Annotated in this window: 47 protein-coding genes, 1 tRNA gene and 1 rRNA gene (1 of these 49 running past the window's edge); 31 read left to right on the forward strand and 18 right to left on the reverse strand. The window is 69.5% G+C overall.

Annotated elements, in window-relative coordinates; all coding sequences use genetic code 11:
* Together rrf and ACWDZ6_RS13665 are read left to right on the forward strand one after the other, a co-directional pair.
* Positions 1–93, forward strand: a 5S ribosomal RNA gene (gene rrf / locus ACWDZ6_RS13660); the annotation flags it as partial.
* Positions 94–406: 313 nt separating this feature from the next.
* A tRNA-Thr gene (locus tag ACWDZ6_RS13665) sits at positions 407–479 on the forward strand.
* Positions 480–526: 47 nt separating this feature from the next.
* On the opposite strand, the gene ACWDZ6_RS13670 is transcribed toward ACWDZ6_RS13665, so the two are convergent.
* Positions 527–3,178 (reverse strand): SpoIIE family protein phosphatase, encoded by a 2,652-nt coding sequence (locus ACWDZ6_RS13670; protein WP_389182159.1) that lies wholly within the window; start codon positions 3,176–3,178, stop codon positions 527–529.
* A gap of 269 nt (positions 3,179–3,447) precedes the next feature.
* On the opposite strand from ACWDZ6_RS13670, the gene ACWDZ6_RS13675 reads away from it, so the two are divergent.
* From ACWDZ6_RS13675 to ACWDZ6_RS13720, 10 genes are all read left to right on the forward strand, one after another.
* Positions 3,448–8,928 (forward strand): HAMP domain-containing protein, encoded by a 5,481-nt coding sequence (locus ACWDZ6_RS13675; RefSeq protein ID WP_451502978.1) that lies wholly within the window; start codon positions 3,448–3,450, stop codon positions 8,926–8,928.
* A 244-nt stretch (positions 8,929–9,172) separates the two neighbouring features.
* The gene (locus ACWDZ6_RS13680) at positions 9,173–9,856 is read left to right on the forward strand and encodes a response regulator (RefSeq protein WP_366730223.1); all 684 of its coding nucleotides are present in this window, start codon (positions 9,173–9,175) and stop codon (positions 9,854–9,856) included.
* Positions 9,857–9,971: 115 nt separating this feature from the next.
* Complete coding sequence (locus ACWDZ6_RS13685; protein WP_451502979.1) at positions 9,972–12,749, forward strand: DNA translocase FtsK; 2,778 nt, start codon at positions 9,972–9,974, stop codon at positions 12,747–12,749.
* 190 nt (positions 12,750–12,939) lie between these two features.
* On the forward strand, positions 12,940–13,806 hold the full coding sequence (locus tag ACWDZ6_RS13690; protein WP_389182149.1) for a helix-turn-helix domain-containing protein: 867 nt from the start codon (positions 12,940–12,942) through the stop codon (positions 13,804–13,806).
* A 91-nt stretch (positions 13,807–13,897) separates the two neighbouring features.
* Positions 13,898–15,364: a 30S ribosomal protein S12 methylthiotransferase RimO gene (gene rimO / locus ACWDZ6_RS13695; RefSeq protein WP_451502980.1), complete on the forward strand. Its 1,467-nt coding sequence runs from the start codon at positions 13,898–13,900 to the stop codon at positions 15,362–15,364.
* Positions 15,361–16,047 carry a CDP-diacylglycerol--glycerol-3-phosphate 3-phosphatidyltransferase gene (pgsA, locus tag ACWDZ6_RS13700; protein WP_451502981.1) on the forward strand — a complete coding sequence of 229 codons (687 nt, stop codon included), beginning with the start codon at positions 15,361–15,363 and terminating at the stop codon, positions 16,045–16,047. The genes rimO and pgsA overlap by 4 nt, the downstream gene beginning before the upstream one ends.
* Positions 16,044–16,553 carry a CinA family protein gene (locus tag ACWDZ6_RS13705; RefSeq protein ID WP_451502982.1) on the forward strand — a complete coding sequence of 170 codons (510 nt, stop codon included), beginning with the start codon at positions 16,044–16,046 and terminating at the stop codon, positions 16,551–16,553. Before pgsA ends, ACWDZ6_RS13705 begins: the two co-directional genes overlap by 4 nt.
* A gap of 109 nt (positions 16,554–16,662) precedes the next feature.
* Positions 16,663–17,046, forward strand: a complete 384-nt coding sequence (locus tag ACWDZ6_RS13710) for a helix-turn-helix domain-containing protein (protein WP_019889909.1) — start codon at positions 16,663–16,665, stop codon at positions 17,044–17,046.
* Positions 17,047–17,205: 159 nt separating this feature from the next.
* On the forward strand, positions 17,206–17,676 hold the full coding sequence (locus ACWDZ6_RS13715) for a Dps family protein (protein WP_451502983.1): 471 nt from the start codon (positions 17,206–17,208) through the stop codon (positions 17,674–17,676).
* Positions 17,677–17,911: 235 nt separating this feature from the next.
* A complete protein-coding gene (locus ACWDZ6_RS13720; protein ID WP_326653008.1) occupies positions 17,912–18,151 on the forward strand; it encodes a hypothetical protein in 240 nt (79 codons plus the stop codon).
* Here the strand turns inward: ACWDZ6_RS13720 and ACWDZ6_RS13725 are convergent.
* From ACWDZ6_RS13725 to ACWDZ6_RS13735, 3 genes are all read right to left on the reverse strand, one after another.
* Positions 18,099–18,863, reverse strand: a complete 765-nt coding sequence (locus ACWDZ6_RS13725; RefSeq protein ID WP_451502984.1) for an SDR family NAD(P)-dependent oxidoreductase — start codon at positions 18,861–18,863, stop codon at positions 18,099–18,101. The two genes, ACWDZ6_RS13720 and ACWDZ6_RS13725, sit on opposite strands and share 53 nt — an antisense overlap.
* 32 nt (positions 18,864–18,895) lie before the next feature.
* On the reverse strand, positions 18,896–19,705 hold the full coding sequence (locus ACWDZ6_RS13730) for an Fpg/Nei family DNA glycosylase (protein WP_451502985.1): 810 nt from the start codon (positions 19,703–19,705) through the stop codon (positions 18,896–18,898).
* Between the two features lie 91 nt (positions 19,706–19,796).
* Complete coding sequence (locus ACWDZ6_RS13735; protein WP_451502986.1) at positions 19,797–24,431, reverse strand: ATP-dependent helicase; 4,635 nt, start codon at positions 24,429–24,431, stop codon at positions 19,797–19,799.
* A gap of 91 nt (positions 24,432–24,522) precedes the next feature.
* Here ACWDZ6_RS13735 and ACWDZ6_RS13740 point away from each other — a divergent pair, with 91 nt between their 5' ends.
* From ACWDZ6_RS13740 to ACWDZ6_RS13750, 3 genes are read left to right on the forward strand one after another with little or no spacing between them, the layout of a single operon-like run.
* Positions 24,523–25,383, forward strand: coding sequence for an AraC family ligand binding domain-containing protein (locus ACWDZ6_RS13740; protein WP_451502987.1), 861 nt, complete (start codon positions 24,523–24,525; stop codon positions 25,381–25,383).
* Between the two features lie 10 nt (positions 25,384–25,393).
* Positions 25,394–26,239 (forward strand): AzlC family ABC transporter permease, encoded by an 846-nt coding sequence (locus tag ACWDZ6_RS13745; protein ID WP_451502988.1) that lies wholly within the window; start codon positions 25,394–25,396, stop codon positions 26,237–26,239.
* Positions 26,236–26,544: an AzlD domain-containing protein gene (locus tag ACWDZ6_RS13750; RefSeq protein ID WP_451502989.1), complete on the forward strand. Its 309-nt coding sequence runs from the start codon at positions 26,236–26,238 to the stop codon at positions 26,542–26,544. The genes ACWDZ6_RS13745 and ACWDZ6_RS13750 overlap by 4 nt, the downstream gene beginning before the upstream one ends.
* A gap of 32 nt (positions 26,545–26,576) precedes the next feature.
* Here the strand turns inward: ACWDZ6_RS13750 and ACWDZ6_RS13755 are convergent, their stop codons facing one another.
* The gene (locus ACWDZ6_RS13755) at positions 26,577–27,512 is read right to left on the reverse strand and encodes a hypothetical protein (protein ID WP_451502990.1); all 936 of its coding nucleotides are present in this window, start codon (positions 27,510–27,512) and stop codon (positions 26,577–26,579) included.
* Between the two features lie 78 nt (positions 27,513–27,590).
* Here ACWDZ6_RS13755 and ACWDZ6_RS13760 point away from each other — a divergent pair, with 78 nt between their 5' ends.
* From ACWDZ6_RS13760 to recX, 4 genes are all read left to right on the forward strand, one after another.
* On the forward strand, positions 27,591–27,785 hold the full coding sequence (locus tag ACWDZ6_RS13760) for a DUF3046 domain-containing protein (protein WP_326653016.1): 195 nt from the start codon (positions 27,591–27,593) through the stop codon (positions 27,783–27,785).
* A 308-nt stretch (positions 27,786–28,093) separates the two neighbouring features.
* Complete coding sequence (locus ACWDZ6_RS13765) at positions 28,094–29,263, forward strand: AI-2E family transporter (protein WP_366730392.1); 1,170 nt, start codon at positions 28,094–28,096, stop codon at positions 29,261–29,263.
* A 223-nt stretch (positions 29,264–29,486) separates the two neighbouring features.
* Entirely contained in the window at positions 29,487–30,611 is a 1,125-nt protein-coding gene (recA, locus tag ACWDZ6_RS13770; RefSeq protein ID WP_451502991.1) for a recombinase RecA, read from the forward strand.
* A gap of 3 nt (positions 30,612–30,614) precedes the next feature.
* Entirely contained in the window at positions 30,615–31,196 is a 582-nt protein-coding gene (recX, locus tag ACWDZ6_RS13775; RefSeq protein WP_366730238.1) for a recombination regulator RecX, read from the forward strand.
* 285 nt (positions 31,197–31,481) lie between these two features.
* Here recX and ACWDZ6_RS13780 read toward each other — a convergent pair whose 3' ends face one another.
* From ACWDZ6_RS13780 to ACWDZ6_RS13815, 8 genes are all read right to left on the reverse strand, one after another.
* Positions 31,482–31,829 (reverse strand): rhodanese-like domain-containing protein, encoded by a 348-nt coding sequence (locus ACWDZ6_RS13780; protein WP_451503139.1) that lies wholly within the window; start codon positions 31,827–31,829, stop codon positions 31,482–31,484.
* Positions 31,830–31,864: 35 nt separating this feature from the next.
* The gene (locus ACWDZ6_RS13785; RefSeq protein WP_451502992.1) at positions 31,865–32,401 is read right to left on the reverse strand and encodes a cysteine dioxygenase; all 537 of its coding nucleotides are present in this window, start codon (positions 32,399–32,401) and stop codon (positions 31,865–31,867) included.
* A 70-nt stretch (positions 32,402–32,471) separates the two neighbouring features.
* A complete protein-coding gene (locus ACWDZ6_RS13790) occupies positions 32,472–32,558 on the reverse strand; it encodes a putative leader peptide (RefSeq protein WP_319285218.1) in 87 nt (28 codons plus the stop codon).
* 32 nt (positions 32,559–32,590) lie between these two features.
* A complete protein-coding gene (locus tag ACWDZ6_RS13795) occupies positions 32,591–34,186 on the reverse strand; it encodes an FAD-dependent monooxygenase (RefSeq protein ID WP_451502993.1) in 1,596 nt (531 codons plus the stop codon).
* Between the two features lie 161 nt (positions 34,187–34,347).
* Complete coding sequence (locus tag ACWDZ6_RS13800; RefSeq protein ID WP_451502994.1) at positions 34,348–35,274, reverse strand: amino acid ABC transporter permease; 927 nt, start codon at positions 35,272–35,274, stop codon at positions 34,348–34,350.
* Positions 35,271–35,936: an amino acid ABC transporter permease gene (locus ACWDZ6_RS13805; protein WP_389182111.1), complete on the reverse strand. Its 666-nt coding sequence runs from the start codon at positions 35,934–35,936 to the stop codon at positions 35,271–35,273. The genes ACWDZ6_RS13800 and ACWDZ6_RS13805 overlap by 4 nt, the downstream gene beginning before the upstream one ends.
* Before the next feature lie 77 nt (positions 35,937–36,013).
* Positions 36,014–36,856 (reverse strand): glutamate ABC transporter substrate-binding protein, encoded by an 843-nt coding sequence (locus ACWDZ6_RS13810; protein ID WP_451502995.1) that lies wholly within the window; start codon positions 36,854–36,856, stop codon positions 36,014–36,016.
* A 48-nt stretch (positions 36,857–36,904) separates the two neighbouring features.
* Positions 36,905–37,690 (reverse strand): amino acid ABC transporter ATP-binding protein, encoded by a 786-nt coding sequence (locus tag ACWDZ6_RS13815; protein WP_326653027.1) that lies wholly within the window; start codon positions 37,688–37,690, stop codon positions 36,905–36,907.
* Between the two features lie 250 nt (positions 37,691–37,940).
* On the opposite strand from ACWDZ6_RS13815, the gene ACWDZ6_RS13820 reads away from it, so the two are divergent.
* Together ACWDZ6_RS13820 and ACWDZ6_RS13825 are read left to right on the forward strand one after the other, a co-directional pair.
* The gene (locus ACWDZ6_RS13820; RefSeq protein WP_326653028.1) at positions 37,941–38,648 is read left to right on the forward strand and encodes a response regulator transcription factor; all 708 of its coding nucleotides are present in this window, start codon (positions 37,941–37,943) and stop codon (positions 38,646–38,648) included.
* A 15-nt stretch (positions 38,649–38,663) separates the two neighbouring features.
* Positions 38,664–40,055 (forward strand): sensor histidine kinase, encoded by a 1,392-nt coding sequence (locus tag ACWDZ6_RS13825; protein ID WP_366730245.1) that lies wholly within the window; start codon positions 38,664–38,666, stop codon positions 40,053–40,055.
* A 118-nt stretch (positions 40,056–40,173) separates the two neighbouring features.
* On the opposite strand, the gene ACWDZ6_RS13830 is transcribed toward ACWDZ6_RS13825, so the two are convergent.
* Positions 40,174–41,172, reverse strand: coding sequence for a TAXI family TRAP transporter solute-binding subunit (locus tag ACWDZ6_RS13830; protein ID WP_326653030.1), 999 nt, complete (start codon positions 41,170–41,172; stop codon positions 40,174–40,176).
* Positions 41,173–41,271: 99 nt separating this feature from the next.
* Here ACWDZ6_RS13830 and miaB point away from each other — a divergent pair, with 99 nt between their 5' ends.
* Both miaB and ACWDZ6_RS13840 read left to right on the forward strand, forming a co-directional pair.
* Complete coding sequence (gene miaB, locus ACWDZ6_RS13835) at positions 41,272–42,762, forward strand: tRNA (N6-isopentenyl adenosine(37)-C2)-methylthiotransferase MiaB (RefSeq protein ID WP_451502996.1); 1,491 nt, start codon at positions 41,272–41,274, stop codon at positions 42,760–42,762.
* Positions 42,763–42,892: 130 nt separating this feature from the next.
* On the forward strand, positions 42,893–43,600 hold the full coding sequence (locus ACWDZ6_RS13840; protein WP_451502997.1) for a class III extradiol dioxygenase subunit B-like domain-containing protein: 708 nt from the start codon (positions 42,893–42,895) through the stop codon (positions 43,598–43,600).
* A 59-nt stretch (positions 43,601–43,659) separates the two neighbouring features.
* Here the strand turns inward: ACWDZ6_RS13840 and ACWDZ6_RS13845 are convergent, their stop codons facing one another.
* Complete coding sequence (locus tag ACWDZ6_RS13845) at positions 43,660–43,896, reverse strand: antitoxin (protein ID WP_326653033.1); 237 nt, start codon at positions 43,894–43,896, stop codon at positions 43,660–43,662.
* Between the two features lie 34 nt (positions 43,897–43,930).
* Positions 43,931–44,206, reverse strand: a complete 276-nt coding sequence (locus tag ACWDZ6_RS13850) for a hypothetical protein (RefSeq protein ID WP_451502998.1) — start codon at positions 44,204–44,206, stop codon at positions 43,931–43,933.
* A 182-nt stretch (positions 44,207–44,388) separates the two neighbouring features.
* On the opposite strand from ACWDZ6_RS13850, the gene miaA reads away from it, so the two are divergent.
* The 6 genes from miaA (at position 44,389) to hflX (ending at position 52,200) form a co-directional block, all read left to right on the forward strand.
* A complete protein-coding gene (gene miaA / locus ACWDZ6_RS13855; protein ID WP_451502999.1) occupies positions 44,389–45,327 on the forward strand; it encodes a tRNA (adenosine(37)-N6)-dimethylallyltransferase MiaA in 939 nt (312 codons plus the stop codon).
* 99 nt (positions 45,328–45,426) lie between these two features.
* Positions 45,427–45,873 carry a hypothetical protein gene (locus tag ACWDZ6_RS13860; protein WP_451503000.1) on the forward strand — a complete coding sequence of 149 codons (447 nt, stop codon included), beginning with the start codon at positions 45,427–45,429 and terminating at the stop codon, positions 45,871–45,873.
* A 24-nt stretch (positions 45,874–45,897) separates the two neighbouring features.
* Entirely contained in the window at positions 45,898–46,797 is a 900-nt protein-coding gene (gene dapF, locus ACWDZ6_RS13865) for a diaminopimelate epimerase (RefSeq protein ID WP_451503001.1), read from the forward strand.
* Between the two features lie 140 nt (positions 46,798–46,937).
* Entirely contained in the window at positions 46,938–49,025 is a 2,088-nt protein-coding gene (locus ACWDZ6_RS13870) for a RelA/SpoT family protein (RefSeq protein WP_451503002.1), read from the forward strand.
* 65 nt (positions 49,026–49,090) lie between these two features.
* Complete coding sequence (locus ACWDZ6_RS13875) at positions 49,091–50,545, forward strand: M1 family metallopeptidase (RefSeq protein ID WP_451503003.1); 1,455 nt, start codon at positions 49,091–49,093, stop codon at positions 50,543–50,545.
* Positions 50,546–50,709: 164 nt separating this feature from the next.
* Entirely contained in the window at positions 50,710–52,200 is a 1,491-nt protein-coding gene (gene hflX, locus ACWDZ6_RS13880) for a GTPase HflX (RefSeq protein WP_366730255.1), read from the forward strand.
* 89 nt (positions 52,201–52,289) lie between these two features.
* On the opposite strand, the gene ACWDZ6_RS13885 is transcribed toward hflX, so the two are convergent.
* Complete coding sequence (locus tag ACWDZ6_RS13885) at positions 52,290–53,459, reverse strand: trypsin-like serine peptidase (RefSeq protein WP_451503004.1); 1,170 nt, start codon at positions 53,457–53,459, stop codon at positions 52,290–52,292.
* Positions 53,460–53,720: 261 nt separating this feature from the next.
* Positions 53,721–54,896 (reverse strand): trypsin-like serine peptidase, encoded by a 1,176-nt coding sequence (locus tag ACWDZ6_RS13890; RefSeq protein WP_451503005.1) that lies wholly within the window; start codon positions 54,894–54,896, stop codon positions 53,721–53,723.
* Positions 54,897–55,196: 300 nt separating this feature from the next.
* Between ACWDZ6_RS13890 and ACWDZ6_RS13895 the strand changes: the two genes are divergently transcribed.
* The gene (locus ACWDZ6_RS13895; RefSeq protein WP_451503006.1) at positions 55,197–56,573 is read left to right on the forward strand and encodes a diaminobutyrate--2-oxoglutarate transaminase family protein; all 1,377 of its coding nucleotides are present in this window, start codon (positions 55,197–55,199) and stop codon (positions 56,571–56,573) included.
* Between the two features lie 27 nt (positions 56,574–56,600).
* Positions 56,601–57,671 carry the 5' portion of an IucA/IucC family protein gene (locus ACWDZ6_RS13900; protein ID WP_451503007.1) on the forward strand. It continues 831 nt past the right edge of the window, so 1,071 of the gene's 1,902 nt are visible here — the first part of the coding sequence; it begins with the start codon at positions 56,601–56,603; its stop codon lies off the right edge, out of view.

The raw sequence follows: 57,671 nt of genomic DNA on the forward strand, positions 1-57,671 counted from the left end.
ACGCCCGGTTACATTCCGAACCCGGAAGCTAAGCCTTTCAGCGCCGATGGTACTGCAGGGGGGACCCTGTGGGAGAGTAGGACACCGCCGAACAATCATTGTGGGGAAGCCCCGCACCGTCATGGTGCGGGGCTTTTCTGCGTTCGGAACCCATTGCGCCAACCCCCTCGATCCGTATGCCCCGCCCGCCGCTCAGAGCGCTCAGAGACGGCCGGCGGCCTTCAGCGCCAGCTGTAGCCCGGCCACGAGAGGCCGTTGGGGCGGCGACAACGGATCGTGTGCTCGAACCTGTCCGCATCGGCGCATGGTGGCAGGACGGGCGCGGCCGGTCCGCAGGAGAGGTACGGATGGTTCTGAGCAGCCGGGTGTTCAGGGTATGATCTATCCCGTTGCCGCAGGGCAGCAGGCCCCAATAGCTCAGTCGGTAGAGCGTCTCCATGGTAAGGAGAAGGTCTACGGTTCGATTCCGTATTGGGGCTCGGCAAAGAAGAAGGCCCCCGCCAAGTGGCGGGGGCCTTCTTCGTGTTCAGGCCCTGTGGGGCTCCGGGATGCGCATCGCGAGGATGGCCATGTCGTCCGAGGCGGGTTCGGCCGCGAAGCGCTCCACCGCACGCAGGACGCGGCTGGCGACCGCCCCCGCCGTCAGGCCGGTGCAGGTCGTCAGGACGTCGATCAGGCCGTCGTCGCCCATCATGCGGGTGCCCTCGCGGCGTTCGGTGACGCCGTCCGTGACACAGAGCAGGACGTCGCCGGGGTCGAGGGTCACCATCTGCTCGTACAGCTCCAGGTCTTCCATGACGCCGAGGAGGGGCTGCGGCTCCGCTGCCGGTTCCACGCTGCCGTCCTGACGCAGACGCAGCGGCAGAGGATGGCCGGCGCAGACGACCTTGAGGACCGCGCTGCCGTCCTCCTGGGGCCACAACTCCCCGTACAGGAGCGTGAGGAAGCGGCTGCGGGCGCCTTCATCGAGGATCGCCGCGTTCAGGCGCTCGAGTACCGCAGGGCCGCCGAAGCCCTCGCGGGCGAGCAGACGCAGAGCATGGCGGGCGAGGCCGGTCACGGCCGCGGCTTCCGGGCCCGTACCGCAGACGTCGCCGATGGCGAAGCCGTACGCGCCGTCGCGGATGGGGAAGAGGTCGTAGAAGTCGCCGCCGACTTCGTTGCCTTCGCCGGCCGCGCGGTAGATGACCTCGACCTCGACGCCGGGGATCTGGGGCAGGCCCGGCGGCAGCAGGCTGCGCTGCAGGGCCTGGCTGATGGCTGTGCGCTCGGAGTACAGCCGGGCGTTGTCGAGGGCGAGGGCCGCTCGACGGGAGAGGTCCTCGGCGAGTTCCAGGATCTCCTGGCGGAAGTGGTCGTCGGAAGGCTTGCCGAGGACCAGCATGCCGATGACACGGTTGCGGGCGACGAGCGGCAGGACCACCGTCTCGCCGCCGACCGCTGCGGCCGTGGCGCGTGTGGTGCCGATGCCGGAGGAGACCGGTGAAGTGGAGCCCAGGCCGAGTTCGCGCTTGGAGGTAAGCAGAGCCGCTCGTTGGGCGGCGTCGGCCGGAGCGGCCCAGACGCGGGCTCCCGGGGTGGGGACCGGGTCGGGCGGGGCGATTTTGGAGAGGAGAGCCTTGAGTCCGTCGATGCGGTCCTCGTCCTCGTGGAGTACGTAACTGAGGTACGGGTCCGAGGCCTGGTCGGCGATCGTGTAGACGGCGCACCAGGTGGCGAGGGTGGGCACCGTCATCTGGGCCATCAGCGCCAGGGTTTGGTCGCGGTCGAGCGTTCCGGCGAGCAGGTCGGAGGCCTCGACGAGGAAGGAGAGCGAGCCGCGGCGCAGGCGTTCCAGCTCGCCCAGGCGGGCCGATTCCACGGCGAGGGCGATGCGGTCGGCGGCGAACTGGAGGCGCAGGGCCTCCTCGTTGGAGTAGCGGCCCGAGGATTCGGCGGCGACGCCGAGGGAGCCGGTGAGGCGGCCCTCGACCTTCAGCGGGACGGTGACGACCGAGCGCATCCCGGTGGAGTTGAGCAGCGGGACGGCGCCAGGGACGGCGGTGAGGTCCTCGTGGACGGCGGGCATTCGGGCTGAGCCGTAGCGGCCGGTGCCGGCTTCCACCGGGACGCGGGCGAAGCGCTGGCGGGCCGAGGGGAGGCCCGTGGTTGCGCGTACTTCGAGTTCGGTCTCGTCGTCGGTGGCCAGCAGCAGGAAAGCGGCGTCGCCGTCGAGCATGTCGCGGGCGCGCTCGACGGTGCGCTGGAGGAGGCCGTCGAGGTCGTCGGGGGCGGGGGAGCCGATGAAGACCTCGAAGGGGTCGGTGGCGCCGTTCTCGCCGCTCTCGGTGACCGGGACGCGCTGGGGGCTCTGGATGACGGCGCGTTCGTCGTCGCGTACGAGAAGGCAGACCGTGGAGGGCTCGCCGTTGGTGTCCCGTACCCGAAGGTGGGAGGCATAGACGGGGACGACGCGGCCGTCGGTGCCCCGGATGCCGTAGCTGCCTTCCCAGCGGGAGAGTTGGAGGGCCTCGACGATGCCGGTGCCGATGCCGGGGGTGTGCGGCCAGGCGGCGAAGTCGGTCAGCGGCTTGCCGATGACGTGCTCGGCGGCGTACCCGAAGAGGTGCTGGGCGTCCTCGTTCCAGACGGAGATCGAACCGCTGCGGTCGATCTGCGTGACGGCGACGCGCACGCGTTCGTCGGCCACCGGGAGCAGGGCGACGGGCATGACCGGGCCGGCGGACCGGGTGCCCACCGGGCGCTGGGGGAGGTCGAGTTGAAACCACACCTGTTTGTAGGTGGGGGTGTACTCGACGCCCCAGCGGGAGGCAAGGGCGGCGCACAGCAGGAGTCCCCGGCCGTTCTCGCGGTCGGGGCTGCCGAGCGACAGGCCGGTGCCCTGGATCGGGATTTCGCGCTCGGGGTAGCGGTCGGCGACTTCGACCCGTACGCCGTCCTCCGTGCGCAGACAGAGAACGTCGGCCGAGGTGCCGGCGTGCACGACGGCATTGGTGACGAGCTCGCTCGTGAGGACGACCGCATCATCGACGACGTCGGCGTACCCCCACCCCTGGAGGGTGTCGCGGACAAAGGCGCGGGCGGTCGCGACGGACCGTCCCACAGGGTCGAAGCTGGCAGCCGCCCGCGCGGTGATCACAGAACTCCTCGTACGCGTCTCGACGCCCGGCTCTGCCATGATTCGGCCTGCCCCTCCCGGTGCCCGCTGGTAGTACTTGCGCCACCCCGCCCCCGCCGGGCGGACCGGAGCGGGTGGACAGCCGGATGCCAGGTTACTTACCTTCGCTGTCCGAGCGGATGCGGGTTACCGCTGTTTCCGCCCACCGAGGGCGGGGACGCTATGCGAAGCTGCCGAACTGTTATGGCCTGGTTCGGCCGTGGTGAAACACTGGGCAGGCTTCCTGAGACAGCCCGGGCAGTACGGTCAACCCCTGCGGGAGGGACACGGTGGAGTCTGGCGTGGCGGCGCGTGGCAAGAACACGCGCGCGAAAGGCGGACGGGCCCGGAACAATGGGACGACCGAAGTGGACGCGGCAGCCCTGAACAGGCTGCTGGCGGCTCTGGTGTCGATGCGGGACGGAAACTTCCGCAGGCGTCTGACCGTGTCCGGCGACGGCGTTATGTCCGAAATTGCGGCTGTATTCAACGAAGTCGCCGACCGTAATCTCCACCTCACGGGTGAACTCGCACGGGTGCGCAGGATGGTCGGGCGCGAGGGGAAGCTGACCGAGCGGCTGGAGACGGGGGCCTGTGAGGGCTCCTGGGCGGCCGCGATCGACGCCTCGAACGCTCTGGTGGACGATCTGGCGCGGCCGGTGTCCGAGGTGGGGCGGGTGCTCTCGGCGGTCGCCGAGGGCGACCTGGAGCAGCGTATGGAGCTGCGCTCGCACGCCGTGGACAGGGCGGACGGGTCCGACGGGAACGTACGGCCGCTGCGCGGTGAGTTCCTGAAGGTCGCCCGGACCGTGAACAACCTGGTCGACCAGTTGTCGGCGTTCACCGACGAGGTGACGCGGGTGGCGCTGGAGGTCGGTACCGAGGGCAAACTCGGCGGCCAGGCCCAGGTGCGCGGAATGTCTGGTTCGTGGAAGGATCTCACGGATTCGGTCAACACCATGGCGTACCGATTGACCGCACAGGTGCGTGACATTGCTCTCGTCACCACGGCGGTCGCCAAGGGCGATCTGTCGCGCAAGGTCACCGTCCATGTGGCCGGCGAGATGCTTCAGCTGAAGAACACCGTCAACACGATGGTCGATCAGCTGTCCTCTTTCTCTTCCGAGGTGACCCGCGTCGCCCGGGAGGTCGGCACGGAGGGCGAGCTCGGCGGGCAGGCGGCGGTGCCCGGTGTGGCAGGTGTGTGGAAAGACCTCACCGATTCGGTGAACACCATGGCCGGAAACCTCACCTCCCAAGTGCGCGGGATCGCCGAGGTGACGACGGCGGTCGCCAATGGTGATCTGTCGCAGAAGGTCACGGTGAGCGCGCGCGGTGAGGTGGCTCAACTCGCCGAGACGATCAACCAGATGACCGAGACGCTGCGTACGTTCGCGGACGAGGTCACCCGGGTGGCGAGCGAGGTCGGGGCCGAGGGGCTGCTCGGCGGGCAGGCGCAGGTGCCGGGCGCGGCCGGGACCTGGAAGGACCTCACCGACTCGGTGAACACCGTCTTCCGCAATCTGACCACGCAGGTGCGGGACATCGCGCAGGTGACGACGGCGGTCGCGAACGGTGATCTGTCGCAGAAGGTCACGGTCGATGTCGCGGGCGAGATGCTGGAGCTGAAGAACACCGTCAACACGATGGTGGACCAGCTGCAGTCCTTCGGTTCCCAGGTGACCCGGGTGGCCCGGGAGGTCGGCGTCGAGGGCCGGCTCGGCGGGCAGGCCGAGGTGCCGGGGGCGGCGGGTACGTGGAAGGACCTCACCGACTCGGTGAACACGGCGTTCCGTAACCTCACCGGCCAGGTGCGGGACATCGCGCAGGTGACGACGGCGGTCGCCAATGGTGATCTGTCGCAGAAGGTCACGGTCGATGTCGCGGGCGAGATGCTGGAGCTGAAGAACACCGTCAACACGATGGTGGCGCAGCTGTCCTCGTTCGCCGACCAGGTCACGCGGATGGCGCGGGATGTGGGTACGGAGGGTCGCCTCGGCGGCCAGGCGCGCGTCGACGGTGTCAGCGGTACCTGGAAGGAACTCACCGACTCCGTCAACTTCATGGCGGGGAACCTGACTTCGCAGGTGCGGCAGATCGCCCAGGTGACGACCGCGGTGGCACGTGGCGATCTGTCCCAGAAGATCGACGTGGACGCGCGCGGCGAGATCCTGGAGCTGAAGAACACCATCAACACGATGGTCGACCAGCTCTCCGCGTTCGCCGAGCAGGTGACCCGGGTGGCCCGCGAGGTGGGCACGGACGGCCGGCTCGGCGGTCAGGCGCAGGTGCCCGGCGTTGCCGGTGTGTGGCGCGATCTGACGGACTCCGTGAACGGTATGGCCGAGAACCTCACCGGTCAGGTCCGTAACATCGCGCAGGTCGCCACCGCCGTGGCCCGTGGTGATCTGTCGCAGAAGATCGACGTGGATGCGCGCGGCGAGATCCTGGAGCTGAAGAACACCCTCAACACGATGGTGGATCAGCTCTCGAACTTCGCCGAGCAGGTGACCCGGGTGGCCCGTGAGGTGGGCACCGAGGGCATCCTGGGCGGCCAGGCCGAGGTGCAGGGAGTTTCCGGCACCTGGAAGGACCTCACGCAGTCCGTCAACTTCATGGCCAACAACCTGACCTCGCAGGTGCGCAATATCGCCGAGGTGACGACCGCGGTCGCCAAGGGCGACCTGTCGAAGAAGATCACTGTCGATGCCAAGGGCGAGATCCTCGAGCTGGTGACGACGGTCAACACGATGGTCGACCAGCTGCTGGACTTCGCCGACGAGGTGACCAGGGTCGCCCGTGAAGTGGGTACGGAAGGTGTGCTGGGCGGTCAGGCGCGGGTGCGCGGCGTCACCGGCATCTGGAAGGACCTCAGCGACAACGTCAACCTGATGGCCAACAACCTCACCAATCAGGTGCGGAACATCTCGCGGGTCTCCGCGGCGGTCGCCAACGGCGATCTGACGAAGAAGGTGACGGTCGAGGCGAGCGGCGAGGTCGCCGAACTCGCCGACACCGTCAACACGATGGTGACGACGCTGTCGTCGTTCGCCGACGAGGTGACCCGGGTGGCCCGCGAGGTGGGCACCGAGGGCGAGCTGGGCGGTCAGGCCCATGTGCCGGGCGTCTCCGGGACCTGGAAGGACCTCACCGAGTCCGTGAACTCGATGGCGTCCAATCTGACCGGCCAGGTGCGGCAGATCGCCACGGTCACCACCGCCATTGCCAAGGGCGACCTCACCAGGAAGATCGACATCGATGCGCGGGGCGAGATCCTCGAGCTGAAGACCACCATCAACACCATGGTCGACCAGCTGTCCTCGTTCGCCGAGGAGGTCACCCGGGTGGCCCGTGAGGTGGGTACGGACGGGCAGCTGGGCGGTCAGGCGCGGGTGCGGGACGTCGACGGCACCTGGAGGGACCTCACGGAATCGGTGAACGAGATGGCCGGGAACCTCACCCGCCAGGTGCGGGCGATCGCGGCCGTCGCGACCGCGGTGACCCGCGGCGATCTGAACCTCAAGATCGATGTGGACGCGGCGGGCGAGATCCAGGTTCTGCAGGACAACATCAATACGATGATCGCGAACCTTCGCGACACCACGCTCGCCAATGAGGAACAGGACTGGCTCAAGGGCAACCTGGCCCGTATCTCGGGTCTGATGCAGGGCAGGCGCGACCTGGAGGACGTGGCTTCGCTGATCATGAGTGAGCTCACGCCGGTCGTCTCCGCGCAGCACGGCGCGTTCTTCCTGGCGATGGCGACGAGCAGCGGTCCGGATGTGTCCGACGCCGGGGAGATGTCGTACGAGCTGTGCATGCGCGGCAGTTACGGCTATTCCGCGGGTCTGATGCCGACCTCGTTCCGGCCGGGCGAGACTCTCATCGGCACCGCCGCCGAGGAGAAGCGGACCATCCAGGTCAATGTGCCGCCGGGTTACCTGAGGATCTCCTCGGGGCTCGGTGAGGCCTCGCCGGCGTATGTGATCGTGCTGCCGGTGCTGTTCGAGGGGAAGGTCCTCGGTGTGATCGAGCTGGCGTCGTTCCAGCCCTTCACGCAGATCCAGCGGGACTTCCTGAACCAGATCGCAGAGATGATCGCGACGAGCGTCAACACCATCAGCGTCAATACGAAGACCGAGGTGCTGCTCAAGCAGTCGCAGGAGCTGACCGAGCAGTTGCGTGAACGCTCCGCGGAGCTGGAGAACCGGCAGAAGGCGCTGCAGGCCTCCAACGCCGAGCTGGAGGAGAAGGCCGAACTGCTGGCGCAGCAGAACCGCGACATCGAGGTGAAGAACACCGAGATCGAAGAGGCCAGGCAGGTGCTGGAGGAACGCGCCGAGCAGCTCGCGGTCTCGATGCGCTACAAGTCGGAGTTCCTGGCGAACATGTCGCACGAGCTGCGTACGCCGCTCAACTCCCTCCTGATCCTCGCCAAGTTGCTCGCGGACAACGCCGAGGGCAATCTCTCGCCGAAGCAGGTGGAATTCGCCGAGACGATCCATGGCGCGGGCTCCGATCTGCTGCAGCTGATCAACGACATCCTCGATCTGTCGAAGGTCGAGGCGGGCAAGATGGACGTCAGCCCGACGCGTATCGCGCTGGTGCAGCTCGTCGACTATGTGGAGGCGACCTTCCGGCCGCTGACCGCGGAGAAGGGTCTCGACTTCTCCGTACGGGTGTCGCCGGAGCTGCCCGCGACGCTGCACACGGACGAACAGCGGCTGCTGCAGGTACTGCGCAACCTCCTGTCCAACGCGGTGAAGTTCACCGACAGCGGGGCGGTGGAGCTGGTGATCCGGCCGGCGAGCGCCGACGTGCCGCAGTCGATCCGCGAACAGCTGCTGGAGGCCGGTTCGCTGCGGGACGCGGACGGCGATCTGATCGCCTTCTCGGTCACCGACACCGGTATCGGGATCGCTGCCGGCAAGATGCGGGTGATCTTCGAGGCGTTCAAGCAGGCCGACGGTACGACGAGCCGTAAGTACGGCGGTACGGGCCTGGGCCTGTCGATCAGCCGGGAGATCGCCCGGCTGCTCGGCGGCGAGATCCACGCGGCGAGCGAACCGGGCCGCGGCTCGACGTTCACCCTGTATCTGCCTCTTCACCCGAGCGAACTGCCGCCGCAGGGCTACCCTCAGCTCGCTCCCGGCGCGGTCGACCCGCAGGGCGCCGCCGACGGCGATGTGGAGGACCTGGGCCGGCAGGCGCAGACGGCGTCCGCCGATGTCCACGCAGGCCCGGCGGCACTGTTCCGCCGTCGCCGCAAGGCGCTGGGCGCCGTGGACCAGCGACCGGCGCTGCCGGGCCAGCTGGGCGGCCCCGCGGCGGGCCAGGAGCAGTGGGCGGCGAACGGCAGCCAGGAGACGCCGGATCCGCGGCGCACCTTCTCCTTCGACGGCGAGAAGGTGCTGATCGTCGATGACGACATCCGCAATGTCTTCGCGCTCACCAGCGTTCTGGAGCAGCACGGGCTGTCGGTGCTGTACGCGGAGAACGGCCGCGAGGGCATCGAAGTGCTGGAGCAGCACGACGATGTGACGGTCGTACTGATGGACATCATGATGCCGGAGATGGACGGGTACGCGACGACGACGGCGATCCGCAGGATGCCGCAGTTCGCCGGACTGCCGATCATCGCGCTCACCGCGAAGGCGATGAAGGGCGACCGGGAGAAGGCCATCGAGTCGGGCGCTTCCGACTATGTCACCAAGCCGGTCGATCCCGACCATTTGCTCTCGGTGATGGAGCAGTGGATGCGCGGGGAGTGATCGATGACCGCACGGTTCAACGCGAGTTGCTGACTGACTGTGGCCGATAGCGTGTGAGACGGCGGTATTCGGGGAACCTTCTGGTCTCCCACCACGTTTCTGCTACGTGCACAGTGACATCGCGGTGACAGGGTGTGGCGACAGGCGGGGTGCGGCTACCATGACCGGCACAAGGACGGGCGACGCAAGGGAGTCGTCCCCTGGGGCGGCGCCCGGTGCACATCCGGGACGAGGAGGACGGGCCATGGTGCAGAAGGCCAAGATCCTCCTGGTCGATGACCGGCCGGAGAATCTGCTGGCGCTGGAGGCCATCCTCTCTGCGCTCGATCAGACACTGGTGCGGGCATCGTCAGGGGAGGAAGCGCTCAAAGCGCTACTGACGGACGACTTCGCGGTCATTCTGCTGGATGTCCAGATGCCGGGCATGGACGGATTCGAGACGGCCGCGCACATCAAGCGGCGCGAGCGGACCCGGGACATCCCCATCATCTTTCTCACCGCGATCAACCACGGCCCGCACCACACCTTCCGGGGTTATGCCGCGGGCGCGGTCGACTACATTTCCAAACCGTTCGACCCGTGGGTGCTGCGCGCGAAGGTCTCGGTCTTCGTCGAGCTCTATATGAAGAACTGCCAACTGCGTGAGCAGGCGGCGCTGCTGCGGCTCCAGCTGGAGGGCGGCGGCCAGACGAGTCCGGGCGACGCCAAGGAGCCGGCAGGCCTCCTCGCCGAGCTCTCCGCGCGGCTCGCGGCAGTTGAGGAACAGGCGGAAGCGCTGTCCAAGCAGCTCGACGACGACTCGGCGGACGCCGCGGCCGTAGCCACCGCCGCCCATCTCGAACGCAAACTGACCGGCCTGCGCCGGGCACTGGACGCCCTGGAGCCCGGGGCCGGCGGCGGTGCGCCAACACTCCCCTCGCAGAACTGAACGGCTGCCGCACGCTTGAAGGAGCGTCAGCTTCCCGCCTCCATCCGGGCGACACGAACGGGTGAAGCAGTAGGCACACGTGTCCCCTGCCGTCGACACCGGTAACCTCACCACCATGGCCTCACGTACGTCCGGCAAGGGTTCCCAGGGCGCGGCGGGCACCGCGAAGCCGCGCGCCGGCCGTACGACCGGCGCCGCGAAGAAGGCGGCGCCCGCCAAGAAGACCGCCGCGAAGAAGAACACGCCCGCGAAGAAGGCACCCGCCAGGAAGGCGGCGGCCAGGAAAGCTGCTGCGCCGAGACCGGCGCCGTCCCCCACGGGCGGCGTGTACCGGCTCGCTCGCGCTCTCTGGCTCGGCCTCGCACACGCCGTGGGGGCGATGTTCCGCGGCATAGGGCGCGGCGCGAAGGGACTCGACCCGGCGCACCGCAAGGACGGTCTGGCGCTCCTGCTCCTCGGCCTGGCCCTGATTGTCGCCGCCGGTACCTGGTCCAATCTGAGCGGTCCGGTCGGTGATCTCGTCGAGATGCTGGTGACCGGCGCCTTCGGCCGGCTCGATCTGCTCGTGCCGATACTGCTGGCTGCCATCGCCGTGCGCCTGATCCTCTATCCCGAGAGGCCCGAGGCCAACGGCCGGATCGTGATCGGACTGTCCGCGCTCGTCGTCGGTGTGCTCGGCCAGGTCCACATCGCCTGCGGCTCGCCGGGCCGCGAGGAGGGCACCGAGGCGATGCAGGACGCGGGCGGCCTGATCGGCTGGGCCGCATCCAAGCCGCTGATCTTCACCATGGGTGAGGTGCTCGCCGTACCGCTGCTCGTGCTGCTCACTCTCTTCGGTCTGCTCGTGGTCACCGCGACGCCCGTCAACGCCATTCCGCAGCGGCTGCGGCTGCTCGGCTCCAAACTGGGTATCGCCGATCCGCCGTACGACGCCGGGGCCGAGGCTGGGGACGACGACGAGCGGTACGAGGACCAGTGGCGCGAGGCGGTGCCCGGCCGCAGGCGCCGCCCGTCCGCGCGCCGGAGCGAGGAGCCGGCGGAGTTCGACGCGGACCATGCGGAGGAGGAGGCGCTCACCAAGCGCCGGCGGCCGCGCAGGGCTTCCGTGCAGCCTGCTCTGCACCGGCCGATGGACGCCGTGGACGTGGCCGCGGCGGCCGCCGCGGCACTCGACGGGGCCGTACTGAACGGCATGCCGCCCTCGCCGCTCGTCGCCGATCTCACCCGGGACGTCACCGCCGAACGACAGCGGGCGGCCACTCCCGTGCCGAGCGCGCGCGAGCCCGAACAACCGGATCAGGGGGAGCGGAAACAGAAGGAACGCGAGCTGAACTCGTCCGTTCCTGACCTGACCAAGTCCGCGCCCGCCGAGTCCCACCCCCTGCCGTCGCGCGCCGAGCAGCTGCAGCTCTCCGGCGACATCACCTACGCGCTGCCCTCCCTCGACCTTCTGGAGCGGGGCGGCCCCGGAAAGACGCGCAGCGCCGCCAATGACGTGGTCGTCGCCTCGCTCAGCAATGTCTTCATGGAGTTCAAGGTCGACGCGGCCGTCACCGGCTTCACCCGCGGCCCGACGGTCACCCGGTACGAGGTGGAGCTGGGCCCGGCCGTGAAGGTCGAGCGGATCACCGCGCTCACCAAGAACATCGCTTACGCCGTCGCCAGCCCGGACGTCCGGATCATCTCCCCGATCCCCGGCAAGTCCGCGGTCGGCATCGAGATCCCGAACTCCGACCGCGAGATGGTCAACCTCGGCGACGTACTGCGCCTCGCGGACGCCGCGGGGGACGAGCATCCGATGCTGGTCGCGCTCGGCAAGGACGTCGAGGGCGGCTATGTGATGGCCAATCTCGCGAAGATGCCGCACGTCCTGGTAGCCGGCGCGACCGGATCGGGAAAGTCGTCCTGCATCAACTGTCTGATCACCTCGGTGATGGTGCGGGCGACGCCGGAGGACGTACGGATGGTGCTCGTCGACCCCAAGCGGGTGGAGCTCACCGCGTACGAGGGCATTCCGCACCTGATCACGCCGATCATCACCAACCCCAAGCGGGCCGCGGAGGCGCTGCAGTGGGTGGTGCGGGAGATGGATCTGCGCTACGACGACCTGGCGGCGTACGGCTACCGGCACATCGACGACTTCAACCAGGCCATAAGGAATGGCAAGGTCAAACCACCGGAGGGCAGCGAGCGCGAGCTCACCCCGTACCCGTATCTGCTGGTGATCGTGGACGAGCTCGCCGATCTGATGATGGTCGCGCCGCGCGACGTCGAGGACGCCATCGTCCGTATCACCCAGCTGGCGCGCGCCGCCGGCATCCATCTGGTACTGGCGACCCAGCGGCCGTCGGTCGATGTCGTCACCGGCCTGATCAAGGCCAATGTGCCCTCGCGGCTCGCCTTCGCGACCTCGTCGCTCGCCGACAGCCGGGTCATCCTGGACCAGCCGGGCGCGGAGAAGCTGATCGGCAAGGGCGACGGGCTCTTCCTCCCGATGGGTGCCAACAAGCCCACCCGTATGCAGGGCGCCTTCGTGACCGAGGACGAAGTCGCGGTGGTGGTCCAGCACTGCAAGGATCAGATGGCGCCGGTCTTCCGCGAGGACGTGGTGGTCGGGACGAAGCAGAAGAAGGAGGTCGACGAGGACATCGGCGACGACCTCGATCTGCTTTGCCAGGCCGCCGAGCTGGTCGTATCCACCCAGTTCGGGTCCACCTCAATGCTTCAGCGGAAGCTGCGTGTCGGCTTCGCGAAGGCGGGCAGACTGATGGATCTAATGGAGTCACGGAACATCGTCGGGCCGAGCGAGGGCTCGAAGGCACGCGATGTTCTGGTGAAACCGGACGAACTGGACGGAGTGCTCGCCGTGATACGCGGGGAGTCTCATTCTTAAGGGTCCGGAGAGCAACCGTTTCCCCCAGTCGTACGTCAAGTTGGAGGGAGGGACAGACAGGTGTCCCACCATCACGGATGTCCGGCCATTCTGATGGCGTACAAAGTCCCTCCGCCCGGTTGCCCCACCCTTTCGTACCACCCATAGACTGAACCTCCAGCAGGTGGTTACACGCTCGAAAGGCGCCCCCGTGTCCATCGGCAACTCCCCCGAAGACGACCGGCCTTCAATCGAGGACGACCGGCCTTTGACCGAAGACGATCAGTTTTCAATCGAAGACGACCGGCCTTCGATCGGTCGTGCGCTCCAGCAGGCTCGCATCGACGCAGGTCTGACCGTCGACGAGGTCACGACCTCCACCCGGGTGCGCATTCCCATCGTGCACGGGATCGAAGAGGACGACTTCTCCCGCTGCGGCGGCGATGTGTACGCCCGCGGGCATATCCGCGCGCTGGCACGTGCCGTCGGGCTCGACCCCGATCCGCTTGTCGCGCAGTTCGACGCGGAGCACGGCGGACGGCCTTCGCCGACGCCTGCCGCGCCGCTCTTCGAGGCCGAGCGCATCCGCCCGGAACGGCGCCGCCCCAACTGGACGGCCGCCATGGTCGCCGCGATCGTCGCCGTGATCGGCTTCGTCGGCTTCACGCTCTTCAACGGCGCGGACGACGGCGGCAAGGGCAGCCATGTCGCGGAGGGGCCGGCGCCCGAGGAGAAGCCCAGCCCGGCCAAGTCCACGAGCAAGCCCGCCGACCCCAAGCCCGATCCCTCGGACAGCGCCATCGCGGCGGTGCCGAAGGACAAGGTGACGGTGAAGCTCTCCGTCCTGGACGACAAGAGCTGGATCTCCGCCAAGTCGCACAACGGCAAGCTGCTCTTCGACGGGACGCTGCTCAAGGGCGAGTCCAGGACCTTCCAGGACGACGAGCGGGTCGATCTCATCCTCGGCAACGCCGGGGCGATCGAGCTGTTCGTGAACGGCAAGAAGGTCGAGGACCAGTTCGAGACCGGTCAGGTCGAGCGGCTGTCGTACACGAAGGGCGACCCCGAGGTCGGCTGACAGGCCGCTGCTGACGTGCGCCCCCGAGCGTGCGGAGGCCCGGGAGCCCTCGGGGCCAGGGCGTGGGTCAGGACGAAGTAGTCTTGAGCCCATGCCCGAACGCCGTACCGTCGCCCTTGTCACTCTTGGCTGCGCCCGTAACGAGGTGGACTCGGAGGAGCTGGCAGGCCGCTTGGCAGCGGACGGCTGGGAGCTCGTCGAGGAAGCCTCCGACGCGGATGTCGCAGTCGTCAACACCTGCGGATTTGTCGAGGCCGCCAAGAAGGACTCCGTCGACGCCCTGCTGGAAGCCAACGATCTGAAGGATCACGGCAGAACCCAGGCCGTGGTCGCCGTCGGCTGCATGGCCGAGCGGTACGGCAAGGAGCTCGCCGAGGCCCTGCCCGAGGCGGACGGGGTGCTCGGCTTCGACGACTACGCCGATATCTCCGACCGACTGCAGACCATCCTCAATGGCGGCATCCATGCCTCCCACACCCCGCGCGACCGGCGGAAGCTGCTGCCGCTGAGCCCTGCCGAACGGCAGGACGCCACCGATGTGGCGCTGCCCGGGCACGGGGAGGTCACGCCGGCCCCCGAGGACCTTCCCGAAGGTGTCGCTCCGCTGTCCGGGCCGCGTGCGCCGCTCCGGCGCCGCCTGGGCACCAGCCCCGTCGCCTCGGTGAAGCTCGCGTCCGGCTGTGACCGGCGCTGCTCCTTCTGCGCCATTCCGTCCTTCCGCGGCTCCTTCATCTCGCGCCGGCCCAGCGATGTGCTGGGCGAGACGCGCTGGCTGGCCGAGCAGGGCGTGAAGGAGATCATGCTGGTCTCCGAGAACAACACCTCGTACGGCAAGGACCTCGGCGACATCCGTCTGCTGGAGACGCTGCTTCCGGAGCTCTCCGAGGTGAACGGGATCGAGCGGGTGCGGGTCAGCTATCTGCAGCCCGCCGAGATGCGGCCCGGGCTGATCGACGTCCTGACCTCGACGCCCAAGATCGCGCCCTACTTCGACCTCTCGTTCCAGCACTCGGCGCCGGGCGTGCTGCGCGCGATGCGGCGCTTCGGTGACACCGAGCGGTTCCTGCAGCTGCTCGAGACGATCCGCGGCAAGGCACCGCAGGCCGGTGTGCGGTCCAATTTCATCGTCGGCTTCCCCGGCGAGACGGAGGCGGACTTCGCCGAGCTGGAACGCTTCCTCACCGGGGCGCGCCTGGATGCCATCGGCGTCTTCGGCTACTCCGACGAGGACGGCACCGAGGCTGTCTCGTACGACAACAAGCTCGACGCCGACGTGATCGCGGAGCGGCTCGACCATCTGTCGCGGATCGCGGACGAGCTGACCGCCCAGCGCGCCGAGGAGCGGCTCGGCGAGAGCCTCGAAGTGCTGGTCGAGTCGGTGGACGGCGAGGACGGTGCGGTGGGCCGCGCCGCGCACCAGGCGCCGGAGACGGACGGGCAGGTGGTCTTCACCACGAGCCGGGGACTTGTTCCCGGCCGTATGGTCGAGGCGAAGGTTGTGGGTACGGAAGGCGTCGACCTCGTGGCCGAGTGTCTTGATGAGGAGGCGGGCAGATGACCGGAGTGCCGGCATCCGCGGGCGGCACCGGTAGGCCGGCGCCCGGCGGGAAGCTGGGCGCTGCGGCCGTCAATCAGGCCAGCCTGTGGAACATCGCCAACATCCTCACCATGGTGCGGCTGGTGCTCGTACCGGGCTTCGTCATGCTGATGCTGCAGGACGGCGGCTACGACCCGGCCTGGCGTGCCTGGGCGTGGGCGGCCTTCGCCGTCGCCATGATCACCGACATCTTCGACGGACATCTGGCACGTACGTACAACCTGGTCACCGACTTCGGGAAGATCGCCGATCCGATCGCCGACAAGGCGATCATGGCCGCCGGGCTGATCTGCCTGTCGGCGCTCGGTGATCTGCCGTGGTGGGTGACCGGGATCATTCTCTTCCGTGAGCTCGGGATCACGCTGATGCGGTTCTGGGTGATCCGTCACGGGATCATTCCGGCCAGCCGCGGCGGCAAGGTGAAGACGCTGGCGCAGGGCACGGCGGTGGGGATGTACGTCCTCGCGCTGACCGGGCCGCTGGCCACGCTGCGCTTCTGGGTGATGGCGCTCGCCGTCGTGCTGACGGTGGTCACCGGTCTCGACTATGTGCGACAGGCGATTGTGCTGAGGCGCCGGGGGCTCGCCGCGGAGCGCGCGGACGCAGGGGACGCGGCGGCGGAGGAAGCGCGGGACGCACGGTGAAGACGGCGGCTCGGGTGCTGGCGCTGCTCGCCGAGCGCGGCGAGACGCTTGCCGTCGCCGAGTCGCTGACCGGCGGCCTGGTGGCCGCCGAGCTCACCTCCGTACCCGGTGCGTCGAAGTCCTTCCGTGGCTCGGTCACGGCGTACGCGACCACTCTCAAGAGGGACGTTCTACGGGTCGACGGGACCCTCCTGGCCGAGCGCGGTGCGGTGGATCCCGAGGTCGCACGGCAGATGGCGGCCGGAGTGCGGGACGTGCTGGGTGCCGGCTGGGGTATCGCGACCACGGGCGTGGCGGGGCCGGAGCCACAGGACGGACAGCCCGTCGGGACGGTCTATGTGGCCGTCGCGGGTCCGAACGGCGTGGAGAAAGTGGCCGCACTACGGTTGAACGGTGGCCGGGCGGAAATCCGTAGAGAGTGTGTACGGAGCGTGCTCGAGCTGCTCTCCGGCGAACTGCACGAGAAGGCGCGGACACAGGATACGGAACAGAACGGGGGGACTTGATGTTTGCAGCCCTGAGTGAACACGACATCGCTCCCCGCACGGCCGCGGCACGAGGCGGTACGGTGGGGCGTGAAGGATGCGGCTACGCGGTCCGAGGAGGGAGCCACCGATGATTCTGCTCCGTCGCCTGCTGGGTGACGTGCTGCGTCGGCAGCGCCAGCGCCAGGGCCGTACTCTGCGCGAAGTCTCCTCGTCCGCCCGAGTATCGCTCGGCTATCTCTCCGAGGTGGAACGGGGGCAGAAGGAGGCTTCCTCCGAGCTGCTCTCCGCGATCTGCGACGCGCTTGACGTACGGATGTCCGAGCTCATGCGCGAAGTGAGCGACGAGCTGTCACTGGCCGAACTGGCCGAGTCGGCAGCGGCGAGCGAACCGGTGCCTGCGCCAGTACGCCCGATGCTCAATTCCGTCTCCGTGACGTCGGTGGCGGGTGTGCCGACGGAGCGGGTGACCATCAAGGCGCCTGCGGAGGCGGTCGACGTCGTCGCCGCCTGATCCGTCCGGCCCTGTACGGCTTGGTTTGAGCTGAGCCCCGACTGGTACTCGAGTACTGGTCGGGGCTTTCGCATTCCCTGGATGCCCGTTTTTGGGTGTTCGTGTCATCGTGGATGGTGTCTGCGGAGCCAGTAGCTGTGAACCGAGTGGAGGACGCGGATGTCTGTAGTGAAGAGCCCTCTGTCCGATGTGGACCTCAAGACGGTCGGCGATGCGCTGCGTGGCGCTCTCGTGGACCTGGTGGATCTCTCGCTGGTTTCGAAGCAGGTCCACTGGAATGTGGTCGGCCCGCGCTTCAGGTCGGTCCATCTGCAGCTCGACGAGGTCGTGGATACGGCGCGGATGCACTCCGACACGGTTGCCGAGCGGGCGTCGGCGGTCGGGGTGACACCGGACGCGCGGGCCGCGACGGTGGCGGCGCAGAGTGCGATCCACTCGGTGCCGGAGGGATGGATCAAGGACACGGACGCCGTGCAGATCCTGGTGGACGCGCTGGGCGTGGTGATCGCGCGGATGCGGGAGCGGATCGCGGCGACGGGTGATCCGGATCCGGTGAGCCAGGACATCCTGATCGGGCTCACGGCGGACCTGGAGAAGCACGCCTGGATGTTCCAGGCGGAGAGCGCGTAGGCGGATGCGCTGTGGCCGAGCCGAGCCGAGCCGAGCCGGGCCGACCGGCCCGGCTTTGACGGCCGTGCCGAGGGTGACGGCAAAGGATGCCCTCCGGGACTGCGGACTTCGGCTACTCGTCGCACTCTGGAGTGATGGGAAGTGAGGGGCCCGGCGCGCTGTGCGCCGGGTTGTCCACCTGTGCGCCCTCCCCGCAGTGATCGCGCCGGTCTAGCGTGGGCCGGAGGAGGCAGCCATGGCAGTACGTGGGATGGCTCTCGTGCCGGTGGTCGCTCTCGGGCTCGTGGCGGGCGGGCTGTGGTGGTGGGCCGTGCTGCGGCTGGTGCTCGTGCCGCAGCAGGCGGGGCTCGTCGAGGGCGCGCTGGTGGCGGGCGGGTGGGGGCTGAGTCTGCTTCCGGTGCATGTGACGGCCGGCCGCGAGATCACCATGGCATCGCGACGCCGCCGTTCGGGCGGAGAATCTGGCCCGTCGTGAAGGACGACGCGTCGGACGCCAGATGAAGGACCGTATGGGCGATGTCCTCCGGCTCGCCGACGCGGCGGAGCGGGGACATCCGGACCATCGTCGCCTCGGCCCTCTGCTGGAGCACCTCGTCGTGGCGGTCGGTCATAGGAGTGCGGATCCAGCCGGGGGCGACGGCGTTGACGCGGATGGAGTGCGGCCCGAGCTCGGTCGCGAGGGTCCTGGTGAGCTGCACCACCGCCGCTTTGGCCACGCTGTAGCAGAGCAGACCGGCATTCGCGGCGTCGACGGCACCCGAGGCCATGGTGACGATGGAGCCGCGGGTGCCCGCGGCGATCATGGCGTGGGCCGACTCCTGGCAGGCGTACAGAATCCCTTTGAAGTTGACCGTGAGGACGCGGTCGAGATCCTCGTCCCTCGTCTCCAGGACCGTGCTGCTGTGCATGATGCCGGCCACCGCCGCCATGACGTCGAGCCGGTCCATGCTCGCGATTGCGGCCTTGAGCCGGGCACGGTCGGTGACGTCGAGGGTGTGGGTGTGTGCGGCGCCGCCCGCGTCGGTGATCAGGGCCCGGGTCTCGTGGAGGCCGTTCTCGTCGAGGTCGGCGCAGTGGACGGTGGCACCCGCCTCGGCGAGGAGGACGGCGGACGCGCGGCCGATGCCGCTGGCGGCGCCGGTGACGAACGCGGTGCGGCCGGAGAGGTCGTACGCCTTGAGGGCCATGCCGGGACCGTACGACCGTATCTGACGGATCGTCAACTACTGGGCCCCGTCTGGCAGTGAGGGCACCAGTAGGTGGGGCGTTCACGGCTGCCGTCGCCCTGGTCGGCCTTGCGGATGGGAGTGCCGCAGCGGGGGCAGGGGTGACCCTCACGGCCGTAGACATACAGCAGCTGGTCCGGGCGGGAGGTGCCGCCGGTGGCCGTAGTGCGGCGGGCGAGGCGGTCCTTGTTCGCCTCGAGGAGCCGGTGGGCGGTACGGACGAGTCGTTCGGGGATGCCGGCGGGCAGCTCGCCGATGGGGAGCCAGGGAGTCGCCCTGGCCAGGAAGGCCAGCTCCGACTTGTAGACATTGCCGATGCCCGCGAGGTTGCGCTGGTCCAGGAGGGCCTCACCGAGAGGGCGGGCGGGGTCGGCGAGCAGATTGGCCAGAGCGGCGTGCGGATCCCAGTTGGGCCCGAGTAGGTCCGGGCCGAGATGGCCCACGGCCTGCCCCTCGTCGGCCGTGCGCAGCAGCTCCAGGACGGGGAGCCGGTATCCGACGGCGGTGTACGCGGCGTTGCCGAGGATGGCACGGATCTGGTGCGTGGGGCCGCCCCGCCAGCGCTCCCCGGAGCCGTACACCTGCCAGGAGCCGTCCATCCGCAGATGCGAGTGCAGTGTGAGGCCGCCCTCGATGCGGGTCAGGAGATGCTTGCCGCGCGGGGTGACGTCCAGCACGGCCCGGCCGGTGAGATCGGCGGTGGCGAAACGCGGGACGCGCAGGTCGGACCGGGTCAGGACCTGCCCGGCAAGGGCGGTGTGCAGGCGCTGGGCGGTCTGCCAGACGGTGTCTCCTTCGGGCATGGCATCCATGATGCGGGACATCGCGGGCCGGGGTCAGCGGCTCGTGCTCAGCGGTCCGGTGGCAGCGGCTCAGGAGCTCAGGGCCTGGTCGTCAGGGGCGCAGACGCAGCCCCCTCGGGGTGGCATGGAAGCCCGCGGTCTCCAGCGCGCGGGCCAGCGGAGAGGTCAGCGCCGGTGATCCGTTGGCCCGCTCCACCGTGACGGTGCCGAGCGCACCCGCTCGGGCGGCGTTGGCCAGGGCTTCGCACGCCGCGTGCAGGGCGGGGGCGTCGGGCTCGGTCGCCCAGGCCAGCAGGGTCTTGCCGCCGCGCTCCAGGTAGAGCGTGAGCTCGCCGTCGACGAGGACGACCAGCGAGCCGGCCTTGCGCCCGGGCTTGTGTCCCGCACCGGTCGGCGGCTCGGGCCAGGGCAGAGCGGCCCCGTACGCATTGGCGGGATCAGCGGCGGCCAGCACCACGGCGCGGGGTGCCGTCTGCTCGTCGGTGCGGTCCCTGGCCGTGGCCGCCGCCCGGAGGCGGTCGACCGCGCCGTCCATCGCGAACTGGGCCGCGCCGAGCCCCTCCACGACATAGCCGCGGCGCGCCTGCCCGCTGTCCTCGAATGCCGAGAGGATCCGGTACGTCGCGGAGAAGCCCCCTTCCACGCCCTCGGCCGCCACCGCGCCCCGGGTCACCACGCCGTGGCGGTCGAGGAGCGTGCGAGCCAGGGCATGTGCCCGGTGGGTCGGGTCCGGCTCGGTGGCCGGGAGCAGGGACCAGCGGCCGCTCACGGTCGGCGGCCCCGTACGGGAGGCAGGGCGGGCGGCCGCCGTCAGGCTGCCGTAGCGCCCGCGGGGGACCGTCCGCCTGGCACGGTGGGCCGTGGAACCGGCGGTGCGGCCCGATCCGAGCAGCGAACGCAGTGGAGCCAGCGTGTCGTTGGTGAGCCGGCCGGACCAGGCCAGATCCCAGACGGCGTCCGCCACTTGGGCATCGGCGGCGTCGGGGTGTGTGGTTGCCCGGACCTGGTCGGTGATCTGGCGGAAGAACAGCCCATAGCCGGGGGAGAGGGCGCTCAGGACGGACTCGTGCAGCGCGGTGAGCTCCAGGGGGTGAGGCGGAGGGAGGAGCAGCGGGGCGGCGTCGGCGAGGAAGAGGGAGATCCAGCCGTCCTTGCCGGGCAACGAGCCCGCTCCGGCCCACACGACCTCGCCCGTCGTGGTGAGTTCGTCGAGGAGGGCGGGGGTGTAGCCGGAGACGCGGGACGGGATGATCAGCTTCTCGAGAGCGGAGGCGGGGACCGCGGCACCCTGGAGCTGCTCGATGGCACGGGCCAGTCCGTCGATGCCGCGCAGGCTGTTGCTGCCCATGTGCTGCCACTTGGGGAGGAAGGTGGCGAGCGCGGCGGGCGGGACCGGCTCCAGCTCATGGCGCAGAGCTGCCAGCGAGCGGCGGCGCAGCCGGCGCAGCACGGTCGCGTCGCACCACTCCTGGCCGATACCGGAAGGGTGGAACTCACCCTGTACGACCCGCCCGTTCGCCGCGAGTCGCTGCAGTACGCCGTCCGTGACGGCCGTGCCCAGACCGAAGCGGGCCGCCGCCTGGGTCGTGGTGAACGGGCCGTGCGTACGCGCGAACCGGGCGAGCAGATCGCCCAGCGGGTCCTTGACCGGCTCGGTGAACGCTTCCGGAACGCCCACCGGGAGCGCCGTGCCCAGTGCGTCGCGCAGCCGGCCCGCGTCCTCGACCGCCGCCCAGTGTTCGACGCCCGCGAGCCGGACCCGGATGGCCCGGCGCGACGCTGCCAGTTCCAGTGGCCACTGAGGGTCGCCGCCACGCTCGGCCAGCTCGGCATCGGTGAGCGGGCCGAGGATCCGCAGGAGATCGGCGACTCCCTCCACGTCCTTGATCCGACGGTCCTCGGTGAGCCACTGCAGCTCCTGCTCCAGCACGGCGAGCACATCGGCGTCGAGCAGTTCCCGAAGCTCGGCCTGGCCGAGGAGCTCGGCGAGCAACCGGGAGTCCAGCGAGAGGGCCGCGGCGCGACGCTCGGCGAGGGGCGAGTCCCCCTCGTACAGGAACTGGGCGACATAGCCGAACAGCAGCGACCGCGCGAAGGGCGAGGGCTCAGGGGTGGTGACCTCGACCAGCCGGACCCGGCGGGACTCGATATCACCCATCAGCTCGGTGAGGCCTGGGACGTCGAAGACATCCTGGAGGCATTCGCGAACTGCCTCGAGGACGATCGGGAAGGACCCGAACTCGCTCGCCACCTGCAGCAGTTGGGACGCGCGCTGGCGCTGCTGCCACAGCGGGGTGCGCTTGCCGGGACTGCGCCTGGGCAGCAGCAGCGCACGCGCGGCGCACTCGCGGAACCGGGAGGCGAAGAGCGCGGAGCCGCCCACCTGGTCGGTGACGATCTGATTGATCTCGCCCTTGTCGAAGACGGTGTCCGCCGCCCCGACCGGTGCCTGCTCGCTGTCGAACGTCGTGTCGAGGTGGACCGGGTCCTGGTCGAGGAGGTCCAGGCCCATCAGATCCGCGTCCGGCAGACGCAGCACAATGCCGTCGTCGGCATGCATGACCTGAGCATCCATGCCGTACCGCTCGGAGAGCCGGGCACCGAGCGCGAGCGCCCACGGTGCGTGCACCTGTGCCCCGAAGGGGGAGTGGATCACGACCCGCCAGTCGCCCAGCTCATCGCGGAAACGCTCGACCAGGATCGTCCGGTCGTCCGGCACATGGCCGCAGGCCCGGCGCTGCTCGTCGAGATAGCTGAGGACATTGTCGGCGGCCCAGGCGTCCAGACCGGCGGCCAGCAGCCGGAGCCGGGCGTCCTCGGGGGCCATGCCGCCGACCTCGCGGAGGAACGCGCCCACCGCGCGGCCCAGTTCGAGCGGGCGGCCGAGCTGGTCGCCCTTCCAGAACGGGAGCCGGCCCGGCACGCCGGGGGCGGGTGAGACGAGCACCCGGTCGCGGGTGATGTCCTCGATCCGCCAGGAGGTGGTGCCCAAGGTGAAGACATCGCCCACCCGGGACTCGTACACCATCTCCTCGTCGAGCTCGCCGACCCGGCCCCCGCCCTTCTTCGGGTCCGCCCCTGCCAGGAAGACGCCGAAGAGGCCGCGGTCGGGAATGGTGCCGCCGGAGGTGACGGCGAGGCGCTGCGCGCCCGGGCGGCCCGTGACCGTACCTGCGACGCGGTCCCAGACCACGCGGGGACGGAGCTCGGCGAAGGCATCGGAGGGATAGCGTCCGGCGAGCATGTCGAGGACGGCGATGAAGGCCGACTCGGGCAGCGAGGCGAACGGGGCAGCCCGGCGGGCCAGCGCCAGCAGATCGTCGGCCTGCCAGGTGTCGAGGGCGACCATCGCGACGAGCTGCTGTGCCAGTACGTCCAGGGGGTTGGACGGGATACGGAGCGCCTCGATGGAGCCGGTGCGCATCCGCTCGGTGACCACGGCCGCCTGCACCAGATCGCCTCGGTACTTGGGGAAGACGACACCGGTGGAGACCGCGCCCACCTGGTGGCCGGCCCGGCCGACCCGTTGCAGGCCGGAGGCGACGGACGGCGGCGACTCGACCTGGATCACCAGGTCGACCGCGCCCATGTCGATTCCCAGCTCCAGGCTGGAGGTGGCCACAACGGCCGGCAGCCGGCCGGCCTTCAGATCCTCCTCGACGAGGGCCCGCTGCTCCTTGGAGACCGAGCCGTGGTGCGCGCGGGCGAGCAGGGGAGGGGCGCCCCGCGCGGCTCCGGACTGCGCCATGATCTCGGCCGGTGACGGCTTTTCGGGCATCGCCTCACCGGTGGCGCGTTCGTACGCGATCTCATTGAGGCGGTTGCACAACCGCTCCGCCAGCCGACGGGAGTTGGCGAAGACAATCGTGGAGCGGTGCGCCTGGACGAGGTTGGCGATGCGCTCCTCCACATGCGGCCAGATGGACGGCTTCTCACCATTACCGGAAGGCGACGACGAGGCCTCGGAAGCGGGGGAGCCGCCCAACTCGCCCAGATCCTCGACCGGAACGACCACCGACAGGTCGAACTCCTTGTCCGAGGGCGGCTGGACGATCTTCACCTTGCGCTGGGGCGACAGGTAGCGGGCCACCTCGTCCACCGGCCGTACCGTCGCCGACAGGCCGATCCGCCGTGCCGGGCGCGGCAGCAGCTTGTCGAGCCGCTCCAGCGATACGGCGAGGTGCGCGCCCCGCTTCGTGCCGGCGACGGCGTGCACCTCGTCAAGGATCACGGTCTCGATGCCCGCCAGCGCGTCCCGCGCCGAAGAGGTGAGCATCAGGAACAGCGATTCGGGTGTGGTGATCAGGATGTCCGGCGGCTTGGTGGCCATCGAACGCCGCTCGGCGGGCGGGGTGTCACCCGAGCGGATACCGACCCGCACCTCGGGCTCCGGCAGCCCGAGCCGCACGGACTCCTGGCGGATCCCCGTGAGCGGGCTGCGGAGATTGCGCTCGACGTCGACCGCGAGTGCCTTGAGCGGTGAGACGTACAGCACGCGGCAGCGCATCTTCGCGTCCGCCGGCGGCGGCGCCGACGCGAGACGGTCCAGCGAGGCGAGGAACGCGGCCAGGGTCTTGCCGGAGCCCGTCGGGGCCACGACCAGCACGTCCGAGCCCTCCCCGATGGCCTCCCAGGCCCCCTCCTGCGCGGCGGTGGGCGCGCTGAAGGCCCCCGCGAACCAGCTTCGGGTCGCGGGAGAGAAGGAGTCGAGCGCAGTCCTGGCCATGCCCTCCATCGTGCACCGCGCCACTGACAATCAGCTGTCCAGGTCGGGGACGCGCAGGTCGGCCGCGATGCCGCCGGAGCACAATGGCTGCATGGGGCGCCTGATACCGCACGAGTGGGCGAGGCACTGGCAGTACGAGGAACTGCCGGGCCTCGATCTGCTGCGTGCCCGTTATGTCCGGCACACCTTTCCGCGCCACAGCCACGAGGGCTTCACCTTCGGCGCGGTCACCGGAGGTCTCGAGGACGTGAGCCTGCCGGACGGAATCATCCGGGCAGGCCCCGGAACGGTCGTCATGATCAACCCGGAGGTGCCGCACGCCGCCCGCGCCGGGGTCCCCGAAGGCTGGACGTACGCCACCCTCTATCCCTCCGTGGAGCTCGTCTCCGACATCGCCGGGGCCGTGACCACACTCCGCGGCACCCCCGGCTTCGCCGAGACGATCGTCGAGGATCCGGAGACCGCCGAACTGATCCGCGGGGTGCACCGGGCGGCGGAGGAAGGCAACGCACTGGCCGCCGACAGCCTGTTGCGCATCGCCGTGGCCCGGCTGCTCAGACGCCACGGAAGCGCCCTTCCCTCCCGTGCGCCCACGGCTTCCGGTGCCCGCACCGCCGCCCTCGCCAAGCAGCTCCTCGAGGAGCGGTTGGCCGGGCCGCCCTCCCTGGAGCAGTTGGCGCAGGAGCTCGGCACCAGCCCCTTCGCGCTGCTGCGCGCCTTCAAGGCGGAGTACGGCATGCCGCCGCACACCTGGCTCACCGACGCGCGCGTGCGCCGCGCCCGCCACCTCCTGGAGGCAGGCACAGCGCCCGCCGAGGCGGCCGTCGCCGTCGGCTTCACCGACCAGCCGCATCTGAACCGGCACTTCACCCGGATCGTCGGAGTCCCGCCCGGGGCGTACCGCAAGGAGCGCGCAAGAACGTACAAGACCACCCGAGAGCGCCCCGCGTAATGTCCGCGTCGTGGCAGAACAGACAGCTCCCCCAGAGAGTCACCCGAAGACTCCCCCAGTGATACGCACCACCGCGGAGCCCGGGTCCAAGCCGGACTCGGCCGTCGTACGCGATGCGCTCGGCGTCGGCATCGCCGTCGGCCTGTCCGGCTTCGCGTTCGGCGTGACCTCCGCGGGATCCGGACTCAGCCTGCTGCAGACCTGTGCGCTCAGCCTGCTGGTTTTCACCGGCGCCTCGCAGTTCGCGCTGGTCGGTGCGATCGCGGCGGGCGGCAATCCGCTCGCCGCCGCCGCGGGCGCCTTCTTCCTCGGCGTACGCAACGCCTTCTACGGACTCCGGCTGTCCCAGCTGCTCGCTCTGCCCCGCTTCGTACGACCCTTGGCGGCGCACTGGGTCATCGACGAGACCACGGCCGTCGCCCTCGCCCAGCCCACGCGGCGCGCCGTGCGCCTCGGCTTCACCGTCACCGGGCTGACCCTGTACGTGCTGTGGAACCTCACCACGCTCCTGGGGGCGCTCGGAGCCGAAGCCATCGGCGACACCAACGCCTGGGGTCTGGACGCCGCAGGACCTGCGGTCTTCCTCGCGCTCCTCGCGCCCATGCTGCGTACGACGACCGAGCGGGCTGTCGCAGGGCTGGCGGTGATCCTGGGGCTCGGGTTCCTGCCGGTGCTGCCCGCCGGAGTGCCGGTGCTGGTCGCCGCGCTGGCCGCGCCCGCAGTCCTCTGGTTCAAGGGCCGCACGATCGCCGACAGCCGCACGATCGTCGACAGCAAGAGCAGCGACGGCATGAAGAACGACGGTAAGAAGACAGAGAGCAAGAAGGCGGACAGCACGAAGGGTGAGGACCGTTGAGCATCTGGATCGCGATCGCGGCGACCGCCGTCGGCTGCTACCTCGTGAAGCTGGTCGGACTGCTCGTCCCCGCCGACGCCCTCGAGCGACCCCTGGTCCAGCGGCTGGCCGCCCTGCTGCCCGTCGCCCTGCTGGCCGCGCTCACCGCACAGCAGACCTTCAGCGCCGACAACTCCCTCGTCCTCGACGCACGGGCCGCGGGGCTTGCCGCGGCAGCGCTCGCGCTGGTCCTGCGTGCCCCCTTCCTGGTGGTTGTCGGGGCGGCGGTGGCGGTCACGGCGGGCGCGCGCGCACTCGGGGGCTGACCACAGGGGGCCCACAACGGCGGCCGGTCGCGTCAGCCGATGGCGCGACCGTGCGCCCGTAGCGTCCGCAGTGCCTCGATCGTCATGATCGGCCGCGACTCCAGGACGGTGCCGGGTGCCCACTGGCGCCAGTTGACGGGCCAGCCGCCGTCCTCGCGCTGCTCTCCCGCGAGATGATCGAGGGAACGCGCCATCTCCTCGTCCGTGAACCAGGGGCGGGCGAGCGACTGCGGCGTACGGGCGTAGTCGTACGGGAAGTGGTGCTCCTGCGGCGCATAGCCGGGCGCGACCGGGTACTCGCCGCGCCGCTCCGGGTCCAGCACCGCCAAGCGCTGCTCGCGCACCAGCCGGCCGAGTCGGTCCGCGGCGGCCTCCGCGCGCGAGCGGTCCGGGGCGCCGTCCAGGAAGGCGACCGCGGCCTCGATCTCGTACGGATGGGACTTCTCCAGCGCGTCGACGGCGGCCCAGCAGAAGTCCGTTGCCCGGAACAGCCAGGCGTGCCACACCTGATTACGGTGCAGCAGCCCTACCACCGGACCCGTCGCGAGCAGCTCGCTCGGCGGGTCGTCGACGATCGGGATGAAGGGCGCGGACGGATAGCCGCGCTGGGAGGGGTGGATCGCGGGGAGCGCCCCGTCGTGCGTCGACACCTCCGAGAGGTAGCGGCACATCCGCTCCACGCGCAGTCCGCCGCAGCGGCCGATGGAGTCGAGGACGCGCAGGGCGTGAGCCGTGTGCAGCGGCTGGCTGACGGGGCCGCGCAGATCCGGTTCGAGGGCGTGGCCGTAACCGCCGTCCTGGTTGAGGTACGCGGCCAGGGCTGTCTCGACGGTGTCCGAGCCGCCGCCGAGGAAGTGGTACGCGAACCGCCGCTGTTCCAGCACCCGGGCCGTCAGCCAGATGAAGTGCTCGGCGCGGGCGAGGGAAGACGCGGGCGAGGTTGTGGGGGTTGCTCCGGTTCCAGCCATGTTCAGACCGTAGGGCGGAAATGCCTTTCGGTAAGGGGGACGGACGTCGCTGCACCCCAGGGGCGGGATACTGACGTCATGCGGTTGACGATTTTCTGGGAGCGGATGGCGGACCATTTCGGTCAGGCGTACGCCGATTCCTTCGCGCGCGACCATGTGATGGCCGAGCTCGGGGGCCGTACGGTCCATGAGGCGCTGGCCGCCGGCTGGGAGACGAAGGATGTGTGGCGCGGAGTCTGCGCCGCTGTCGGAATCCCCGCGGACAAGCGCTGAGGCGAGTGGTTGCGGCACACGGTCACGGGAGTGGCGGGAGGCGGCCGGAAACCGGTGGGAGAAGTGGTGACACACGGGGTGGACGGTGGCCCACGGCAGCCATGGGCGACACTTGCCGCGTGGCCCCGACCGACAAGACCGACCAGGACGTGACCCCTGAGAACGTGCCCGAGAAGGACGCGCCTCCTGAGGACATAGCCGCCGAAGGCATGGCCGCTCAGGACGTGCCGCCGCAGACCGCTCAGAACACGACCCCGCCGACCGTGCCGCCTCCCGCACCCGAGGGCGGCCCCGGTGGCCCCGGCCGCATGCCCCGCTGGCTGCCGCGTGCCATGGTGCTCGCGCTGGCGCTCTTCGCCTGCTTCCAGCTCGGCAGCTGGGCCTTCCACCAGCTCATCGGGCTGCTGATCAATATCCTGATCGCCTTCTTCCTGGCACTTGCGATCGAACCGGCGGTCGGCCGGATGGCAGCGCGCGGTATGCGCCGCGGCCTCGCCACCTTCCTGGTCTTCTTCGCCGTACTGATCGCGGGCGCCGGCTTCATCGTTCTGCTCGGCTCGATGCTGGCGGGCCAGATCGTCGACATGGTCGAGGACTTCCCCCAGTACCTGGACTCGGTGATCCGCTGGATCAACGACTCCTTCCACACCGAGCTCTCCCGGGTGGAGGTCCAGGACAGCCTGCTGCGCTCGGACTGGCTGCGGAAGTACGTCCAGAACAGCGCGAGCGGAGTGCTGGACATCTCCGCCACCGTGCTCGGCGGGCTGTTCAAGCTGCTGACGATCTTCCTGTTCTCGTTCTACTTCGCGGCCGACGGGCCCCGGCTGCGGCGCGCGATCTGCTCCGTACTGCCGCCGGCCAAGCAGACCGAGGTGCTGCGCGCCTGGGAGATCGCGGTCGACAAGACCGGCGGCTACCTCTACTCGCGCGGCCTGATGGCGCTGATCTCCGGCATCGCGCACTACATCCTGCTGGAGATCCTGGGTGTGCCGTATGCCCCGGCGCTCGCGGTCTGGGTCGGTCTGGTCTCGCAGTTCATCCCGACCATCGGTACGTATCTGGCGGGTGCGCTGCCGATGCTGATCGCCTTCACGGTCAACCCCTGGTACGCGTTGTGGGTACTCGGATTCGTCGTGATCTACCAGCAGTTCGAGAACTATGTGCTGCAGCCCAAGCTCACCTCGAAGACCGTCGACATCCACCCGGCGGTGGCCTTCGGCTCGGTTGTCGCGGGCACGGCGCTGCTGGGAGCGGTCGGCGCGCTGATCGCGATCCCGGCGGTGGCCACACTCCAGGCGTTCCTCGGCGCGTATGTGAAGCGGTACACCGTGACCGACGATCCGCGTGTGCATGGCCACCGGCTGCGCGACGGAAGGGCGTTCGCGCGGGTGCGGCACATCTGGCGAAGGGGCCGTAACGCTCCGGCCGCCGGCTCGGGCGGGCGCGACGCCGGGGCGGACACCGACGGCGTGTCCTGAAGCGCGGTACGCCGGGAGCGCGCGGGCAGCGGCCTGCGGCGGGCTGCGCGGCGGGCCGGGTGGTGCGCTTGACACTAAAATCGAACATCCATTCTCATGGAATTCCGGCCCTCGGTTTTCGGGAGTTATCCACAGGCTGGAAGGACGTCGGGGCCCATTGTCAGTGGCAGGGGTTAGCGTCTTTGACGTGAAGCGATCGACTCAAGCAAATCGGGTGGAGCCCATGGCAGGAACCGACCGCGAGAAGGCGCTGGACGCCGCGCTCGCACAGATTGAACGGCAATTCGGCAAGGGCGCGGTGATGCGCCTGGGCGAGCGGCCGAACGAGCCCATCGAGGTCATCCCCACAGGGTCGACCGCGCTCGACGTCGCGCTCGGCGTCGGCGGCCTGCCGCGCGGCCGCGTGGTGGAGGTTTACGGACCGGAATCCTCCGGTAAGACCACCCTCACACTGCACGCCGTGGCCAACGCCCAGAAGGCGGGCGGTTCGGTGGCCTTCATCGACGCCGAGCACGCCCTCGACCCCGAGTACGCGAAGAAGCTGGGCGTCGACATCGACAACCTGATCCTGTCCCAGCCGGACAACGGCGAGCAGGCGCTCGAGATCGTCGACATGCTCATCCGCTCCGGCGCCCTCGACCTGATCGTCATCGACTCCGTCGCGGCCCTGGTGCCGCGTGCGGAAATCGAGGGCGAGATGGGCGACTCGCACGTCGGTCTGCAGGCGCGGCTGATGAGCCAGGCGCTCCGGAAGATCACCAGCGCGCTGAACCAGTCCAAGACCACCGCGATCTTCATCAACCAGCTCCGCGAGAAGATCGGCGTGATGTTCGGCTCGCCGGAGACCACGACCGGTGGCCGGGCGCTGAAGTTCTACGCCTCGGTGCGGCTCGACATCCGTCGTATCGAGACCCTGAAGGACGGCACGGACGCGGTCGGCAACCGCACCCGCGTCAAGGTCGTCAAGAACAAGGTCGCGCCGCCCTTCAAGCAGGCCGAGTTCGACATCCTGTACGGCCAGGGCATCAGCCGCGAGGGCGGCCTGATCGACATGGGTGTGGAGAACGGCTTCGTACGGAAGGCGGGCGCCTGGTACACGTACGAGGGCGACCAACTGGGCCAGGGCAAGGAGAACGCCCGTAACTTCCTGAAGGACAACCCCGATCTCGCCAATGAGATCGAGAAGAAGATCAAGGAGAAGCTGGGCGTCGGCGTCAGGCCGGAGGCTCCGGCGGCCGAGCCGGGCGCGGACGCGGCAGGTGCCGCGGGCGCCGAGGACGCGGCGAAGGTGCCCGCCCCTGCGGCGAAGGCCACCAAGGCGACCAAGGCCTCGGCGCCCAAGAGCTGACCCGTGGCACGGCGAACGGACTGGCCGGACCCGGAGAGCGGCCCCCCTTCCTCGTCGAGGGCCGAGAAAGGGGAGCCGGCGCCCCAGGATCCGGCCGAGCGGGCGCGGGCGATCTGCCTGCGCCTGCTCACCGGGACCCCGCGTACGCGCAAGCAGCTCGCGGACGCGCTGCACAAGCGTGAGATCCCCCCGGAGGTGGCCGAGGAGGTCCTCTCCCGCTTCGAGGACGTGGGTCTGATCAATGACGCGGCCTTCGCCGACGCCTGGGTGGAGTCCCGGCACCACGGCCGGGGCCTCGCCCGGCGCGCTCTTGCGCGGGAGCTGCGTACCAAGGGCGTGGACTCCGCACTGATCGACGAGGCGGTCGGGCAGCTCGACCCCGAGCAGGAGGAGGAGACGGCCCGCGAACTGGTCGCCCGCAGACTCCGCTCCACCCGCGGCCTCGATCGTGACCGCCGCCTGCGGCGCCTGGCCGGCATGCTCGCCCGCAAGGGGTACCCCGAGGGCACGGCCCTGCGGGTGGTCAAGCGCGCCCTGGAAGAAGAGGGCGAGGACATCGACGACCTGGAGGGCGACGGCTTCTAACGCGGACCGCCGTGGGTGCCGCACCCGGGCCTACGGAGTACCCGGCCCTACGGTGCACCCGGGCTCACGGTCGCCCGGGCCTACGGTGCGCCCGTGGCCTGTGGTGTGCCCGCGCTGGGCTTGTGCCGCGTCCGGCGCCGGGGCAACCGCCGCCGGACGCGCGCCTGGTCCTGGTCGCGAGCCGGCGCGGTCCCGGCGGCTGCCTTCTTCCCCGGCGGCCTGCTCACCCCGCCGAGTTGGCCACCGCCAAGCAGGACCGCAGGCCCGACTCGCCGCCCCGACGTCCTACGGCTCGACGGGCAGGCCCGCGGTCTTCCACGCCTGGAAGCCGCCGATCAGGTCTGTCGCGCGGTGGAGGCCCAACTGCCGCAGGGACACGGCCGCGAGAGACGACGCGTAGCCCTCGTTGCAGATGATCACGACCCGCAGATCATGACTGACCGCCTCCGGCGCACGGTGGCTGCCCTGCGGGTCCAGCCGCCACTCCAGCTCATTGCGTTCCACGACCAGCGCACCGGGAATCAGCCCGTCCCGCTCGCGCAGCGCCGCATACCGGATGTCCACCAGCAGCGCCCCGCCGGCAGCCGCGTCAAAAGCTTCCTTCGGCTCGACCCGGTCCAGGTGCTCCCGCATCCGCTCCAGAAGCTCGTCGATCCCGATCCGCTCGCTCACTGCCAGTCCTCGGGACGCTCGACCTGCTCAAGACGGAGCACCGGGCCGGACCGGCTGAAGCGCCGGATCAGCGGCAGTGGCGGATAGTACGCATGGACCGACACGGCATGCTCGGCGACCGACTCGTTCAGCACCTCGTGCACATGGTGCGTCCCGAAGGCCCGGCTGCTGCCCGCCGCGAACTGCCGCTCGCGGTCGACCCCTTCGTCCAGTTCCAGGGTCTTCCATCCACTCGCGGGCAGCCGCACGGCGAGTGCGTTCTCCTTGAGCTCGCCCTCGGCCGTGGCGAACGCGCCGAACGATTCCGCGTGGTCGTGCCAGCCGGTGCCCGTGCCCGGCGGCCAGCCGATCAGCCAGGCCTCACTGCCGCCCGGACCCTCGAGCCGTACCCAGGTACGGCCCTCGGGATCGAGTGGCAGCGAGGCGATGAGGTTCTTGTCGGCGGCGGAGCGCGTCACGAAGTCGAGCAGCTCGGCGGCGGTCGGCGCGCTCGGGTCACGGGTGGTGACAGGGGCAGAGACAGGCTGGGACACGGAAACCGTCCTGGGAGTTCGCAGGAGAGCGCGCGGGCTCAGCGGGCCACGGCGCGTGAGGTAGGCGAATTCAGCAGGACGGACGACACACGCAGCCCGCATAGCGGACGAGGTCCATATGGACCCTCCGCCACAGGCGCACATTGGTGTCGGTCACGCTCCGGAGTACACCATGCCGGTCCTTGAGCGTCAATTGATGTCCGCAGTGCGGTCACTGCGTACCGCTGAGGGAGCGCCGCCACGTGCCGCGTCCGCCGCCGAGTACAGCTCCGCGGGCCGCACCCCCGTGAACGACGCAACCAGGTGACCGTCGGGCCGCACCAGCAGCACGGTGTGCGCGGACGCGCCCGGGTAGCTCTCCGTCACCAGCAGCTCCGCCCGCACCGGCAGCGCGGTGACCGCCGCCGCCAGTCGCGGCATCACGCCCGCGCTCACCCAGTGCCGCCGGTCCCACACCCCGGTACCCGGCGCGACCAGCACCACCAGCAGCTGCCCCCGCCCCAGCCGGTCCCGCAGCCGTGCGCTGGCTCCGTCGGGCACGGTCACCCGTACATCCGCGACCGGCGCGCCCGCCTCCGTACCGACGAGCGTCTGTGAGTCGGCGTACTCGGGTGCGAGGGGGGAGTGCGTGTATACGGGGGGCGCACCCAGTGGGCCGTGCCCCAGATGGCCGTCGGTGAGCAGGGTGTCGTGTCCGCGCGCGGTGCCCGGGAGGTACGTGCGCAGCGCGCTGCCGCCACGCAGTATCGGCAGCGACTGGTCGGCGGCGCGCAGCCGTGCGGCGACGGCGGCGCGCCGCTCGGCCTGATAGCTGTCGAGCAGTGGCTCGGACGGGCCGTGGTGCCAGATGTGCGCCAGCTTCCACGCCAGGTTGTCGGCGTCCCGCAGGCCTTCGTCGAGGCCCTGGGTGCCGAGCGCGCCGAGCAGATGGGCGGCGTCGCCCGCGAGGAAGGCCCGGTCCACGCGCCAGCGCCGGGCGAGCCGGTGGTGCAGCGTGTAGACGCCGGTGTCGAGCAGTTCGTACGGAGGTGTCTCACCGCACCAGCCGGCCAGGGTGTCCCGCAACCGCGCTACCAGGGTGTCGGGGGTGACCAGTTCGCCGCGGGGCGGCAGCAGCCAGTCGAGACGCCAGACGCCGTCAGGCAGCGGGCGGGCCGTGACCTCGTCGCCGCCCGTTCGCCACGGCGGCTGGCGGTGCAGCAACGCCTCGTCGGGCCAGGGAAGTTCGGTACGCAGGGCGGCGACGGCATGCCGTTCCACCGCCGTACGCCCCGGGAAGCGGATGCCCAGAAGCTTGCGGACCGTGGACCTGGCGCCGTCACAGCCGACCAGATGGCTTCCGCGCCACCAGGTCGCACCGGGCCCGCGGGTGTGCACGCCGACCCCGCTCGCGTCCTGCTCCAGCGAGTCGAGGCGACTGTCGGTGACGAGCCGGACCAACTGGTGTCCGGCGACGGCGTTCCGCAGTCCGCGCGTGAGGGCGTGCTGGGGGATGTGCAGCGGCGTCGGCGCGCCGTCGTCGCCGAGCACGAGCTGCCGTACGTCCTGCTTGCGCCGCATCGAGCGCCAGCCGGTCCAGCGGGCTCCTTCGTCACGGACGGTGGTGCAGCCGAGCCGCTCGACCATGGCCGCCGTGTCGGGCCGCAGTACGACCGTACGCGCGGGGCGCGGCTCGTCCTTGCCCGTGCCCTCGTCAAGTACGACGGAGGGGACACCTTGTGTGGCAAGGGCCAGGGAGAGCGTCAGCCCGACGGGCCCGGCGCCGACGATGATCACCGGGTCCACGGCGTGACTCCTCGGGCCCGAAGGGTCGTGCGGGACGGTGCGGTGGGAGCCCGGTACGCGATCACAGAACGTATGCAACCCACTGCGGGTTCCCTCGTCAAGTGACAGGGGCGGCGACGCAACCGCGCCGCCGCCCCCGTGGAGCCTGTGGATCCGTACCGTCAGATGCCGCCGCCTCCGGCGCCGGACTTGAAGTCACCCGACACCGAGATCGGGGCGGTGCCTCCGGCCGCCTCGACGCTTCCGGGGCCCAGTACCGCACCTGTGCTCTTCTTGCCGCGCCGTAGCCGTCCCTCCAGCCAGCTCGCGAACGAGGTGAGCGTGAAGTTCAACGCGATGTAGATCACGGCGATGACGGTGAAGCAGGCGATGGTGTTCGCGCCGTAGTTCGCACTCATCGGCCGGACCGACGCCAGCAGTTCGGAGAAGGTGAGGACCGCGCCGCCGAGGGCGGTGTCCTTCACGATGACGACGATCTGGCTGACGATCGCGGGGAGCATGGCCGTCACGGACTGCGGCAGCAGCACATGGCGCATGGTCTGGCCCTTGCGCATGCCGATCGCCTTGGCCGCGTCGGTCTGACCCCGCGGGAGGGACAGGATCCCGGCTCGTACGATCTCGGCCAGCACCGAGGCGTTGTAGAGAACAAGTCCCGTGACCACGGCGTACAGCGGACGCATTTCGCTGCTGATGTCGGTGTACTCGGAGTACGCCTCGTTCGCGGTGATCATCAGGATGAGTACCGGGATGGCGCGGAAGAACTCCACGACGGCGCCGGACGGAATCCGCACCCACCGGTGGTCGGAGAGCCGGCCGATGCCGAAGAGCGCTCCGAGCGGCAGCGCGATCACCAGGGCGAGGCTCGCCGCCTTCAGGGTCTCCTGAAGCCCCGGCCAGAGGTACGTCTCCCACGGCTGGGAACTCGTGAAGAAGGGCTCCCACTTGATCCAGTCGAGCTGGTGCTTGGCGTTGAGGCTGTCGTACACCCACCACGCCACGGCCGCGAGAACGACCAGGAACAGCACCGTGTAGAGAATGTTGCGCTGCTTGGCGCGGGGCCCCTGCGCGTCATACAGGACGGAAGTCATCGCTTCACCGCCACCTTCTTGCTCACCCAGCCGAGGATCAGGCCGGTCGGGAGGGTCAGGCAGATGAATCCGAACGCGAAGACAGCGGAGATCAGCAGGAGTTGGGCCTCCGCCTCGATCATGGTCTTCATCAGGTTCGCGGCCTCGACCACGCCGATCGCGGCGGCGACGGTGGTGTTCTTGGTCAGCGCGATCAGCACATTGGCCAGCGGATTGACGACCGACCGGAAGGCCTGCGGGAGGATGACGAGCCGCAGTACCTGGGAGAAGCTCAGACCGAGGGCGCGTGCGGCCTCTGCCTGGCCGACGGGCACCGTGTTGATGCCGGACCGCAGCGCCTCGCACACGAAGGCGGCGGTGTAGAGAGTCAGGCCGAGCACCGCGAGCCTGAAGTTGACGTCCTTGAAGTCTTCGGCGCCGAGGCTGACGCCGAGTGTCTGGAACAGGCCCAGCGACGTGAAGACGATGATGATGGTCAGGGGTATGTTACGGACAACGTTCACATAGGCGGTACCGAAACCGCGCATCAGGGGGACCGGGCTGACCCGCATGCCGGCCAGCAGCGTTCCCCATATCAGGGAACCGAGGCCGGAGTAGACGGCGAGTTTCACCGTCACCCAGAAGGCCCCCAGTAGGTCGTAACCTTCAAGAAAGTCGAACACGATCTCCCGCGCTTCCGCCTGTGGGAGGGCTCGGCGCGCCGCCCTCAGTGGCGGCGCGCCTCGTCAGCCCTGCTGCACTACTTGACGATGTTGCCGATCTTCGGGGCGGGCTCGTTCTTGTAGCCGGCCGGACCGAAGTTGGCCTTCACGGCCTTTTCCCAGGAGCCGTCCGAGACCATCTTGGTCAGCGCGGCGTCGATCTTCTTCTTGAGGTCGGCGTCGCCCTTCTTCAGGCCGATGCCGTAGTTCTCGTTGCTCATCTTGAAGCCGGCCAGCTTGAACTTGCCCTGGAACTCCTTCTTCGAGGCGTAGCCGGCCAGGATGGAGTCGTCGGTGGTGAGCGCGTCAACGGCCTTGTTCTCCAGGCCGGTGAGGCACTCGGAGTAGCCGCCGTACTCCTGCAGGTCTGCCTTCGGCGCGAGCTTCTCCTTGACGTTCGTCGCGGAGGTCGAGCCGGTGACCGAGCAGAGCTTCTTGTTGTTCAGGTCCGCGGGGGACTTGATCGAGCTCTCGTCGGCGCGGACCAGGATGTCCTGGTGGGCCAGCAGGTACGGGCCGGCGAAGTCGACCTTCGCCAGGCGCTTGTCATTGATCGAGTAGGAAGCGGCGATGAACTTGACGTCCCCGCGCTCGATCGCCGTCTCGCGGTCGGCGCTCTTCGTCTCCTTGAAGGTGATGTCCTTGGCGTCGTAGCCAAGCTCCTTGGCGATGTACGTGGCGACGTCGACATCGAAGCCGGTGTACTTGCCGTCGGGCGTCTTCAGGCCGATGCCCGGCTGGTCGATCTTGATGCCGATCGTGATCTTCTTGCCGCCCCCGCCGGCCGAGTCGCCGTCCTTGTCGTTGGAGCCACAGGCGGTGGCGCTCAGAGCGAGTGCGAGCACAGCGGCCGAAGCAGCGGTGACCTTGCGAAGCATCATGGTCTTCCCTCGTGTTGACGTGATGTGGGTGATCAGCAGGTCCGGAACTCAGTGGTGCAGGATCTTCGACAGGAAGTCCTTGGCGCGGTCACTGCGCGGGTTGCTGAAGAAGTTGTCGGGCGTGGCCTCTTCGACGATCTTGCCGTCGGCCATGAACACGACCCGGTTGGCGGCCGAGCGCGCGAAGCCCATCTCATGGGTGACGACGACCATCGTCATGCCGTCCCTGGCGAGCTGCTGCATGACCTCCAGCACCTCATTGATCATCTCGGGGTCGAGTGCAGAGGTCGGCTCGTCGAAGAGCATCACTTTGGGATCCATCGCCAACGCGCGTGCGATGGCGACGCGTTGCTGCTGACCACCGGAGAGCTGGGACGGGTACTTGTCGGCCTGCGTGGCCACGCCGACCCGGTCGAGCAGGGCGCGGGCCTTGTCCTCGGCAGCCTTCTTGCTCATCTTGCGGACCTTGAGCTGGCCCAGCATCACGTTCTCGAGCACCGTCTTGTGCGCGAAGAGGTTGAACGACTGGAAGACCATCCCGACGTCGGCACGCAGCCTGGCTAGCTCCTTGCCCTCATCCGGCAGCGGCTTGCCGTCGATCGAGATCGCGCCAGAGTCGATCGTCTCCAAGCGGTTGATCGTGCGGCACAGCGTGGACTTCCCGGACCCGGAGGGCCCGATGACGACCACGACCTCGCCACGGGCGATGGTCAGGTCGATGTCCTGGAGCACATGCAGCGCGCCGAAGTGCTTGTTGACGTTGCTCAGCACGACCAGGTCGCCCGCGGTGGGCACAGCGTCCTCGGCGCCCTTGGTCACTGAAACTCCGCTCATCGGCTTCTTGCTCCGTCCTCCTCGGTTGGCAGGACCCTATTCACCTAGTGCGACCAGCGTCATTACATCTGAGCGGAAATTGAGCATAACGATCCGGCTGCAACCGGACACTATGCGTGAAGAGGGAGGTGGTCGGCGTACCGGGTGGGTAACGGAAACCCCGGTGTCCCGGGGTGCCCCTTGACTCCTCGGGCGACAATCGTCCTTGATGCCCAGGTACATCGGACGACCGCACGACCGAAGGGGGGCCATGAGACTGCTGCTCGTCGAGGACGACGACCATGTCGCCGCCGCCCTCTCCGCCGTGCTCGCGCGGCACGGCTTTGAAGTGGTGCACGCTCGCAACGGCGAGGAGGCGCTGCGCGCCGTGCTGCCCGCGACGCATCCGCACAAGCCGCCCTTCGGGGTCGTACTGCTGGATCTCGGGCTGCCCGACCAGGACGGCTACCAGGTCTGCGGCAAGATCAGGAAGCTCACTTCGACCCCTGTGATCATGGTGACCGCGCGGGCCGACGTCCGCTCCCGGATACACGGGCTCAACCTTGGGGCCGACGACTACGTCGTCAAGCCGTACGACACCGGTGAGCTGCTCGCGCGCATCCACGCCGTCAGCCGGCGCACCGCGCCCGGAGACGAGGCCGGTGCGGCCGCCGCCGATCACGCGCTGCGGCTCGGCCCGGTCACCATCGAACTGCCCACCCGTCGCGTCAGTGTCGACGGTGAGACGGTGCAGCTGACCCGCAAGGAGTTCGACCTGCTGGCGCTGCTCGCGCAGCGGCCCGGCGTCGTCTTCCGCCGGGAGCAGATCATCAGCGAGGTGTGGCGGACCAGTTGGGAAGGGACCGGCCGTACGCTCGAGGTGCATGTGGCGTCCCTGCGCTCCAAGCTCCGCATGCCCGCCCTGATCGAGACCGTGCGCGGCGTCGGCTACCGGCTCGTTGCCCCCGTCGGCGCGTAAGGCCCGTAACCCCCTGTGCGTACTCGACTTCTTCCGCTGCTCATCGTCCTCATGGCGGGCGTGCTGCTCGCGCTCGGCTTCCCGCTCGCCGTGAGCGTCGCCGCCGCACAGCAGCAGCGGGTCGTCGTCGACCGGATCGACGACACGGTGCGCTTCGCGGCGCTCGCGCAGTTCGTCACCGAACGCTCGGGTGTGGACGAGCGGCGCTCCACGCTCCAGGAGCAGCTCGACCGCTTCCACGACACGTACGGCATCAGGGCGGGCGTCTTCTACCGCGACGGCGAGGCCATGGCGCGCGCCCCCGAGACCTGGTCCGTGCCGTCGAGTGGCCAGGGCCGCGAGGCGTTCGAAGAAGCGCTCTCGGGGCGGCGCAGCCAGGACCCGCCCCAGGTCTGGCCGTGGCAGCAGGGCGGCCGACTTGTCGTCGCCTCACCGGTCGTCCGGGACGGGGACGTCATGGCCGTCGTATTCACCGATTCCCCCACCGGCCAGCTGCGTTCACGCGTACTGCAGGGCTGGCTGGTGATCGTGGCCGGGGAGTGCGCGGCGATGCTGCTGGCCGTCGGCGCCGCCTTCCGCCTCACGGGCTGGGTACTGCGGCCCGTACGCATCCTGGACGCGGCCACACACGACATCGCGACCGGGCAGATGAACTCACGTGTCGCGGCCGCGAGCGGGCCGCCGGAACTCCGGCGCCTGGCCCGCTCGTTCAACGAGATGGCCGACAACGTGGAAGAAGTCCTCGAACAGCAGCGGGCGTTTGTCGCCGACGCCTCCCACCAGCTGCGCAACCCGCTCGCCGCGCTGCTGCTCCGGATCGAACTCCTCGCACTCGAACTCCCCGAAGGCAACGAGGAGATCGCCTCGGTCCGCACCGAGGGCAAGCGCCTCGCCCAGGTCCTCGACGACCTGCTGGACCTGGCGCTGGCCGAACACGCCGCCGCGGATCTCCAGCTCACCGATATCGGCGAACTGGCCGCCGAGCGGGTCGCGGCCTGGCGCCCCCTGGCCGAGGAGAAGGGCGTCCGGCTGACCGAACACGGGGCCGCGGTCACCGCCTGGGCCGATCCGATCGCGCTGTCCAGCGCGCTGGACGCGGTGATCGACAACGCCCTGAAGTTCACACCGCCGGGAGAGGAGGTCACGCTCTCGGTCGCCTCCAACGGTGAGACCTCCACCGTCGTGATCACCGACGGCGGTCCGGGCCTGACCGACGAGGAGCTGGCCCGTATCGGTGACCGCTTCTGGCGCAGCGGCCACCACCAGAACGTCAAGGGCTCGGGTCTGGGCCTGTCCATCTCGCGAGCGCTGCTGGCGGCGGGCGGCGGCTCGATCGGGTACGCGCATCACGAGCCGCGCGGACTGCGGGTGACCGTCACCGTCCCGCGTACGTCTCCTACGGCCTGACCGAGCGGTGACGAGGGCCGGATCAACAGGGGACGAGGGCCTGGCCGAGTAGTGATGAGGCCTGATCGGTCAGGACCACGGCCTGACCAAGGGGTGATCGGGCCGCACCGAGCCAGGGCTACGGCTTGACCGAGCGGTAGTAGCGCTGGGCGCCTTCATGCAACGGCAGCGGATCCGTGTAGACCGCGGTCCGCAGATCCACCAGCTGGGCAGGGTGCACCGTATTGCCGATACGGTCCCGGCTGTTGATCACAGTACGGGTGAAGCCCTCGGTCATCGCAGGACCCATCCGGTCCGTGGTGACCAGCAGATTCGCCACCGCCACCGTCGGCACGGGCAGGCCGCTCTGCGCCTGAAGATAGGCGTCGGCGGGCATCACCGCGGAGCGGTAGTAGCTGGTCGCCTCGCCCGTGGCGTGCAGCTTCTCGATGAGATCGGCCTCAAGCGGGACCAGCCGGATCCGGAAGCGCTCGGACAGCTCCTCGACGGCCGCCGTCGGGAGCCCGCCCGACCAGAAGAAGGCATCGAGCTCGCCGGCTTCGAGCCGCCCCGGCACCGTGTCGATCCCGGCCGGGACCGGTGTGATGTCCCGGGTCGGATCGATTCCTGAGGCCCTCAGCAGCCGATCGGCGATCAGTCGCACACCCGACCCCTCCTGCCCCACGCCCACCCGCTTGTCGCGCAGATCGCGGGTCGACATCACCGGCGAGTCGCGCGGCACGATGAGCTGCACATAGTCGTCGTACAGCCGGGCACAGCCGCGCAGCCGCGCGGCGCCCGGCTTGCCGTCCCGCTTGTACTTGGCGACGGCGTCGGCCGTGGCGATGGTGAAATCCGCTTCGCCCGCGGCCACCCGCGCGAGATTCTGCTGCGAGCCCTCACTGGTCCGCAGATTTATCTCCACGTCCGGCAGGTCGTGGGCGAGCGCGTCCTTCAACAGCACGCCGTACCGCTGATAGACGCCGCTCTGCGAACCGGTGCTGAAGGTCAGCGTCCCGCGTGGCGTGGTCTGGCCGAAGGGCAGCAGCCACCACAGCAGCAGCCCGAACACCACCAGTGCGGCGGCCGACCCCTGCAGGGCACGGCGGCGGCTGATGCGGGAGAGGGCCGGGAACATGGCCGCGATCCTGCCAGCTCACTCCCTGTAATGGCCAGGCCCTCCCTCACGGAAGGGAGAGGCGGAGCGTCGGTACGACCCCGTACCCTGGTGGGCGCGATGAGTGCCAAAACCTACGAGGTGCGCACCTACGGGTGCCAGATGAACGTCCACGACTCCGAGCGGCTGTCGGGTCTGCTGGAGGACGCAGGCTATGTACGTGCGCCCGAGGGCGCCGACGGTGATGCCGATGTCGTCGTCTTCAACACCTGCGCGGTGCGGGAGAACGCCGACAACAAGCTGTACGGCAATCTCGGCCGGCTCGCGCCGATGAAGACCAAGCGGCCCGGGATGCAGATCGCGGTCGGCGGCTGCCTGGCCCAGAAGGACCGCGACACCATCGTGACCAGGGCGCCGTGGGTCGACGTGGTCTTCGGTACGCACAACATCGGCAAGCTGCCGGTGCTGCTGGAGCGCGCACGCATCCAGGAAGAGGCGCAGGTCGAGATCGCGGAGTCGCTCGAGGCCTTCCCCTCGACGCTGCCGACCCGCCGTGAGTCCGCGTACGCGGCGTGGGTCTCCATCTCGGTCGGCTGCAACAACACCTGCACCTTCTGTATCGTCCCGGCGCTGCGCGGCAAGGAGAAGGACCGCCGGCCCGGCGACATCCTGGCCGAGGTCGAGGCGCTCGTCGCCGAGGGCGTTTCCGAGATCACCCTGCTCGGCCAGAACGTCAACGCGTACGGCTCCGACATAGGAGACCGCGAGGCGTTCTCCAAGCTGCTGCGCGCCTGCGGAAAGATCGACGGTCTGGAGCGGGTCCGCTTCACCTCGCCGCACCCGCGTGACTTCACCGACGACGTGATCGCGGCGATGGCCGAAACCCCGAACGTCATGCCGCAGCTGCACATGCCGCTGCAGTCCGGTTCGGACACGATCCTGAAGGCGATGCGCCGCTCGTACCGGCAGGAGCGTTTCCTCGGAATCATCGAGAAGGTGCGCGCGGCCATTCCGCACGCCGCCATCTCCACCGACATCATCGTGGGCTTCCCCGGCGAGACCGAGGAGGACTTCGAGCAGACGATGCACACGGTGCGCGAGGCGCGCTTCGCGAACGCCTTCACCTTCCAGTACTCCAAGCGCCCCGGCACTCCGGCGGCGACCATGGAGGGCCAGATCTCCAAGGAAGTCGTCCAGGAGCGCTATCTGCGCCTGGTCGCCCTCCAGGAGGACATCTCCTGGGAGGAGAACAAAAGGCAGGTCGGCCGGACGCTGCAGGTCATGGTCGCCGAGGGCGAGGGCCGCAAGGACGGCGCTACCCACCGCCTCTCGGGGCGCGCTCCCGACAACCGCCTGGTGCACTTCACCAAGCCGGACGAGGACGTGCGTCCGGGCGATGTGGTGACGGTCGAGATCACCTATGCCGCGCCGCACCACCTGCTCGCCGAGGGCGCTGTGCACTCCGTACGTCCCACCCGCGCCGGCGATGCCTGGGCGAAGCGCAATGCCGCGGCGGCCGCGAAGCCGGCCGGCGTGATGCTGGGCCTGCCGAAGATCGGTGCACCGGAGCCGCTGCCGGCCGCTCAGGCGCCCGGGTGCGGCTGCGACTGACGGACCCCCGCCCGAAGACGACGGGCAGCTGGACAGAGCGACGGACAGCTGGACAGAGCGACGGACAGCTGGACGGAGCGACGGACAGCTGGACAGAGTGACGGGCGGAGCACGGACTAGGCTGCCGATCATGCTTGTCGCCGCAGCCGTCTGCCCCTGCCCGCCGCTGCTGGTCCCGGATGTCGCCGCCGGGGCCGCCCCGGAACTCGATGCCGCGCGGACCGCGTGTGCCGATGCTCTCGGTGTGCTCGCCGCGGCCCGGCCCGATCTGCTGGTCGTGCTCGGACCCGCCGAGCGGGACGGCCGCGGCCCGTACGCCGCGGGCGCGACCGGTTCCTTCCACGGGTTCGGTGTGGACCTCGAGGTACGGCTGGGAGCGGGCAAGGCCCAGGAACGGCCGTTGCCGCCCTCGCTGGCTGTCGGCGCGTGGCTGCTCACCCGCGTCCAGTGGGCGGACGGCCCGGTGGAAGGCCTCGGTGTCGGTGAGCTGCTCGCCGCTGAACGCTGCGAGGCCGTCGGACGGGAACTCGCCGCCCGGGCGGAGCGCGTCGCCCTGCTGGTGATGGGTGACGGCAGCGCCTGCCGCACGCTCAAGGCCCCCGGCTACCTCGACGAGCGGGCCGCGGACTTCGACGCACAGACCGCCCGTGCGCTGGGCGCCGCCGACGTCGGGGCGCTCAAGGCGCTGGACGAGTCACTGGCGTACGAACTCAAGGCGGCGGGCCGCGCTCCGTGGCAGGTGCTCGCGGGAGCCGCCGAGACCGCGGGACTGGCCGGGCAACTGCTGTACGAGGACGCCCCGTACGGCGTCGGCTACTTCGTCGCCGCCTGGTCGTAGCGGACGTACATCGGCGGGTGGCCGCGGAGCGATGGTTCCGCGGCCGCCCGCCGGTGATGTCAGGAAGCCGGCGGCGTCGTGCCGTCGTCCCTGTGGGAGATGCGGCCCAGGGCGTTCTTGGCTTTGCCGGTGCCAGTCTCGATCTTGCTGCTGTACTTGCCCTTGGTCTTTTGATCGACCGTCTTAGCGGCTCTTTCCAGACCGTGCTCGATCTTGCCCCCGTGCTGGTGCGCGAGGTCGGACATCTTCTCCTTGGCCGGGCCGAGCTTTGCCTTCAGCGTGTCCATGAGGCTCATGGGTCACCTTCCCTCGTGCTTCCCTCGCCAGGGACTACTTGCGGGCGCTCTCTCCGGCCTCGTTGTCCGCTGCCTCCTCGGCCGACTGCTGCTTCGGAATCTCCACCCCTTCGGCTGCCGTGGTCTCGGTGGCCTCGGCAACCTCGCCCGCTCCGGCTTCGGTGACCTCGGGCGCCGCGTCCTTCGACGCCTCGGACCCGGAATCGGCCTCGGCCGAGGGCTCGGCTGTCAGAGTGCTGACCGCTGCCTCCTCGGTTGACGCCTCGGCAGCCGTCTTGGACTTGCGACGAAATCGTGAAAAAACACCCATATTTACTCCATAGCCTACTCGTGTGGGCGAAGTTCCGTGCCGCCCGCGGCGTCTCATTGCGCCGCCCACGGGCACCGGCCCAAAAACCGGCGTTCGGAACCTCGTAACAGGCAACGAACCCGCCCCTGTGCCGTCACCTCGCTCGTTCGGGGACATCCCCACGGGTTTGCGAGACTGGGGCAGTGAGAAGTGCAGCTCCCGCACCGCGGGTCATCGCCATCGTCGGTCCTACAGCGGCCGGAAAGTCCGATCTGGGCGTTTTCCTGGCCCAGCGGTTGGGCGGTGAAGTCGTCAACGCCGACTCCATGCAGCTCTACCGAGGGATGGACATCGGTACCGCCAAGCTGACGCCCGACGAACGCGGTGGCGTCCCGCACCGGCTCCTGGACATCTGGGACGTCACCGAAGCCGCGAGCGTCGCCGAGTACCAGCGGCTGGCCAGGGCGGAGATCGACCGGCTGCTCGCCGAAGGCCGTACGCCCGTGCTCGTCGGCGGCTCCGGGCTCTACGTCCGAGGTGCCATCGACGCCCTCGAATTCCCCGGCACCGACCCGGAGATCCGTGCCCGGCTCGAGGGGGAGCTGACACAGCACGGCTCCGGCGCGCTGCACGCCCGGCTCGCCACCGCCGACCCGGAGGCAGGCAGCGCGATCCTGCCCAGCAACGGCCGCCGCATCGTCCGGGCGCTCGAGGTCATCGAGATCACCGGCAAGCCCTTCACCGCCAACCTGCCCGGCCATGACGCCGTGTACGACACCGTCCAGATCGGCGTCGACGTCGCACGCCCCGAACTCGACGAGCGCATCACGCTGCGCGTCGACCGGATGTGGGAGGCGGGTCTCGTCGACGAAGTCCGTGTACTGGAGGCGCAAGGTCTGCGCCAGGGGCGCACGGCCTCGCGTGCGCTCGGGTACCAGCAGGTGCTCACGGCGCTCGCGGGGGAGTGCACCGACCAGGAGGCGCGCGAGGAGACCGTGCGCGCCACGAAACGCTTCGCACGCCGCCAGGACTCCTGGTTCCGTCGAGACCCGCGGGTGCACTGGCTGAGCGGCGCCGCCCAGCACAGGGAGGAACTTCCGCATCAGGCGCTGACGTTGGTCGAACGAGCGGTCACAGCCTGATCACGTGATGGCATCGGGACGCTCTGCCAGCCATTTCGGCGCCCTGGAGCGTGCCATCATCGAGCATCGATCGACGTGAAGTCCGAGTTGGGAGGGCGCGTGGCGATGGAGGCCGGCCCTCGCGACACGGAGCAGGGAAGACGGGACGCAGCGGACAGCGCGTCACGTCTGAGTCCCGACGGGCCTGACGAGCAGGACGTGATCGCGGTCGAGGTCGAGGTCGAGCTGCGCCCGCAGCGCAGGCTGAGGATCTGGCAGCTCGCTCCCATCGTGATGCTCGCCGCGATCGGCTCCCTGATGTTCGCCTTCCCCCTCGCCTTCGGCACCGGCGACGGCGGAGCGGTCGTCGCCATGCTGGGACTGCTGATCAGCTGCTGCGCCGCCGGCTGGGGCGTGATGGCGGCCCGCCGCGTGGGCCACACCTGGCCCGGACTGCCGGCCCGTGGCTCCGGGGAGCGCCCCGACTGGCGGGTCATGGCCCTGTACGTCGGCGTGGGAGTGGCGATCGTCGCGCTCGCCGTCTGGCGCGTGGCACGCCTGCGCTGATGCCGGCCCGGCCGTCCTCGTACGATGGACGGCGTGAACACTCCGCACACCGCGCCGATCGCCTTCCTCAAGGGCCACGGGACCGAGAACGACTTCGTGATCGTCCCTGACCCGGACAACGGCATCGACCTGCCCGCATCAGCCGTCGCCAGGCTCTGCGACCGCCGGGCCGGCATCGGCGGTGACGGTCTGCTGCATGTCGTACGGTCCGCGGCTCACCCCGAGGCGCGTGCCATGGCGGACGAAGCCGAGTGGTTCATGGACTATCGCAATGCCGACGGTTCGATCGCCGAGATGTGCGGCAACGGCGTAAGGGTTTTTGCCCGCTACCTCGAGCGGGCGGGCCATGCCGAGGCGGGCGACCTGGCAGTCGCTACCCGCGGCGGCGTCAAGAAGGTCCACCTCGCAAAAGAGGGCGACGTCACGGTCTCCATGGGGCGCGCGCTGCTCCCCGAGGACGGCGTCACGGTCACTGTCGACGGCCGCAGCTGGCCCGCCCGGAACATCAACATGGGCAATCCGCACGCGGTGGCCTTCGTCGACGACCTGGACCACGCAGGGAATCTGTTCTCCGCACCGCCCTTCAGCCCGGCGTCGGTCTACCCGGACGGCGTGAACGTCGAGTTCGTCGTCGACCGCGGTGAGCGTCACGTCGCCATGCGCGTGCACGAGCGCGGCTCCGGCGAGACCCGCTCCTGCGGCACGGGGGCGTGCGCCGTCGCCGTCGCGGCCGCCCGCAGGGACGGCGCGGACCCCTCGGTCACCGGCGTCTCGGTCACCTACACCGTGGATCTTCCCGGCGGACGGGTGGTGATCACGGAGCGGCCGGACGGCGAGATCGAGATGACAGGCCCCGCCGTCATCGTCGCCGAGGGTTGCATCGAACCGGCCTTCCTGGCTGTGCCCGAAACCGTGATCGCATAGAGCTTCGCTCGAATGGGTGATCCGTTTCACGCTGAGCGAGAGCCGGACTCCGCCACGTGGTGGGCTCGGTAGCATCAAGCACCGGCACGGAGTGCACGCCTGCCCTTTCCACCGCCGGTCGAAGCTGCCGGAGGTGCCCCATGAGTGCAGAGGCCACCAACCCTGGTGCCCACAGCCGCAGGCGCGGCCGTCCCAGGATCGACCTCCGCAGGCTGGGCCGCGCCGCGCTCCTGGGGCCTGCCGCCCGGGACCGGCTGCCGGACGCGATCGGCCATGTCGCCGAGGCGCACCGCGCACACCATCCCGACGCCGACCTCGCCATCCTGCGCAAGGCGTACGTCCTGGCCGAGTCCTCCCACCGCGGACAGTTCCGCAAGAGCGGCGAGCCGTACATCACGCATCCGCTCGCCGTGACGCTGATCCTCGCCGAACTGGGCGCCGAGACCACGACATTGACCGCCTCACTCCTCCACGACACGGTCGAGGACACCGAGGTGACGCTCGATCAGGTGCGTTCCGAGTTCGGCGCCGAGGTCTGCTATCTGGTCGACGGCGTCACCAAACTGGAGAAGGTCGACTACGGCGCGGCCGCTGAACCCGAGACGTTCCGCAAGATGCTCGTCGCCACCGGCAACGACGTCCGCGTCATGTCGATCAAACTCGCCGACCGGCTGCACAACATGCGCACGCTCGGCGTCATGCGACCCGAGAAACAGGCTCGTATCGCCAAGGTCACCCGCGACGTCCTCATCCCCCTCGCCGAACGGCTCGGTGTACAGGCGCTCAAGACCGAGCTGGAGGACCTGGTCTTCGCGATCCTCCATCCCAAGGAGTACGAACGCACCCGCGCCCTCATCGCCGACAACGCCGGCGCGAGTGATGCCCTCTCCGCCACCGCGGAGGACTTCAAGGCGGTGCTGCGGGACGCCGGTATCCCCGCCGAAGTCCTCATCAGACCACGCCACTTCGTCTCCGTGCACCGCGCGCGGCGCAAGCGCGGCGAGATGCGCGGCACGGACTTCGGCCGGCTGCTGGTGCTCGTCGGCGAGGATGCCGACTGCTATGGCGTCCTGGGCGAGCTGCACACCTGTTTCACCCCGGTGATCTCCGAGTTCAAGGACTTCATCGCCGCCCCCAAGTTCAACCTGTACCAGTCGCTGCACACCGCCGTCGCGGGAACGGACGGCGCCGCCACCGAAGTCCTCATCCGTACGCACCAGATGCACAAGGTCGCCGAGGCCGGAGTGATCGCACTCGGCAACCCATACGTACCCCTGGAACCTGTCGAAGGGGCAGAACCGGCCGACGGCGAGCGCGCCGACCCCACCCGGCCCGGCTGGCTCTCCCGCCTCCTGGAGTGGCAGCAGTCCACCCCCGACCCCGACACTTTCTGGACCTCCCTGCGTGCCGATCTGGCACAGGACCGGGAGATCACCGTCTTCCGCGCCGACGGGGGCATGCTCGGACTGCCGGTCGGCGCGAGCTGCGTGGACGCCGCGTACGCGCAGTACGGCGAGGAGGCGCACGCCTGTATCGGCGCACGCGTCAACGGCCGCCTCGCGACGCTCAGTACGGTGCTGAGCGACGGCGACACTGTGCATCTGCTGCTCGCCCAGGACTCCGCTTCCGGCCCGTCGCCCGACTGGCTCGATCATGCCCGCACACCCGCCGCGCGCATCGCCATCACCGCCTGGCTCGAGGCGAATCCGGAGGGGACGAAGGTGCCCGCGGCCGCCCCCCGCCGGCCCGCCCCCGTGACCGCCGACCGGCGGGCGGCCGCGAACGCCGTCGTCGATCTGCCGGACGCGACGGTACGTCTCGCCGGCTGCTGTACGCCCGTACCGCCGGACGCCGTCACCGGCTTCGCGGTACGCGGCGGCGTCGTCACCGTCCACCGCGAGAAGTGCCCCGCCGTAGCCCGTATGAGAGCCCTGGACCGCGAGCCCATCGCGGTGAGCTGGGGCGATGCCGCCGAATGCCGGGTCACCCTGATCGCCGAGTCCTTTGGCCGCCCACGTCTGCTGGCGGATCTCACCGAGGCCATCGCGACCGAGGGCGCGGCCATCGTCTCGGCCACCGTCGAGCCGCCCAGCGAACAGCGCGTACGACACACGTACACCCTCCAACTCCCGGACGCCGCCGGGCTTCCCGCCCTGATGCGTGCCATGCGCGATGTGCCGGGGGTGTACGACGTGAGCCGCACCCAGCATCCGGCGGCCACCGCCTGAACTCGTTCGGGTGGCACGACGCGCGCCGCCACGGTCCGCGCCGGGCCCGCTGGTAGCCGTAGTGCATGCTGCACACCTCTCGGCGCCGCTTGCGTGCCACGCTGCTGGCCGCCGCATCGGCAAGCCTCGTCGCCGCGGCCCTGCCCCAGCCCGCACCGCTCGGCATCGGCGATCCGCTCTTTCCGCAGCTGGGCAATCCCGGCTATGACGTCATCGCCTACGACATCGCCCTCACCTATCGCGGTAGCAACAGCGAGCCGCTGGACGCCGTCACACGGATCGACGCACTGGCGACGCGGGACCTGAACCGCATCAATCTCGACTTCACGCACGGTACCGTCGGCGCGGTCGAAGTGAACGGCGAGTCCGCCGAGTTCGCGGTCGCCGGAGAGGACCTGGTCGTCACCCCGCCGGAAGCGGTCGAGAAGAGGTCACCGCTGCGGATCACCGTCCGCCACACCAGCGACCCGAGGGGACCCGCGGACGCCGGAGGCTGGGTGCGTACGAGAGACGGGCTCGCGATGGCGAACCAGGCCGACGCCGCACACCGGGTCTTCCCGTCCAACGACCACCCTGCCGACAAGGCGTACTTCACCTTCCGGGTCACCGCGCCCAGCGAGCTCACCGTGGTGGCCAACGGGGTGCGGATGGCAAAGGCAGGGTCCGGGTCCACCACCACATGGGCGTACCGGACCCGGCACCCCATGGCCACCGAGCTGGCCCAGGTGTCGATCGGCCGCTCGACCGTCGTCCACCGCCAGGGGCCGCTCGCTCTGTCCGTACGCGATGTGGTGCCGACCGCGGAGCGCACGAAGCTGGAGCCCTGGCTGAAGAAGACTCCGGAACACCTGGAGTGGATGGAGCGGCAGGTCGGCCGCTATCCCTTCGAGTCGTACGGGGTGCTCATCGCCGATGCCGACACCGGATTCGAGCTGGAGACGCAGACGCTCTCGCTCTTCGAGCTCTCGCTCTTCACCTCGGGCAGCTACCCCGAGTGGTACGTCGACTCGGTCATGGTGCATGAGCTGGCCCATCAGTGGTTCGGCAACAGCGTCTCGCCCCGCACCTGGTCCGATCTGTGGCTGAACGAGGGGCACGCCAGCTGGTACGAGGCGCTGTACGCCGACGAGAAGTCGCGGAAGTCCCTGGACCTGCGGATGCGTGAGGCGTACAAGCAGTCCGACGTCTGGCGTGCGGACGGCGGACCGCCGGCCGCACCCAAGCCGCCGGAGCCGGGGGAGAAGATCAGCCTCTTCCGCCCCGTGATGTACGGCGGCAGCGCACTGGTCCTGTACGCGCTGCGGCAGACGATCGGGAAGGACGCCTTCGGGCAGCTGGAGCGGGCCTGGGTGAGCGAGTACCGGGACCGGACGGCGACCACGGCCGATTTCGCGGCGCTGGCCTCGCGGACCGCGGGCCGCGACCTGTCGGCGTTCTTCCGGGGATGGCTGTACGGGAAGCGGACGCCGCCGATGCCGGGGCACGCGGACTGGCGCACCGAGGCCGTCGCAGACCGCTGAAACTGGGGTGACGGCCCCGGCAGCCCCGTGCGACCATCAACAGGTCGGCGACGTGGCCGGGGCCGGAACCCCCCTGGGGAATCATCCGGGGCCGTTACACGTTGTGACTGGTGTATCGGAGTTTCCGCCGGTACTTCATCGACTCCCATCGACGTAAGGATCCAATGACCTCCTCTTCATCCCCTTCCCAGGACGAGCAGAGCTTCGCGGACACGCGCACAGAGAGCCTTCGGGCTGACGCCCTGATGGAAGAGGACGTCGCCTGGAGCCACGAGATCGACGGAGAGCGGGACGGCGATCAGTTCGACCGCTCCGAGCGTGCCGCGCTGCGGCGCGTGGCGGGTCTCTCCACCGAGCTCGAGGACGTCACCGAGGTCGAGTACCGGCAGCTGCGTCTTGAGCGTGTGGTGCTGGTCGGCGTATGGACCACGGGGACGGTGCAGGACTCGGAGAATTCCCTCGCGGAGCTGGCGGCGCTCGCCGAGACGGCGGGCGCGCAAGTGCTCGACGGCGTCATTCAGCGCCGTGACAAGCCCGACCCGGCCACCTACATCGGCTCCGGCAAGGCGCAGGAGCTGCGAGACATCGTGCTCGAAACCGGCGCGGACACCGTCGTCTGCGACGGTGAGCTCAGCCCCGGCCAGCTGATTCACCTCGAAGACGTCGTCAAGGTCAAGGTGGTCGACCGCACTGCCCTGATCCTCGACATCTTCGCCCAGCACGCCAAGTCCCGAGAGGGCAAGGCGCAGGTCGCGCTGGCGCAGATGCAGTACATGCTGCCGAGGCTGCGCGGCTGGGGCCAGTCGCTGTCCCGGCAGATGGGTGGCGGCGGCGGTGGCGGCATGGCCACCCGTGGCCCCGGTGAGACCAAGATCGAGACGGACCGGCGTCGGATCCGCGAGAAGATGGCGAAGATGCGCCGGGAGATCGCGGAGATGAAGACGGGCCGCGAGATCAAGCGGCAGGAGCGCCGGCGCAACAAGGTGCCCTCGGTCGCGATCGCCGGCTACACCAACGCTGGCAAGTCGTCTCTGCTCAACCGCCTCACGGGCGCCGGAGTCCTGGTGGAGAACGCACTGTTCGCCACCCTGGACCCGACCGTCCGCAGGGCCGAGACGCCGAGTGGCCGGCTCTACACCCTGGCCGACACCGTCGGGTTCGTACGGCATCTGCCGCACCACCTCGTCGAGGCCTTCCGCTCCACCATGGAGGAGGTCGGGGACTCCGACCTGATCCTGCATGTGGTGGACGGATCGCACCCGGCGCCGGAGGAGCAGCTGGCCGCTGTGCGCGAGGTGATCCGTGATGTGGGCGCGACGGACGTGCCCGAGATCGTGGTGATCAACAAGGCGGATGCGGCCGATCCGCTCGTACTGCAGCGACTGCTGCGTATCGAGCGGCACGCGATCGCGGTGTCGGCGAGGACCGGCAGGGGCATCGACGAGCTGCTCGCGCTGATCGACGTCGAACTGCCGCGGCCCGAGGTCGAGATCGAGGTCCTCGTGCCGTACACCCAGGGCGGGCTGGTCTCGCGGGTGCATGCCGAGGGCGAGGTTCTCTCCGAGGAACACATCACGGAGGGCACGCTCCTCAAGGGGCGGGTGCATGAGGAGCTGGCCGCGGCGCTGGCGCCGTATGTGCCGGCGACTCGCTGATCGCGTACTGAACGGACAAGCCGGAAGGCCCGCCCCCTCATCGAGAGGGGGCGGGCCTTCCGGCTTGGTGTGTCCAGCGGCCGACAGGCTTACCGGCCCGCGAACTTGTCGCTCATGGTGGTGTAGATCTGCTTGGCACCCGCGCCCAGGCGCGGACCCGCCAGCCAGCCCGAAGTGACCGGGCCGATGGAGGTGTTGGAGACCAGCGCAAGCTTGCCGTTCGGCTGGTTGGCGAACCAGCCCCCGCCGGAGGAACCGCCGGTCATGGTGCAGCCGATCCGCCACATCGTCGGCGTACCGGGAGCGATCGAGAGACGGCCCGGACGGTCGACGCACTTGTGCATGATCGCGCCGTCGTACGGCGGAGCGGCCGGGTAGCCCCAGGCGCCCATCGCGCTGATGCTCTTGGCCTCGGGAGCGTCGAAGTCGACGTCGAGGGCGTTGCCCACCGTCTCCTCCAGCGACTTGGTGCCCTTCTCCGGCTTCACATGCATCACGGCGTAGTCGTACGGAGCACCCGTACCGCCGGTCGGGCCGCCCTCGGAGATCCACTGGCCCGAGGTCGAGACCCAGTCGGCCCAGTAGACGCCGTACGGGGCGATCTCCTGCGGCTGCGCGTTCTCCAGCGCTGCCGGGGACTTGCCCAGGTCGTTGTACGAGGGGGCGAAGGCGATGTTGCGGTACCAGCCGCCCGCCTGACCCGCGTGCACACAGTGGCCCGCGGTCCACACCATATTGGACTTGCCAGGGTTCTTGGGGTCCTTGACGACGGTGGCGGAGCACACCATCGAGCCTTCGGGCGAGTCGAAGAAGACCTTGCCGACCGGGGCGGCGTTCTCGTGGTACGGCTTCTTCTCCGCCTGGGCCCGGACCGGGCGCGGCTCCGGGTCGGTGACGTCCTGGTCACCGGAGATGTCGCCGGCCGCCAGCGTCTTCGCCGGGGCCTTCGCCGTGGTCATCCGCTGGGGCTTCCACAGCCCCTCGATCACCGGGTTGACGAAGTCCTTGGCCTCACGCAGCCACTTGTCCTTCTCCCAGTTCTTCCACTCGCCGTTCTTCCACTTGTCCAGGTCGACACCGTGCTCCTTGAGCTTGTCGGCCAGGTCCGCGGGAAGATCCGCGCCGCCCTTGTCGGCGGCGGGGCTGGACGCGGCGGGCTTGTCGGCCGCCGTGTCCTCGCCGGGACCACAGGCGGTGGCCGTCAGCGCGAGAGCTGCGGCAATGCCGGTGGCAGCCAGCAGCGGACGTATGGATCGCATGGAAACGATTCCCCCTGAAGTGCTTTTGGAAATGTGCCTATGTGCCATGAACGTGTCGTGCGTCAGCTGACGGCGTGGTGGTGCCGCCGTGCGCGTGAATTGCCATGAGCGTGTCACGCGAAAGGGCGGCCTTCCGGGGCCGCCCCTGCTTCGGCATCACTCTATGCCGGTGCGGAGTAGCGCAGTTGAGACGGGCTCCACCTGCACGGAGTCTCCATGACGAAGGGCAGGAGCCATTGACTCCTGCCCTTCGTGGACTGCTTACCGGCCCGCGAACTTCTTGCTGACCGAGTTGTAGACGCCCTTGGCCTCGTCACCCAGGCGCGGACCCGCCAGCCAGCCCGCCGTCACCGGGCCGATGGAGGTGTTGGACACCAGGGCGGGCTTGCCGTTCGGCTGGTTGGCCACCCAGCCCCCGCCGGAGGAACCGCCGGTCATGGTGCAGCCAATGCGGTACATCGTCGGGTTGTTGGCCTTGATGGACAGCCGGCCCGGCTTGTCGGAGCACTGGAAGAGCTTCTGGCCGTCGTACGGCGGCGCCGCCGGGTAGCCCTTGGCGGTCATGTTGTCGATCTTCGGCACAGCCGGGGCGTCGAAGTCGACCGGAAGCGCCGAACCGACCGTCTCCTCCAGCGACTTGCCCGTACCGCCCTTCTCGGGCGTGACGTGGATCACGGCGAAGTCGAACGGAGCACCCTGGCCGCCGGTCGCGGCGCCCTGGGAGATCCACTGTTCGGAGGTCTGGGCCCAGTCGCCCCACCACACGCCGTACGGAGCTATCTGCTCCTTGGGAGCCTTCTCCAGGTCGGCGGTGGGCTTGGCGCCGTCGTTGTACGACGGCACGAACGCGATGTTGCGGTACCAGCCGCCGTTCTTTCCGGCGTGCACACAGTGGCCCGCGGTCCACACCATGTTGGACTTGCCGGGGTGGGCCGGGTCCTTGACGACGGTCGCGGAGCAGACCATCGAACCTTCCGGGCCGTCGAAGAAGACCTTGCCGATCTCGGCGGCGTTGGAGTGGTACGGAGCCTTCACAGCCTGCGCGTTGACCGGCGCGGGCGTGGGGTCGGTGACACCTTCGTCGCCCGAGATGTCGTTGTCGACGGGCTTCTCCGGCGGCTTGTCGGCATCGCGCATCCGGTCCGGGTCCCAGAGGTCCTCGATGATCGGATTGACGAAGTCCTTGGCCTCACGCAGCCACTTGTCCTTGTCCCAGTTCTTCCACTCGCCGTTCTTCCACTTGTCCAGGTCGATCCCGCGCTCCTTGAGCCGGTCCTTGAGATCGTCCGGGATGGTGATTTTGCCGTCCGCGGACTGGCTTGCGGGCGTGCTCGGCTTCTCGCCCGCGTTGTCCTCACTCGGGCCGCAGGCGGTGGCAGCCAGCGCGAGTACAGCGGCGATGGAGGCCGATGCCAGCGTCGGGCGAATGGGTCGCATGTCGTGATCCCCCTGGGACTTCTTGACTCTGAACTGTCGAAACTTTGCGCAGCGTTACTCAGCCGGCAGCCGTACCCGGAGGCCGGCTGCGGCCCCCCACTATGCCGGTGCCGATGGGGACGGTTCGCAGCAGGTCTGCGGTTCCGTCACCCCAAGGATCTTCCGAATGCCCGTAATCCCAGGCTCCCGGCGTCGTTGGTACGTACGGGGCACTCAAGGTCAGCGTTCAGCCTGGGTGGGCGGCCCACAAACGCTGTACCGATGTGCAACGCAACTGTTACAGCTGGAGGACCAACAGCCGTGGCCGTGACCGAACCTGTTCCGGTGGCGCTGCCTGCCGCGCACGAGGGGATTCTGCGCCGACAGTCGCTCCGCGAATCTGCGGCCCGTACGTATGCACGCTCGCTGCCGATCGTTCCCGTACGGGCCCGGGGACTGACAATCGAGGGAGCGGACGGGCGCCGCTATCTCGACTGCCTTTCCGGGGCGGGTACTTTGGCGCTCGGGCACAACCATCCTGTGGTTCTCGAAGCGATCAGAAAGGTGATCGACTCAGGGGCACCACTGCATGTCCTCGACCTCGCCACACCGGTCAAGGACGCGTTCACCACCGAGCTGTTCGCCACGCTGCCACCGCAGTTCGCCGACGACGCACGGGTTCAGTTCTGCGGGCCTGCAGGGACCGATGCCGTCGAAGCCGCTCTCAAACTCGTCCGCACGGCGACCGGCCGCAGCGGCCTCCTTGCCTTCACCGGCGCCTACCACGGAATGACAGCCGGTGCGCTCGACGCCTCGGGTGGCGCCACCGACGTGCGCGTGACCCGGCTGCCCTTCCCGCAGAACTACCGCTGCCCCTTCGGGGTCGGCGGCGAACGCGGTGCCGAACTGGGGGCCCGCTGGACCGAGAACCTCCTCGACGATTCCAAGGGCGGAGTGCCCACGCCGGCCGGGATGATCCTGGAACCGGTGCAGGGTGAGGGCGGAGTGATCCCGGCCCCCGATGCCTGGATGCGCAGGATGCGGGAGATCACCACCGCTCGCTCCATTCCGCTGATCGCCGACGAGGTGCAGACGGGAGTCGGGCGCACCGGTGCCTTCTGGGCGGTCGAACACAGCGGTGTCGTGCCCGATGTGATGGTGCTCTCCAAAGCAATCGGCGGCTCCCTTCCGCTGGCTGTCATCGTCTACCGGTCCGCACTCGACGCCTGGCAGCCCGGCGCCCACGCAGGGACCTTCCGCGGCAACCAACTCGCCATGGCGGCGGGCGCGGCCACCCTCGCGTTCGTACGCGAGAACCGGCTCGCCGACCGAGCCGCGACCCTCGGTGCGCGCATGCTGGGACGGCTCCAGGGACTGGCCGCGGCCCACCCCTGTATCGGAGACGTACGCGGCCGGGGCCTCATGATCGGCGTCGAGCTGGTGGATCCGGACGCCGCCGCCCCCGACGCCCTGGTTCCGCCGACCGCCCCCGCACTCGCAGCCGCTGTCCAGCAGGAGTGCCTGAACCGCGGGCTCATCGTCGAACTCGGCGGACGGCACTCCGGTGTCGTACGACTGCTCCCTCCTCTCACTCTCACCGACGAACAGGCCGTGGCCGTCCTCGACCGCTTTGCCGACGCCCTGGCCGACGCCGAGCGTTCCATGCGACACCGCACCGACAACGGGCAGTTGTACTGACCCGGACAAATCACAAGGAAGCCCTGCGTGAACCCCAACCCCGCGCCCGATGTGCCCGAGGCCGACGGCCGTCCCCCCGCCCATCACCGAGGACAGGACGGAATGTGTGGCCCCCTCGCGGTAGAGACGGCGACGGTGCCCCGCCAGCAGCCGGGTGATCTCGGTGAGCAGCACACCCCCATGGCCGACGCGTCCTTCGGCGACCGAGCGGCTGAGCTCCTCGACCATCCCGATCCGCAGCGCGCCGCGGACGCCGCGGCCGTCGAGAACCTCCTCCGCTGCTGGGTACGGGAGAACAATCTCGCGAAGCCGGACGGCGACACCCTGCGCATCCCGCTGCACGCCAGTGGCACCGCGCTGCTCGTCCCCGTCCGGTACTGGTCGGTCACCGGCTGGCACCGCTTCGGCCTGCCCGCCCTGGAGAGCGGCCCGAGCGAGGCACCGGGCGTCGATGCCGTCACCGTCGCCGCGCTCCTCGGCCGGGAAGCGGGCCAGAGCGAAGGAGCGGACCTGGTCGGCCGCGTCGCCGACTCGGTGCGGCGCACCACCGACTTCATCACCGACCGGCGAGCCCACCCGGCTCCGGTACCCGAGGCGGATCTCTTCCTCACCGCCGAGCAGTCCCTCGTACTGGGCCACCCGCTGCACCCGACACCCAAGAGCCGCGAAGGACTCTCCGAGGCCGAGGCCCGGCTCTACTCACCGGAACTGTACGGCTCCTTCCCGCTGCACTGGATGGCCGTCGACCGGTCCGTCCTGGCCACCGATTCGGCCTGGACCGAACAGGGCCGCACCCTGCCGGCCGAACAGCTCACCGCCCGCCTCTGCGGCGGCCTCCGACTCCCCGACCACACTGTTGCGCTGCCGCTGCACCCCTGGCAGGCCCGCGAACTGACACACCGCCCCGCCGTCGTGGCCCTCCTCGACGCCGGTCTCCTGCACGACCTGGGTCCCTACGGAGAGCCCTGGCACCCCACCTCCTCGGTCCGCACCGTGCACCGCCCCGGCGCCCCGGCCATGCTCAAGCTCTCGCTCGGCGTACGCATCACGAACTCCCGTCGTGAGAATCTCCGCAAGGAACTCCACCGCGGTGTCGAG

Source organism: Streptomyces sp. NPDC002926 (genome assembly GCF_053591755.1).

Bases quoted from the DNA above. Each gene is read 5' to 3' on its own strand.
- ACWDZ6_RS13715 (WP_451502983.1), top strand. From the start codon at position 17,206: ATGTCTGTAGTGAAGAGCCCTCTGTCCGATGTGGACCTCAAGACGGTC.
- ACWDZ6_RS13765 (WP_366730392.1), top strand. From the start codon at position 28,094: ATGCCCCGCTGGCTGCCGCGTGCCATGGTGCTCGCGCTGGCGCTCTTC.
- ACWDZ6_RS13890 (WP_451503005.1), bottom strand. From the start codon at position 54,896: ATGCGACCCATTCGCCCGACGCTGGCATCGGCCTCCATCGCCGCTGTA.
- ACWDZ6_RS13685 (WP_451502979.1), top strand. From the start codon at position 9,972: ATGGCCTCACGTACGTCCGGCAAGGGTTCCCAGGGCGCGGCGGGCACC.
- ACWDZ6_RS13845 (WP_326653033.1), bottom strand. From the start codon at position 43,896: ATGAGCCTCATGGACACGCTGAAGGCAAAGCTCGGCCCGGCCAAGGAG.
- miaB (WP_451502996.1), top strand. From the start codon at position 41,272: ATGAGTGCCAAAACCTACGAGGTGCGCACCTACGGGTGCCAGATGAAC.
- ACWDZ6_RS13840 (WP_451502997.1), top strand. From the start codon at position 42,893: ATGCTTGTCGCCGCAGCCGTCTGCCCCTGCCCGCCGCTGCTGGTCCCG.
- ACWDZ6_RS13680 (WP_366730223.1), top strand. From the start codon at position 9,173: ATGGTGCAGAAGGCCAAGATCCTCCTGGTCGATGACCGGCCGGAGAAT.
- ACWDZ6_RS13720 (WP_326653008.1), top strand. From the start codon at position 17,912: ATGGCAGTACGTGGGATGGCTCTCGTGCCGGTGGTCGCTCTCGGGCTC.
- ACWDZ6_RS13815 (WP_326653027.1), bottom strand. From the start codon at position 37,690: ATGAGCGGAGTTTCAGTGACCAAGGGCGCCGAGGACGCTGTGCCCACC.
- ACWDZ6_RS13850 (WP_451502998.1), bottom strand. From the start codon at position 44,206: ATGGGTGTTTTTTCACGATTTCGTCGCAAGTCCAAGACGGCTGCCGAG.
- hflX (WP_366730255.1), top strand. From the start codon at position 50,710: ATGACCTCCTCTTCATCCCCTTCCCAGGACGAGCAGAGCTTCGCGGAC.
- ACWDZ6_RS13820 (WP_326653028.1), top strand. From the start codon at position 37,941: ATGAGACTGCTGCTCGTCGAGGACGACGACCATGTCGCCGCCGCCCTC.
- dapF (WP_451503001.1), top strand. From the start codon at position 45,898: ATGGACGGCGTGAACACTCCGCACACCGCGCCGATCGCCTTCCTCAAG.
- ACWDZ6_RS13810 (WP_451502995.1), bottom strand. From the start codon at position 36,856: ATGATGCTTCGCAAGGTCACCGCTGCTTCGGCCGCTGTGCTCGCACTC.
- ACWDZ6_RS13735 (WP_451502986.1), bottom strand. From the start codon at position 24,431: ATGGCCAGGACTGCGCTCGACTCCTTCTCTCCCGCGACCCGAAGCTGG.
- ACWDZ6_RS13780 (WP_451503139.1), bottom strand. From the start codon at position 31,829: ATGCGGGAGCACCTGGACCGGGTCGAGCCGAAGGAAGCTTTTGACGCG.
- rimO (WP_451502980.1), top strand. From the start codon at position 13,898: ATGCCCGAACGCCGTACCGTCGCCCTTGTCACTCTTGGCTGCGCCCGT.
- recA (WP_451502991.1), top strand. From the start codon at position 29,487: ATGGCAGGAACCGACCGCGAGAAGGCGCTGGACGCCGCGCTCGCACAG.
- ACWDZ6_RS13670 (WP_389182159.1), bottom strand. From the start codon at position 3,178: ATGGCAGAGCCGGGCGTCGAGACGCGTACGAGGAGTTCTGTGATCACC.
- ACWDZ6_RS13730 (WP_451502985.1), bottom strand. From the start codon at position 19,705: ATGCCCGAAGGAGACACCGTCTGGCAGACCGCCCAGCGCCTGCACACC.
- ACWDZ6_RS13755 (WP_451502990.1), bottom strand. From the start codon at position 27,512: ATGGCTGGAACCGGAGCAACCCCCACAACCTCGCCCGCGTCTTCCCTC.
- ACWDZ6_RS13740 (WP_451502987.1), top strand. From the start codon at position 24,523: ATGGGGCGCCTGATACCGCACGAGTGGGCGAGGCACTGGCAGTACGAG.
- ACWDZ6_RS13885 (WP_451503004.1), bottom strand. From the start codon at position 53,459: ATGCGATCCATACGTCCGCTGCTGGCTGCCACCGGCATTGCCGCAGCT.
- ACWDZ6_RS13875 (WP_451503003.1), top strand. From the start codon at position 49,091: ATGCTGCACACCTCTCGGCGCCGCTTGCGTGCCACGCTGCTGGCCGCC.
- ACWDZ6_RS13870 (WP_451503002.1), top strand. From the start codon at position 46,938: ATGAGTGCAGAGGCCACCAACCCTGGTGCCCACAGCCGCAGGCGCGGC.
- ACWDZ6_RS13800 (WP_451502994.1), bottom strand. From the start codon at position 35,274: ATGACTTCCGTCCTGTATGACGCGCAGGGGCCCCGCGCCAAGCAGCGC.
- ACWDZ6_RS13710 (WP_019889909.1), top strand. From the start codon at position 16,663: ATGATTCTGCTCCGTCGCCTGCTGGGTGACGTGCTGCGTCGGCAGCGC.
- ACWDZ6_RS13760 (WP_326653016.1), top strand. From the start codon at position 27,591: ATGCGGTTGACGATTTTCTGGGAGCGGATGGCGGACCATTTCGGTCAG.
- ACWDZ6_RS13725 (WP_451502984.1), bottom strand. From the start codon at position 18,863: ATGGCCCTCAAGGCGTACGACCTCTCCGGCCGCACCGCGTTCGTCACC.
- pgsA (WP_451502981.1), top strand. From the start codon at position 15,361: ATGACCGGAGTGCCGGCATCCGCGGGCGGCACCGGTAGGCCGGCGCCC.
- ACWDZ6_RS13830 (WP_326653030.1), bottom strand. From the start codon at position 41,172: ATGTTCCCGGCCCTCTCCCGCATCAGCCGCCGCCGTGCCCTGCAGGGG.